This is a genomic window from Brevibacillus brevis (assembly GCF_022026395.1).
Classification (GTDB): domain Bacteria; phylum Bacillota; class Bacilli; order Brevibacillales; family Brevibacillaceae; genus Brevibacillus.
The window spans coordinates 5,500,001-5,557,671 of record NZ_CP041767.1; the positions used below are offsets into that span (position 1 = coordinate 5,500,001).

The 57,671-nt window shown below is 47.8% G+C and carries 56 protein-coding genes and 1 riboswitch (2 of these 57 running past the window's edge); of the genes, 7 read left to right on the top strand and 49 right to left on the bottom strand.

All coding sequences use genetic code 11. The features are described 5' to 3' along the window. The 14 genes from hisIE to uvrB form a co-directional block, all read right to left on the bottom strand. Window positions 1-336: the 5' portion of a bifunctional phosphoribosyl-AMP cyclohydrolase/phosphoribosyl-ATP diphosphatase HisIE gene (gene hisIE / locus FO446_RS25975; protein WP_221867399.1), read on the bottom strand. 309 nt of this gene lie to the left of the window's left edge; the window shows 336 of its 645 coding nt (coding positions 1-336); it begins with the start codon at window positions 334-336; its stop codon lies beyond the left edge, outside the window. Continuing rightward, window positions 333-1,091: an imidazole glycerol phosphate synthase subunit HisF gene (hisF, locus tag FO446_RS25980; RefSeq protein WP_173612242.1), complete on the bottom strand. Its 759-nt coding sequence runs from the start codon at window positions 1,089-1,091 to the stop codon at window positions 333-335. Before hisF ends, hisIE begins: the two co-directional genes overlap by 4 nt. Next, complete coding sequence (gene hisA, locus FO446_RS25985; RefSeq protein ID WP_237899491.1) at window positions 1,081-1,830, bottom strand: 1-(5-phosphoribosyl)-5-[(5-phosphoribosylamino)methylideneamino]imidazole-4-carboxamide isomerase; 750 nt, start codon at window positions 1,828-1,830, stop codon at window positions 1,081-1,083. Before hisA ends, hisF begins: the two co-directional genes overlap by 11 nt. Continuing rightward, the gene (gene hisH / locus FO446_RS25990; RefSeq protein WP_173612240.1) at window positions 1,827-2,441 is read right to left on the bottom strand and encodes an imidazole glycerol phosphate synthase subunit HisH; all 615 of its coding nucleotides are present in this window, start codon (window positions 2,439-2,441) and stop codon (window positions 1,827-1,829) included. The genes hisA and hisH overlap by 4 nt, the downstream gene beginning before the upstream one ends. Window position 2,442: 1 nt before the next feature. Continuing rightward, window positions 2,443-3,042, bottom strand: coding sequence for an imidazoleglycerol-phosphate dehydratase HisB (gene hisB / locus FO446_RS25995; protein WP_017252226.1), 600 nt, complete (start codon window positions 3,040-3,042; stop codon window positions 2,443-2,445). After that, window positions 3,039-4,337 carry a histidinol dehydrogenase gene (gene hisD, locus FO446_RS26000; RefSeq protein WP_232774553.1) on the bottom strand — a complete coding sequence of 433 codons (1,299 nt, stop codon included), beginning with the start codon at window positions 4,335-4,337 and terminating at the stop codon, window positions 3,039-3,041. The genes hisB and hisD overlap by 4 nt, the downstream gene beginning before the upstream one ends. 19 nt (window positions 4,338-4,356) lie before the next feature. Next, window positions 4,357-5,004, bottom strand: coding sequence for an ATP phosphoribosyltransferase (gene hisG / locus FO446_RS26005; protein WP_173612238.1), 648 nt, complete (start codon window positions 5,002-5,004; stop codon window positions 4,357-4,359). 3 nt (window positions 5,005-5,007) lie between these two features. Further along, on the bottom strand, window positions 5,008-6,183 hold the full coding sequence (locus tag FO446_RS26010) for an ATP phosphoribosyltransferase regulatory subunit (protein WP_237899492.1): 1,176 nt from the start codon (window positions 6,181-6,183) through the stop codon (window positions 5,008-5,010). A gap of 181 nt (window positions 6,184-6,364) precedes the next feature. Next, entirely contained in the window at window positions 6,365-6,871 is a 507-nt protein-coding gene (locus tag FO446_RS26015) for an acyltransferase (protein WP_173612236.1), read from the bottom strand. A gap of 15 nt (window positions 6,872-6,886) precedes the next feature. Next, a complete protein-coding gene (hprK, locus tag FO446_RS26020; protein WP_106785335.1) occupies window positions 6,887-7,822 on the bottom strand; it encodes an HPr(Ser) kinase/phosphatase in 936 nt (311 codons plus the stop codon). A gap of 155 nt (window positions 7,823-7,977) precedes the next feature. Next, window positions 7,978-8,346 carry a phage holin family protein gene (locus FO446_RS26025; protein ID WP_173612235.1) on the bottom strand — a complete coding sequence of 123 codons (369 nt, stop codon included), beginning with the start codon at window positions 8,344-8,346 and terminating at the stop codon, window positions 7,978-7,980. Window positions 8,347-8,385: 39 nt separating this feature from the next. Further along, window positions 8,386-9,015: an HD domain-containing protein gene (locus FO446_RS26030; RefSeq protein WP_173612234.1), complete on the bottom strand. Its 630-nt coding sequence runs from the start codon at window positions 9,013-9,015 to the stop codon at window positions 8,386-8,388. 66 nt (window positions 9,016-9,081) lie between these two features. Then, window positions 9,082-11,949 (bottom strand): excinuclease ABC subunit UvrA, encoded by a 2,868-nt coding sequence (gene uvrA / locus FO446_RS26035; protein ID WP_173612233.1) that lies wholly within the window; start codon window positions 11,947-11,949, stop codon window positions 9,082-9,084. Between the two features lie 15 nt (window positions 11,950-11,964). Continuing rightward, window positions 11,965-13,941 carry an excinuclease ABC subunit UvrB gene (uvrB, locus tag FO446_RS26040; protein ID WP_173612232.1) on the bottom strand — a complete coding sequence of 659 codons (1,977 nt, stop codon included), beginning with the start codon at window positions 13,939-13,941 and terminating at the stop codon, window positions 11,965-11,967. Window positions 13,942-14,121: 180 nt separating this feature from the next. Here uvrB and FO446_RS26045 point away from each other — a divergent pair, with 180 nt between their 5' ends. Further along, window positions 14,122-15,054 (top strand): flagellar hook assembly protein FlgD, encoded by a 933-nt coding sequence (locus tag FO446_RS26045; RefSeq protein ID WP_173612231.1) that lies wholly within the window; start codon window positions 14,122-14,124, stop codon window positions 15,052-15,054. A gap of 63 nt (window positions 15,055-15,117) precedes the next feature. Here FO446_RS26045 and FO446_RS26050 read toward each other — a convergent pair whose 3' ends face one another. The 6 genes from FO446_RS26050 to ftsE form a co-directional block, all read right to left on the bottom strand. Then, the gene (locus tag FO446_RS26050; RefSeq protein WP_173612230.1) at window positions 15,118-16,827 is read right to left on the bottom strand and encodes a hypothetical protein; all 1,710 of its coding nucleotides are present in this window, start codon (window positions 16,825-16,827) and stop codon (window positions 15,118-15,120) included. A 120-nt stretch (window positions 16,828-16,947) separates the two neighbouring features. Further along, window positions 16,948-18,309 (bottom strand): PDZ domain-containing protein, encoded by a 1,362-nt coding sequence (locus FO446_RS26055; RefSeq protein WP_173612229.1) that lies wholly within the window; start codon window positions 18,307-18,309, stop codon window positions 16,948-16,950. Between the two features lie 15 nt (window positions 18,310-18,324). After that, window positions 18,325-19,794, bottom strand: a complete 1,470-nt coding sequence (locus FO446_RS26060; protein WP_173612228.1) for a S41 family peptidase — start codon at window positions 19,792-19,794, stop codon at window positions 18,325-18,327. Window positions 19,795-19,886: 92 nt separating this feature from the next. Next, on the bottom strand, window positions 19,887-21,089 hold the full coding sequence (locus FO446_RS26065) for a murein hydrolase activator EnvC family protein (protein ID WP_237899493.1): 1,203 nt from the start codon (window positions 21,087-21,089) through the stop codon (window positions 19,887-19,889). 27 nt (window positions 21,090-21,116) lie between these two features. Further along, window positions 21,117-22,013, bottom strand: coding sequence for a permease-like cell division protein FtsX (gene ftsX / locus FO446_RS26070; protein ID WP_047069723.1), 897 nt, complete (start codon window positions 22,011-22,013; stop codon window positions 21,117-21,119). Further along, complete coding sequence (gene ftsE, locus FO446_RS26075) at window positions 22,003-22,689, bottom strand: cell division ATP-binding protein FtsE (protein WP_173612226.1); 687 nt, start codon at window positions 22,687-22,689, stop codon at window positions 22,003-22,005. The genes ftsX and ftsE overlap by 11 nt, the downstream gene beginning before the upstream one ends. A 331-nt stretch (window positions 22,690-23,020) precedes the next feature. Here ftsE and FO446_RS26080 point away from each other — a divergent pair, with 331 nt between their 5' ends. After that, complete coding sequence (locus FO446_RS26080; RefSeq protein ID WP_232774561.1) at window positions 23,021-24,178, top strand: iron-containing alcohol dehydrogenase; 1,158 nt, start codon at window positions 23,021-23,023, stop codon at window positions 24,176-24,178. Window positions 24,179-24,274: 96 nt separating this feature from the next. Here the strand turns inward: FO446_RS26080 and FO446_RS26085 are convergent, their stop codons facing one another. From FO446_RS26085 to FO446_RS26095, 3 genes are all read right to left on the bottom strand, one after another. Next, window positions 24,275-24,820 carry a hypothetical protein gene (locus FO446_RS26085; protein WP_237899495.1) on the bottom strand — a complete coding sequence of 182 codons (546 nt, stop codon included), beginning with the start codon at window positions 24,818-24,820 and terminating at the stop codon, window positions 24,275-24,277. 18 nt (window positions 24,821-24,838) lie between these two features. After that, entirely contained in the window at window positions 24,839-25,207 is a 369-nt protein-coding gene (locus tag FO446_RS26090) for a hypothetical protein (RefSeq protein WP_232774563.1), read from the bottom strand. 168 nt (window positions 25,208-25,375) lie between these two features. After that, window positions 25,376-26,476, bottom strand: a complete 1,101-nt coding sequence (locus FO446_RS26095) for a GerAB/ArcD/ProY family transporter (RefSeq protein WP_237899497.1) — start codon at window positions 26,474-26,476, stop codon at window positions 25,376-25,378. Window positions 26,477-26,615: 139 nt separating this feature from the next. Here FO446_RS26095 and FO446_RS26100 point away from each other — a divergent pair, with 139 nt between their 5' ends. Further along, on the top strand, window positions 26,616-27,527 hold the full coding sequence (locus FO446_RS26100) for an acetamidase/formamidase family protein (protein WP_173612223.1): 912 nt from the start codon (window positions 26,616-26,618) through the stop codon (window positions 27,525-27,527). A 60-nt stretch (window positions 27,528-27,587) separates the two neighbouring features. Here the strand turns inward: FO446_RS26100 and argH are convergent, their stop codons facing one another. Both argH and FO446_RS26110 read right to left on the bottom strand, forming a co-directional pair. Then, on the bottom strand, window positions 27,588-29,033 hold the full coding sequence (gene argH, locus FO446_RS26105; protein WP_221867391.1) for an argininosuccinate lyase: 1,446 nt from the start codon (window positions 29,031-29,033) through the stop codon (window positions 27,588-27,590). After that, window positions 29,030-30,289 carry an argininosuccinate synthase gene (locus FO446_RS26110; RefSeq protein WP_056487125.1) on the bottom strand — a complete coding sequence of 420 codons (1,260 nt, stop codon included), beginning with the start codon at window positions 30,287-30,289 and terminating at the stop codon, window positions 29,030-29,032. The genes argH and FO446_RS26110 overlap by 4 nt, the downstream gene beginning before the upstream one ends. A 276-nt stretch (window positions 30,290-30,565) precedes the next feature. Here FO446_RS26110 and FO446_RS26115 point away from each other — a divergent pair, with 276 nt between their 5' ends. Continuing rightward, entirely contained in the window at window positions 30,566-31,105 is a 540-nt protein-coding gene (locus tag FO446_RS26115) for a histidine phosphatase family protein (protein WP_173612221.1), read from the top strand. Window positions 31,106-31,133: 28 nt separating this feature from the next. Here the strand turns inward: FO446_RS26115 and FO446_RS26120 are convergent, their stop codons facing one another. The 10 genes from FO446_RS26120 to FO446_RS26165 form a co-directional block, all read right to left on the bottom strand. Continuing rightward, a complete protein-coding gene (locus FO446_RS26120; RefSeq protein WP_173612220.1) occupies window positions 31,134-32,471 on the bottom strand; it encodes an HD-GYP domain-containing protein in 1,338 nt (445 codons plus the stop codon). Next, on the bottom strand, window positions 32,455-33,006 hold the full coding sequence (locus FO446_RS26125; RefSeq protein WP_106785319.1) for a DUF5317 domain-containing protein: 552 nt from the start codon (window positions 33,004-33,006) through the stop codon (window positions 32,455-32,457). The genes FO446_RS26120 and FO446_RS26125 overlap by 17 nt, the downstream gene beginning before the upstream one ends. 255 nt (window positions 33,007-33,261) lie before the next feature. Beyond that, a riboswitch (cyclic di-GMP riboswitch) is annotated at window positions 33,262-33,342 on the bottom strand. 95 nt (window positions 33,343-33,437) lie between these two features. Then, a complete protein-coding gene (argF, locus tag FO446_RS26130; RefSeq protein ID WP_173612219.1) occupies window positions 33,438-34,409 on the bottom strand; it encodes an ornithine carbamoyltransferase in 972 nt (323 codons plus the stop codon). Further along, complete coding sequence (gene carB / locus FO446_RS26135; RefSeq protein WP_237899498.1) at window positions 34,354-37,596, bottom strand: carbamoyl-phosphate synthase (glutamine-hydrolyzing) large subunit; 3,243 nt, start codon at window positions 37,594-37,596, stop codon at window positions 34,354-34,356. Before carB ends, argF begins: the two co-directional genes overlap by 56 nt. After that, complete coding sequence (locus FO446_RS26140; protein ID WP_173612217.1) at window positions 37,589-38,695, bottom strand: carbamoyl phosphate synthase small subunit; 1,107 nt, start codon at window positions 38,693-38,695, stop codon at window positions 37,589-37,591. Before FO446_RS26140 ends, carB begins: the two co-directional genes overlap by 8 nt. Before the next feature lie 147 nt (window positions 38,696-38,842). Next, the gene (locus FO446_RS26145; protein ID WP_237899499.1) at window positions 38,843-40,024 is read right to left on the bottom strand and encodes an aspartate aminotransferase family protein; all 1,182 of its coding nucleotides are present in this window, start codon (window positions 40,022-40,024) and stop codon (window positions 38,843-38,845) included. Continuing rightward, entirely contained in the window at window positions 39,987-40,832 is an 846-nt protein-coding gene (argB, locus tag FO446_RS26150; protein WP_173612215.1) for an acetylglutamate kinase, read from the bottom strand. The genes FO446_RS26145 and argB overlap by 38 nt, the downstream gene beginning before the upstream one ends. A gap of 13 nt (window positions 40,833-40,845) precedes the next feature. Then, entirely contained in the window at window positions 40,846-41,886 is a 1,041-nt protein-coding gene (gene argC / locus FO446_RS26155) for an N-acetyl-gamma-glutamyl-phosphate reductase (RefSeq protein WP_237899500.1), read from the bottom strand. A 136-nt stretch (window positions 41,887-42,022) separates the two neighbouring features. After that, window positions 42,023-42,436, bottom strand: coding sequence for a c-type cytochrome (locus tag FO446_RS26160; protein ID WP_173612213.1), 414 nt, complete (start codon window positions 42,434-42,436; stop codon window positions 42,023-42,025). 76 nt (window positions 42,437-42,512) lie between these two features. Beyond that, on the bottom strand, window positions 42,513-42,782 hold the full coding sequence (locus FO446_RS26165; protein WP_237899501.1) for a YciI family protein: 270 nt from the start codon (window positions 42,780-42,782) through the stop codon (window positions 42,513-42,515). 143 nt (window positions 42,783-42,925) lie between these two features. On the opposite strand from FO446_RS26165, the gene FO446_RS26170 reads away from it, so the two are divergent. Next, window positions 42,926-44,362, top strand: a complete 1,437-nt coding sequence (locus tag FO446_RS26170) for a PAS domain-containing sensor histidine kinase (RefSeq protein ID WP_237899502.1) — start codon at window positions 42,926-42,928, stop codon at window positions 44,360-44,362. Here the strand turns inward: FO446_RS26170 and prfB are convergent. The 4 genes from prfB to hpf all read right to left on the bottom strand — a co-directional run bounded on the left by prfB (window position 44,352) and on the right by hpf (window position 49,561). Beyond that, a protein-coding gene (gene prfB, locus FO446_RS26175) for a peptide chain release factor 2 (protein ID WP_173612211.1) occupies window positions 44,352-45,465 on the bottom strand; the annotation gives its coding sequence in 2 pieces (ribosomal slippage) (window positions 44,352-45,383 and window positions 45,385-45,465; 1,113 coding nt in all). The genes FO446_RS26170 and prfB overlap by 11 nt on opposite strands. A gap of 113 nt (window positions 45,466-45,578) precedes the next feature. Further along, a complete protein-coding gene (locus tag FO446_RS26180; RefSeq protein ID WP_173612210.1) occupies window positions 45,579-46,040 on the bottom strand; it encodes a hypothetical protein in 462 nt (153 codons plus the stop codon). Between the two features lie 245 nt (window positions 46,041-46,285). Beyond that, window positions 46,286-48,805, bottom strand: a complete 2,520-nt coding sequence (gene secA, locus FO446_RS26185) for a preprotein translocase subunit SecA (protein WP_173612209.1) — start codon at window positions 48,803-48,805, stop codon at window positions 46,286-46,288. Between the two features lie 198 nt (window positions 48,806-49,003). After that, complete coding sequence (gene hpf / locus FO446_RS26190; protein WP_015893536.1) at window positions 49,004-49,561, bottom strand: ribosome hibernation-promoting factor, HPF/YfiA family; 558 nt, start codon at window positions 49,559-49,561, stop codon at window positions 49,004-49,006. A 209-nt stretch (window positions 49,562-49,770) separates the two neighbouring features. Between hpf and FO446_RS26195 the strand changes: the two genes are divergently transcribed. Further along, complete coding sequence (locus FO446_RS26195; protein ID WP_173612208.1) at window positions 49,771-50,823, top strand: HD-GYP domain-containing protein; 1,053 nt, start codon at window positions 49,771-49,773, stop codon at window positions 50,821-50,823. A gap of 65 nt (window positions 50,824-50,888) precedes the next feature. Here FO446_RS26195 and FO446_RS26200 read toward each other — a convergent pair whose 3' ends face one another. The 5 genes from FO446_RS26200 to FO446_RS26220 form a co-directional block, all read right to left on the bottom strand. Next, a complete protein-coding gene (locus FO446_RS26200; protein ID WP_047070322.1) occupies window positions 50,889-51,086 on the bottom strand; it encodes a cold shock domain-containing protein in 198 nt (65 codons plus the stop codon). Window positions 51,087-51,168: 82 nt separating this feature from the next. After that, on the bottom strand, window positions 51,169-51,843 hold the full coding sequence (locus FO446_RS26205; protein WP_047069746.1) for an amino acid ABC transporter permease: 675 nt from the start codon (window positions 51,841-51,843) through the stop codon (window positions 51,169-51,171). A gap of 88 nt (window positions 51,844-51,931) precedes the next feature. Beyond that, the gene (locus FO446_RS26210) at window positions 51,932-52,735 is read right to left on the bottom strand and encodes a basic amino acid ABC transporter substrate-binding protein (RefSeq protein ID WP_221867384.1); all 804 of its coding nucleotides are present in this window, start codon (window positions 52,733-52,735) and stop codon (window positions 51,932-51,934) included. A 292-nt stretch (window positions 52,736-53,027) separates the two neighbouring features. Next, window positions 53,028-53,810: an OmpA family protein gene (locus tag FO446_RS26215; protein WP_221867383.1), complete on the bottom strand. Its 783-nt coding sequence runs from the start codon at window positions 53,808-53,810 to the stop codon at window positions 53,028-53,030. Then, a complete protein-coding gene (locus FO446_RS26220) occupies window positions 53,803-54,612 on the bottom strand; it encodes a motility protein A (protein ID WP_173612205.1) in 810 nt (269 codons plus the stop codon). Before FO446_RS26220 ends, FO446_RS26215 begins: the two co-directional genes overlap by 8 nt. A 157-nt stretch (window positions 54,613-54,769) precedes the next feature. On the opposite strand from FO446_RS26220, the gene FO446_RS26225 reads away from it, so the two are divergent. Continuing rightward, the gene (locus FO446_RS26225) at window positions 54,770-54,946 is read left to right on the top strand and encodes a putative motility protein (RefSeq protein WP_015893542.1); all 177 of its coding nucleotides are present in this window, start codon (window positions 54,770-54,772) and stop codon (window positions 54,944-54,946) included. Window positions 54,947-54,982: 36 nt separating this feature from the next. Here the strand turns inward: FO446_RS26225 and FO446_RS26230 are convergent, their stop codons facing one another. The 5 genes from FO446_RS26230 to FO446_RS26250 all read right to left on the bottom strand — a co-directional run. After that, window positions 54,983-55,339, bottom strand: a complete 357-nt coding sequence (locus FO446_RS26230; RefSeq protein WP_173612204.1) for a flagellar protein FliT — start codon at window positions 55,337-55,339, stop codon at window positions 54,983-54,985. 10 nt (window positions 55,340-55,349) lie between these two features. Then, window positions 55,350-55,727, bottom strand: coding sequence for a flagellar export chaperone FliS (gene fliS / locus FO446_RS26235; RefSeq protein WP_173612203.1), 378 nt, complete (start codon window positions 55,725-55,727; stop codon window positions 55,350-55,352). A gap of 15 nt (window positions 55,728-55,742) precedes the next feature. Next, entirely contained in the window at window positions 55,743-57,218 is a 1,476-nt protein-coding gene (fliD, locus tag FO446_RS26240; protein ID WP_173612202.1) for a flagellar filament capping protein FliD, read from the bottom strand. A gap of 12 nt (window positions 57,219-57,230) precedes the next feature. Next, window positions 57,231-57,566, bottom strand: coding sequence for a flagellar protein FlaG (gene flaG, locus FO446_RS26245; protein ID WP_173612201.1), 336 nt, complete (start codon window positions 57,564-57,566; stop codon window positions 57,231-57,233). Between the two features lie 83 nt (window positions 57,567-57,649). After that, window positions 57,650-57,671 carry the end of a Gfo/Idh/MocA family protein gene (locus FO446_RS26250; protein WP_173612200.1) on the bottom strand. 944 nt of this gene lie beyond the right edge of the window, so 22 of the gene's 966 nt are visible here — the last part of the coding sequence; its start codon lies beyond the right edge, outside the window; it ends in the stop codon at window positions 57,650-57,652.

The following is a 57,671-nucleotide window of genomic DNA, read 5'->3' on the forward strand; positions in this document are numbered from 1 at the left end:
GGTGAGAACTTCCTGCGAGAAACAGCTGTATGCTCCCGTATGACAAGCAGGCCCATTCGGCTCGACCATCACGACCAGTGCATCTCCGTCGCAATCATACCGCATAGAGACGATCCGCTGTGTATGACCCGAGGTCTCACCCTTGTGCCACAACTGTTGTCGGGAACGACTCCAAAACCATGTTTCTTTGGTAGCCAATGACTTTTGTAGCGATTCTTCATTCATATAGGCAAGCGTCAAAACGGTCTTGCTTCCGGCATCCTGCACGATGACAGGAATCAAACCCTTTTCGTCAAAACGCAATTTATCTACTGCAAATGCTCCTGCTCCTGTCATGGTCGTACGACAACTCCTTTGGTTTGCAAATACTCCTTAACCGATTGAATCGACGTCTCGTCATAGTGAAAAATGGATGCGGCCAGCGCGGCGTCTGCCTTTCCTTGCGTCAGCACATCGTAAAAATGCTCCCTCGAGCCCGCTCCACCAGAAGCAATGACCGGAATTCCGACCGCTTCTGATACCCGCTTGGTCAATCCGAGTCCAAAGCCTTTCTTTTCTCCATCGTCGTCCATGCTGGTCAAAAGGATTTCGCCCGCTCCGAGCGCTTCTGCTTCCTGCGCCCAGCGGATGACGTCCTTCCCCGTCGCATTCCGTCCACCGTGGGTATACACTTCCCAGCGATCTTCCCCGACACTTCTTGCGTCTATCGCCACGACGATACATTGTGAGCCAAAGACCGTCGCTCCCTCACGGATTAATTCCGGACGCAAAACAGCCGCAGTATTCAACGAGATTTTGTCCGCACCTGCACGCAAAATCCTTTTCATATCGTCGACGCTGTTAATGCCGCCACCAACCGTGAAAGGAATCGTAATGTTTGCGGCTGTTTTTTCGATGACATCTACCATCGTCTTGCGCCCTTCGTGGGACGCAGAAATATCGAGAAAGATCAGCTCGTCTGCTCTCTCGTCGCTATACTTTTTTGCCAGTTCAACCGGGTCGCCTGCATCGCGCAGTCCCACGAACTGCACACCTTTTACTACCCGTCCGTCTTTTACATCGAGACACGGGATGATTCGTTTAGCCAGCATGCGATTCACGCCCCTCCATACGCTGGAGCGCTTCTTCCAATGTAAAAGCGTCCGTGTAGAGTGCTTTGCCAACAATGGCGCCAGAGACTCCGTCCGAAGCATGGGCAGCCAGCGTCAACAAGTCGTCCAGTTTGCTGACGCCTCCCGAGGCAATCACCGATTTTCCTGTAGCCATCGCCAAGGCTGCAATTTCTTCTACATTGGGTCCTGTCATCGTGCCATCACGGGCGATATCCGTATAAATAAACGTCTCGGCACCATACGTAACCAACCGTTTGGCAAGCTCTGTCGCTTGCACATCTGTCGTGGTCAACCAGCCTCTGGTAGCCACCAGGCCATTCCGACAGTCCAGACCAATCGCAATTTTGTCCCCATCGTTTTGAAGAATTCGCTTCGTAAAAGGCTCGTCTTCGATAGCAGCAGTCCCGACGATCACTCGCGCGACACCTGCTTCCAAATAGTCCGCAATCTGCTCTTCTGTTCGAATGCCTCCTCCAACCTGCACGGGTACAGGGATCGAGCGCGCTATCTCCTTGATGAGCGCTGCATTGGTAGGCTTGCCTTGCTTTGCCCCATCCAAATCTACGAGATGGACCCAGGACGCACCTTGCTCTACCCATCGTTTCGCCATCGCGAGCGGTGAATCAGCGTACACTGTCTCTTGACCGTAATCTCCTTGGAAAAGTCGAACACACTTGCCTCCGCGAATATCGATCGCCGGATAAACGATAAAGCTCATGTCAAAACCCCCTCACATTGAACGGCAAAATTACGTAGCAGCAGCATTCCTGTCTCTCCGCTCTTTTCCGGGTGAAACTGCATACCGTATACGTTGTCACGATTCACAATGGCTGTGACCTCCTGGTGATAGTCACTCGTCGCGAGCAAGACATCAGACTGGCACAAGACATGATACGAATGGACAAAATAGACGTAATCGCCATCCTGTACACCGTTTAGTAACGGTTGCTTTTGCTTTATTATCAATTGATTCCAGCCCATGTGCGGAACCTTGTAATCCCCGCGAAAACGAACGACCTCACCACCAAGTAATCCCAAGCCTGTATGCTCGCCATGCTCTGCACTTTTCTCAAATAAAAGCTGCATGCCGAGACAAATGCCCAAGATCGGGCGACCTGTTGCTGCGTATCCCTTGATCGCTTGCTCTAATCCAAGCTCACGTATGTTGACGATAGCATCCCCGAACGCCCCGACTCCCGGCAAAATCACTCCGCTATATTCTTGCAGACGCTCTGCTTGAGAGACGAATTCGTACGAATAGCCCAATCTTTCCAACGCCTTGCTCAGGCTGTACAGATTCCCCATGCCGTAATCGATGATGCCGATCATATTACAAAACCCCTTTTGTTGACGGGACCCCTTTTACACGCGGATCGATCGTCGTCGCTTCATCCAGTGCACGGCCCAGCGCTTTGAAAATCGCCTCGATCATGTGGTGCGTATTGTGACCGTAGTGCAGAATCACATGTAGATTGATCCGCGCCTCCAGTGCGAGCTTCCATAAAAACTCGTGCACCAGCTCCGTCGGAAACTGACCAACCATATTCGTAGGGTACGTAGCGCGATATTCCAGATGAGGACGGTTACTGATATCAATGACGACCTGCGCGAGTGCGTCATCCATCGGGACAAACGCATTTCCATAACGCTTGATGCCTTTTTTGTCTCCCAACGCTTCCCGTAGAGCATGCCCAAGACAAATCCCGATATCCTCCACCGTGTGGTGATAGTCGATTTCGATATCCCCCTTTGCCTTTACAGTCAGGTCAAAATGTCCATGGCGGGTAAACAGGTCAAGCATATGATCTAAAAATGGAACACCCGAGTTTTGCTTGCTCTCACCCGCGCCGTCTACACCAAAGGAAAGCGCGATCTGCGTCTCATTCGTATTGCGTTCGATCTGTGCTGCACGTTGTTTCCCTTCACTCATCTCTTTTCACTCTCCTGCTCTTCTGTCTCAAAATCTTGCAATCGCGCAAGGATCGCTCGACCGTGTCCAGACAATCCTTCCTGCTCTGCCAGCGCCACAATTTTATGTCCATTTTCCCGCAAATCTCGTTTGCTGTAGGAAACAACACTCGACTTCTTAATAAAATCATCGACGGATAATGGCGAGGAAAAACGCGCCGTTCCATTCGTAGGAATCACATGATTGGTTCCGGCAAAATAATCTCCGACTGGCTCTGAGCTGTATGGGCCGAGGAAAATTGCACCTGCATTTTCCACTTTTCCGAGACGCTCAAAAGGCTCGGCTATCATGATTTCCAAATGCTCGGGGGCGATGCGGTTGATTACGGCAAAACCTTCGTCCAAATCGTCGACGAGTAAAATAACACCGTAGTCGCGTATCGCCGTTTCTGCAATTGATTTGCGTGGAAGATCGGCAAGCTGTCGCTCGACTTCCTGTGATACCTGCTCCGCCAACGCTTGCGATGTCGTAACCAATATAGCGGCTGACATTGGATCATGCTCGGCTTGAGAAAGAAGGTCTGCCGCGACGTAACGCGGGTTGGCCGTCTCATCTGCGATCACCGCAATTTCACTGGGCCCTGCCACCATGTCGATACTGACCAATCCGAAAACTTCTCGCTTTGCCAGTGCCACGAAAATATTACCGGGACCAACGATTTTATCAACCGCTTTGATTTGCTCCGTCCCATAGGTCAATGCCGCAATCGCCTGCGCTCCGCCTACCTTGTATATCTCACTTACTCCTGCAATTTGAGCTGCAACGAGTATCGCCGGATTGATTTTCCCATCCGCTCCTGGAGGTGTTGTAATGACTACTTCAGGAACACCTGCAATTTTGGCAGGGATAGCATTCATCAAAACACTGGAAGGATAAGCTGCCGTTCCGCCTGGAACATACAGACCTACGCGCTGCAATGGACGTATTAGTTGGCCTAGCAATGTGCCACTTTCTTTGGTGGTAAACCAGGACTGACGCACTTGCCGCTCATGAAACGCCCGAATATTTTCGGCTGCTTCCGTCAATGCCGCCTTTACTTGTGGAGACACGAGCTCACTTGCTTCAGCAAACTCGCTCTCGCTCACACGGAAGTTTTGTAGTAGCACACGATCAAATCGCTCCGTGTAATAGCGCAGCGCTTCGTCTCCTTGCTGGCGAACCGAGGTGAGGATCGCCTTCACCGCTTCTTGCTGTTCTCTCGTTCCTGCATCTACTGATCGTTTCCCGTCATACTGACTGGCTGACATGATACGCATAGCTGTCTCCCCTTTTTCTCTAGTTCCCGTGAGGAATGACCTCTAAAAATTTTCCGGCGATCTCATCCACTGCTTCACTTTTCATCCGATAGCTGGCTCGATTAGCAATGAGCCTCGTCGTAATTTCACAAATGCTCTCCAGCTCGACCAAGCCATTTTCCCGCAATGTCCTACCTGTCGAAACAATATCCACAATACGATCAGCCAGCCCAATCATCGGTGCAAGCTCTACTGAACCATTCAGCTTGATTACCTCAACCTGCTGTCCACGCTCACGAAAATAACGTGACGCAATCTTCGGATATTTCGTCGCAACACGGGGAGCTTCCGTCGGCTTCCAGTCTGGCAGACCCGCTACCATCATGCGACAATAGCCGATATGCAAATCCAATAGCTCGTAAACATCTCGTTCTTCTTCCAATAAAACATCCTTGCCAACCACGCCAACGTCAGCCACCCCATACTCGACATAAGTAGGAACATCGGTAGGCTTCGCCATAATGAATTCAAGCTTGGCATTTTCCACAGGGATGATCAGTTTGCGTGAATCTTGTAGATCCGCAGTGACCTGCAAGCCAGCCTGTTGGAGGAAGTGGACAGCCTCTTCAAAAATCCGCCCTTTTGGCATGGCGATCGTCAGCTTTTGATCGTTTCTCGTGAGTGCCATCTCCTACTCCTCCTGTTGTGTTATGCAAATGACTTTGGTAAATCCCGCTTCTTGTCCAACCTGTTTCTCATCTATTTTGGAGACGAGACGTGTCACTACTACGAGCCCGTCCTCACGCAATTGCTGTGCCTCTGCCAAAGCGTCGCTGCGGCAATCTTCCGTGTAAACGAGCAAAACGCGCGCAGGTGCTTGCCTTTTTACGGAAGGAGTGACCTGAAGTAGCCGATCCATCTTGATCGCAAAGCCTGTGGCGGATGCAGCCCGCCCAAATTGGGAGAGCAATTGATCGTAGCGTCCTCCGCCCAATAGCGGGGAGCCCAAATCTGCCGCGTATCCTTCAAAAACGACCCCTGTATAGTAGTTCAAATTGATGATCAGATTGAAATCGATCAACAAATCTTCCGTCACCCCGTAGGCTTCTAACGATTCCCACAAGGAAGCAATCGTCTCGACTGCCCTCCCTGCTTTTCCGTTGCCTGCCAAATCACGGGCTACTTCGATTTTCCCTTTTCCCCCTTGCAGCCGCAGCAAGGCTTCCAATCGGCTTTTTGCCTCTGTCGGAATGTCTACTGTCGCAAGTAGTTGCCGGAAGCCAACGAAGTCCCGCTCGTACAAAAACTGGCGGAATTGATTGCGAATAGGCTCATCCTCAATCTCCTCCTCCAAAAGACCGTCTACGAAATCGACATGCCCAATGGCAATACGAAACGTTTCCACACCCGCTGCCCGCAAGCAAAAGACAGCAAGTGCAATGGCTTCCGCATCCGCATCGACAGACGCATCTCCGATCAGTTCAATCCCGGTTTGAGAAAACTCTGCATTCCGCCCCGCTTCCTTTTCTTGTGCCCGAAACACATTTGCCTGGTAATACAACCGTATTGGCAATGGAACATCTTTATAAAGGGAGGAAACAACCCTTGCAATTGGCGTTGTCATATCCGGACGCAGGACTACCGTGTGACCTTGTTTATCCAGGAGGCGAAACATCCGGTCTGTCAGTGTCGCACTTGCTGCTCCTACCGTATCGAAGTATTCCAGAGAGGGTGTGGAAATTTCGTCATAGCCCCACCTCTCGATACACTGCCGCAGCTCCCGCTCCAAGTGCCGTTGTTTCGCCAGCGATTCCGGCAGTATGTCCCGCATCCCGAGCGGCTTTTCGAATCCCAAGGGTTTTGCCATCCTTGTTCCCTCCATCACATTCGCTTTACTCTGCTAATATGGTAACAAACTAAAGTGTTATGAAGAAGATTACCACGTCGAGAATCTTAGGTCAACCAAGATAAGAATAGTCGGAAAATTTAACACAAAACAAAAAACCGCCAGGATAAACACCTGACGGCTGATCACAAGGGAAGAGACGCTACATGCCTTCTTCTTCCTCTGAAGCTTTCGTTCGAATGAGTTGCATGGGATTCCCACCTACAAAGGCGCCAGGCGGGACATCTTTATGAACAACCGTTCCCGCGGCGACAATGGCCCCTTTGCCAATCGTTACTCCCGGCAAAATGGTAGTGTTGGCCCCCACCAGGACAGCATCTTCAATAATCACTTCTCCCAAACGGTATTCATCAATTAAATATTCATGGGCAAGTATGGTCGTATTGTACCCGATCACGCAATTACGACCGATCTTGATTTTCTCGGGAAACATGATATCCATCATTACCATCAACGCAACCGCACTATGCTGTCCTACTTCCATACGCAAAAATGTGCGGTACATCCAGTTCTTCCACGAAACGATCGGCGTATACCTGGAGAGTTGGATGACAATAAAATTTTTCATGACTTTCCAGAAGCTTACCGTTCGATACATGTGCCAAAGCGGGTTTACCCCATTTACGGGATAACGTGTTGTCTTCCTCATATGCGTCTCTTTCTCCTACAAGTCAGAATCGGCATCTTCTAAAATGGCATTCGACTGTTTCCGTGTGAAGTGCATCGCTGCGTTGTAACCCATCCGTTTCAAACGGAAATTCATCGCTGCAACCTCAATGATGACTGCCAAATTTCGTCCTGGTCGAACAGGAACGGTAATAATCGGAATCTCGGTATCCATGATCTTCAATGTTTCCTCATCGAGCCCCAACCGCTCGTACATTTTATGAGGCTCCCACAGCTCTAGCTGAACAACCATCTCGATGTTTTTCACATTGCGCACAGCACCTGCCCCAAACATCGTCATAATGTTGATAATTCCCACACCGCGGATCTCCAAAAGATGCTGAATCAGCTCAGGGGCACTACCGCTTAGCTGCCCGCCCTGTGTCTGCTTAATCTCTACTGCGTCATCTGCTACGAGTCGGTGTCCGCGCTTTACTAGCTCAAGTGCAGCCTCACTCTTCCCGATCCCGCTCGATCCCATAATCAAAACGCCGACCCCGTAAATGTCTGTGAGTACCCCGTGTATCGTCGTCGTTGGTGCAAGACGATTCTCCAGGAAGTTGGTTACTTTCCCGACTAGCGTAGTCGTTGCTAGCGGGGACTGAAGTACAGGTACCCCCAACCGATTGGAAACGTCAATCATCTCCTCCGGCACCATTTGATTACGGGTCACACAGAAGCAGGGAACCTGACTTTGCATGAGAAAATTCATCCGTTCCAGCCGTTCCTCTGGAGTCAGCGTTTGAAAAAAGTTGATTTCCGTCAAGCCGAACAATTGAATCCGCTCTTGCGCATAATACGAATAGTAACCGGCTAACTGCAGGCCCGGACGACTCAAATCCGTAACAGTAATCTCACGCCCCAAGCCCTCTTCCCCGCTCAAGATCGTCATATTGAAATGGTCCACTAAATGGCTCACATTCGTCTTACGCATGAAGCTTCCCCCTCACATGGGATTTTCCGTCCCTATGGTTGTGTCTCTATTGTATCGAAACCTCTGTGCTTACGACAACCTAATAAGACCGAGCATCCTTATTAGGCAAAAACCCCGCGACTCGTTTGAGAGAATACGGGGCTTTTTCGCACATACTACCTCTTTTCTCTTTTCATCCCTACCACAACTTCAATGAGGTAGCCAAAAATACTCATCAGTGCTGCTGCCACGATGACAGTGCCAATGTTGTCAGGCCATGGCCCCACTTCAAATCCATCAATAAAGTAGGCAGTCAACGCAAACGTCACGGCATTAATGACAAACCAGAACAAGCCGATCGTCAATACTTGCAAGGGAAAAGTAAAAAACAGCAGAATCGGCCGAATCACTGTGTTCACCATCCCCAAAATCAACGTAGCCCATAATGCTACTGTGAAATTCGCGACATAAATGGAATGGAACCAATTGCTGATCAAAAGCAGCGCAGCCCCATTTAAAAGCATTTTGATTATCCAGCGGCTCATGGTGCATTCCCCCTGTACAGTCTAGCCTTCGCGCAACGATTAACGAATCCCCGTTACTTCCCATTCCCATTGCTCAAAAAACGTTGTCATGAATCGATGCCTGTCTTCGGCGATTTTCTGGGCAGTCTGGGTGAAAAGCTTGTCTTTGATGCGCTGCAGCTTCCAAGTGTATTCCTTATAAGGTGTATGCTGATTGGGGTCATCCGATTGTATGGGTTGCCCAATAACCCCAGTATAAGCAAAAACCCGAGCTACTCCAATAGCCCCAATCGAATCCAGCTTGTCTGCATCAAACAAGACCTTTTCTTCCAAGGTATGTGGAGGACGTTCTTTACGAAAACGATGGGCGAGAATTGCAGACTGTACACGCGAGATGAATGCTTCCGTCATACCGCGCTCGGAGAGCCATTCCCCTGCTAGTCTTGCGCTAATTTCGGCATGGCACTCTCCTGTTTGCCGTTCTTCTGCTCTCCCGATGTCATGCAGCAAAGCAGCGAGGCGCAGCACTTCCATATCCGCTCCTTCCTCGCTACCAATCCGCTCACACATCGCCATCACACGCAAATTATGCTGCCAATCATGTGCAGGATCTTGTCCATCAAAGCGCTTCTGTGCTTCTGCCACCAGATCGGCAGGCAGTGCGGCAAGAGAATCTTTCACGTAATCCATCTTTTCCTCCCCCTTTGCGTTCACCAAGCAAAGATGCCCCCCTGATTCAGGGAGGCAGCCTCTCGATTACTTCGCAACGAATTGTTCTAGCTTGGCATTCGTCCGTTCTCTATCGCGTTCCAAAATCGGCTTCAAATAGATACCCGTATAAGAGCCTTCCATTTTTGCCACTTCTTCCGGTGTTCCCGTACCGACAATTTCTCCGCCACGGGTACCACCCTCAGGTCCCAAATCTACGATGTAATCAACCGTTTTGATGACATCCAGATTATGCTCGATGACCAGCACTGTATCGCCGTTATCCACCAATCGTTGCAGTACTTTCAGCAAACGATCGATATCGTCTGTATGCAGACCGGTTGTCGGTTCATCCAAGATGTACAGGGTACGTCCTGTGCTGCGTCGATATAGCTCAGAGGCTAGCTTGACGCGTTGTGCTTCCCCGCCAGAGAGCGTGGTAGCAGGCTGCCCAAGCTTCATATATCCCAGCCCCACGTCTACGATGGTCTGCAGCTTGCGCTCGATCTTCGGCAGATTGCGGAAAAATTCTACCCCATCCTCGATCGTCATTTCCAAAACATCTGCAATGCTCTTGCCTTTGTACTTCACATCAAGCGTCTCGCGGTTGTAACGCTTGCCGTGGCAAACTTCGCAAGGCACATACACATCCGGCAAAAAGTGCATCTCGATTTTAATAATCCCGTCACCGCTGCATGCTTCACAACGGCCGCCCTTGACGTTAAAGCTGAAGCGACCTTTTTTATAGCCGCGCACTTTAGCTTCATTAGTGGAAGCAAACAGGTCGCGAATATCGTCAAAGACACCTGTATATGTCGCCGGATTGGAACGTGGTGTACGTCCAATTGGAGATTGGTCGATGTCGATCACCTTATCGAGATGCTCCAGTCCCAGGATGCGGCGATGCTCCCCAGGCTTCACCTTTGCCTTATTCAAATCGCGAGCCAATGTCTTTTGCAAAATTTCATTGATCAGCGTACTTTTTCCTGAGCCAGATACACCTGTTACGGCAACAAAAACGCCTAGAGGAAGCTTCGCAGTGACGTTTTTCAGGTTGTTTTCCTTCGCGCCCTCAATCTTGATCCATTTGTCCGAAGGCTTGCGACGCTCCATCGGAACAGGGATGAATTTGCGCCCGCTTAAATAGGCACCCGTCAAAGAGTTAGGGTCCTTCATGACTTCTTCCGGAGTTCCTGCCGCTACGATCTGACCGCCATGTATGCCAGCTCCTGGTCCAATATCAATAATATAATCGCAGGCCATCATCGTATCCTCGTCATGCTCGACGACGATCAATGTATTCCCCAGCTTGGTCATATGCTCCAGCGTCTTGATCAGACGCGCGTTATCACGCTGATGCAGTCCGATACTCGGCTCATCCAAAATGTAGAGAACGCCCATCAGACTAGAACCGATCTGCGTAGCCAGTCGAATCCGCTGCGCTTCTCCCCCGGACAGTGTTCCCGCCGCACGGCTCAGCGTCAAGTAATCCAGTCCGACATCAATCAAGAAGTTCAGTCGTGCCTTGATTTCTTTTACGATCAGGTTCGCGATCTTTGTTTCCCGCTCTGTCAGTTCCAGTCCATCGACAAATTGATGCGCATCGAGAATCGACAGCGTAGTCAGCTCGGAAATACTGCGCTCCCCTACCTTTACCGCCAAGCTCTCCTGACGCAAACGTTGACCTTTGCAGACAGGGCACGCCTTCTGGCTCATGAAGCCTTCGATTTGCTCGCGGATGTAATCCGAGCTGGTCTCCAGATGACGTCGTTGCAGGTTGATGACGACACCCTCGAACGGTACGACCGCCTCGCGCACTTGCCCAAACTCGTTCTCATAGCGGAAGTGAATTTTTTCGCCTTCACTACCGTACATCAAGATTTGTCGGTGCGCTGCAGTAAGCTCTTCATAAGGTACATCCATCCGAATGTTAAAGTGGCGGCAAGCTGATTCCAATAATTGTTGATAGTAAGTCGAAGTCTTCGGCTCCCATGCGCCAATCGCCCCGTCATTGAGCGTCTTCGTCGCATCAGGAACGACCATATCCGGGTCTACCTCCAGTTTGACACCCAATCCGTCGCACTCCGAGCAGGCACCAAACGGGCTGTTGAAGGAGAAAATCCGCGGCTCCAGCTCTCCGATGGAGAATCCGCACACCGGGCAAGCATGTTTTTCACTGAACAGCAGCTCTTCTTGCTCCATCACATCGACGATGACCTTGCCATCTGCTAAGCGAAGTGCCGTTTCCAAGGAGTCTGCCAGACGCGCCTGCACATCCGGCTTCACAACGATCCGGTCAACGACAACCTCAATGTTATGCTTCTTGTTCTTTTCCAGCTTGATATCTTCCGACAAATCGGTAATTTCACCATTGACCCGCACGCGGACAAAGCCTTGCTTGCGGATGTCCTCCAACAGCTTGACGTGCTCTCCCTTGCGACCTTGCACCATGGGAGCTAGAATCTGCATTTTCGTGCGCTCAGGATACTCCATCAGTCGATCGACCATTTGTTCGATGGTCTGGGATTGGATCTCGATACCATGCTCCGGGCAAACCGCTCTACCTACACGCGCATACAAAAGGCGCAAATAGTCGTAGATTTCCGTAACCGTCCCTACCGTGGAACGAGGGTTGCGGCTCGTCGTTTTCTGGTCAATCGAGATCGCAGGGGAAAGTCCCTCAATCGAGTCCACGTCCGGCTTGTCCATCTGCCCAAGAAATTGACGGGCGTATGCAGACAGAGACTCGACATAGCGTCGTTGCCCCTCTGCGTAAATTGTGTCAAAAGCAAGCGAGGACTTACCCGAGCCAGACAAACCCGTCAGAACGACGAATTTGTCCCTCGGAATGACTACATCAACATTTTTTAAATTGTGGGCACGTGCACCCTTTACGACAATATGTTCTAATGGCATGAAAAAAACCTCTCCTTAGAGTTCCGCCTTCAGCTCGAGAATCAAATCACGCAATTCGGCCGCACGCTCGAACATGAGGTTGCGTGCCGCTTCCTTCATTTCTTCTTCCATACGCTCTATGACAGCTACGCGATCCTTCTTCGGCATTTTTTTGAAGTCTGCATGTGGCAAATAATCCGCTTTTTCCTCCGCTACCTTGGTCGCCTCGATCACGTCGCGGACGGACTTTTTCACGGTTTGCGGCGTGATGCCGTGCTCTTCATTGTACGCCATCTGAATGGAACGACGACGTTCTGTCTCTCGAATCGCAGAAGCCATCGAATCTGTCATTTTGTCCGCGTACATGATAACGCGTCCCTCTGCGTTCCGCGCAGCCCGACCGATCGTCTGAATCAGCGAGCGCTCATTGCGCAGGAACCCTTCCTTGTCTGCATCCAAAATCGCCACAAGCGATACCTCCGGCAGGTCTAGACCTTCCCGCAAGAGGTTGATCCCGACAAGCACGTCAAACTCGCCTAAACGCAACGAACGTAAAATCTGCATCCGCTCAATCGTTTTAATATCCGAGTGAAGATAGCGGACCTTGATTCCGATTTCTTTCAGATAGTCCGTCAAATCCTCAGACATTTTCTTCGTCAGAGTCGTGACGAGAACTCGCTCATTTTTTGCAATCGTAGCCTGAATCTCGCCAATCAAATCGTCAATCTGTCCTTTGATCGGACGTACCGTAACTGTTGGGTCAATCAAGCCTGTCGGACGAATCACCTGCTGCACCATTTCCGGGCTGTGCTCCAGCTCATAAGGACCAGGCGTAGCTGAAATGTAAATCGCTTGTTTCAGCTTTCCTTCAAACTCTTCGAACTTGAGTGGGCGGTTATCGCGTGCAGAAGGCAGACGGAATCCGTGATCGACGAGTACATCCTTTCGTGCGCGGTCACCGTTATACATCCCCCGAACCTGCGGCAAGGTCATATGCGACTCATCCATCATGACGATAAAATCTTCTGGGAAGTAATCCAGCAAGGTATACGGAGCATGCCCGGCAGGAAGTCCCGTCAGATGACGTGAGTAGTTTTCAATACCGGAGCAAAAGCCCATCTCCATCATCATCTCAATATCGTACCGTGTGCGTTGCTCCAGTCGCTGTGCTTCCAGAAGCTTGCCCGCATCACGGAATTCTTTCAGTCTTTCTTCCAGTTCGGCCTCGATGCTTTGGATAGCCAGCTTCATTTTCTCCTCGCGCGTCACGTAGTGAGAGGCAGGGAAAATGGCAATGTGATCACGCTGTCCCAAAATCTCCCCGGTCAGTACGTCAATCGAAGTAATCCGCTCAATTTCATCTCCGAAAAACTCTACGCGAATCGCCTGCTCACTCTGTGAAGCAGGAAAAATCTCCACCACGTCACCCCGCACGCGGAACGTACCACGTGTAAAGTTGATATCGTTGCGTGTGTACTGGATATCGACCAGCCGATGCAAAATCTCGTCCCGTCCTTTTTCCATGCCAACACGCAAAGACAAGAGCAGTTCGCGATACTCTTCCGGCGAACCCAATCCGTAAATGCAGGAGACGGAGGCAACGATGATCACGTCTCGGCGTTCAAACAGCGCACTGGTAGCCGAGTGACGGAGCTTGTCGATCTCCTCGTTGATGCTCGAGTCTTTTTCAATAAACGTATCCGATTGGGGAATGTATGCTTCGGGTTGATAGTAATCGTAGTAGCTGACGAAGTATTCCACCGCGTTGTTCGGGAAAAACTCCTTAAACTCTGCACACAGCTGAGCGGCCAGAGTTTTGTTGTGAGCCATCACGAGTGTCGGCCTGTTCACCTGAGCAATTACCTGGGCAGCCGTATAAGTCTTTCCCGTTCCCGTCGCACCCAGCAATGTCTGGTGTCGCTTGCCAGCCTTTAACCCTGCCACCAGCTCGGCAATGGCAGTCGGCTGGTCACCGGACGGTTGAAACTCCGATACCAATTCAAAACGCTCCATTCCCTCGTTCATCTCCTCATAGCATGACTGTTTCTACTTCCATTATAACACAATTCCGGCTAGTTTAAGCCCAAAATTCGAACAAACGTTTGTCTTCATCTTTCCACCAATTTTTCCGATATAAGATGAAGGAAGCACAAACATACGCAGATACACTCGCCACCTTCAGGGAGGATTGACATGTCAGATACCGGAACAACCGTCAAAAATAACCCTTATATACAACCGCATATGAGCTATAAAGGCAAAAAAGAATTCTCCACAGAGCTCGACCAAAATGCCTTTATGAAGCTCATGCTGGAGCAGTTAAAGCATCAAGACCCTATGTCCCCCATGGACAACTCTCAGTTCATCCAACAAACAAGTATGCTGACCATGGTAGAAAAAATCACAAAAATGACCACGCTGATGGAGCAATCGAACAACAGCATGGTCACTTTGGAAAAGTATGAAAAGCTGGTAGGTCGTACTGCCTCGTATTCCCTTACTACAAAAGACGAGATGACGGGAGAAACCAAGACGGAGAAGAAAGAAGGCGTACTTGATGCCGTCTACATGGATCAAGGCAAAATCTACTTCCGTATTGCAGGCGAATCGACGCCGATTCCGCTGGCAGACGTCTCCGGATTGGAATCGCAAGGTCTGGCCGGCAATACGCTCGACAACAGCGTGAAGTACATGGAAATGATCGGTCGTGAGATTTCCTATAAAGTAACAAAGGAAGTCGACCGGGATGGCAATCCAGATACCAAAAACGACATTTCCAAAGTTGATGAAATCTTGAATGGCGTCATCACTGGTTTTACCACCAAAAACGGTACCGCACAATTCCAACTGGATAATGGATCAACCGTAAAAGCTGAAGAAATCGTAGGCATGACGGTGAAACCTGAAAACAGAACAATGGGCAACTCCCTTGCCTACGCGCAAATGATCGGCTACAACATCACGTACAACCAGTCTCAAACGAATCCGGATGGCACCACTAGCACTACTCCTCTTACCGGAGTAGTTAAGGCTGTCAGCATGAAAAACGGAGTCGTCGAATTCGTCCTCCAGGATGATAAGAAAGTTGCTCTCAATCAAATCACAGGATTCGAAGCAACTGCCTAGAACCTATACAAAAAGCCGCACATCTTCGAAATCGGAGAAGGCGGCTTTTTCTTTTACAAATACCTATTCGTTTACGATCACTTTTCCGGTTATCGCATCCACATAAAACGTATCATCTACTTTAAATTCTCCCCCGCAGAAGCAATGCGAGCGAGTTTGGCGAAACGAAAGGTCATAGCCGAGCTTCCATGTAATCGTGCCTTTCTTATAATCTGGCTGGTGGATATAGGTCAGCTCAAGTGGATAGGTTTGCAGTAATCGGGTCATGGCCACTTGTTCTTTAAGGGCTTGGGAACGGGCCGGGTATTTGACACTGGCCGGTTTGTTTATGCTCACCTGCTCCCATGTACCCGTCCATGAATCGATCTGAATCGTATACATCCCGTTCTCCACACTTTGATTGACCCCATAAACTGGAATGCCGTTTACAAGGGGATCAGCTATGATCGAGGTGTACCTTTCATCTCCATCCTCCGTTATTTGGATCTGATTGCTTCCAGACGGAGCCAGTCTTTTCAAAAGCTTATCCGCTTCCATCCGATCCCGCTTCTTATCCGTTTTCACATTAGACCATTGTGGATTGTTCACCTTTGTGGAAAATTCAAGCAGTTCACCAGTCTTTGCATCTGTCACGAGTAGATGATGCTGCTCGCCGTTATTGCTTCCCTCAGGAAAGGTAGCCATTCGAGATATCTTGTCAGCATCGGGAACCCCTTCACCAAAATTTCCCCATATGAAATAACGAAGGGCTGGACCATCATCGTAACTCGCCTCGTAGATGGACAGCGGCAGCTTTTCTGTTTCGATTCTAAACAACATGCGTAACAAATCACGCGCTTGCGTCTCTGTTTGCGCTACCCACCTCTCACCTGTTCCGGTCACATTGATGATCTGAGAGGGGTTGGTTGTCGCTCGGGAATTCGTTGTGACCAATCGTTTGCCACTAAAGGCATCCAATGCACTACCTGTATGTTGTTGCGTGATAATTCCATTTTTCAGGACATAAGCGAGCTTTGCTTCTACCTGATCGCTTTGATTATGAATGGGCAATAAATAAACGAGCTCCAATGGACGGCTTTCTTGCCACTTTCGAACAGCTTGTTCGGGGGAGATGATGCGCTGCGGAGATGGGAGTGAAGAGGGACTTACTTTTTCGTATAGCCTGCCATCAAACGTAGAAAACCAAACGATTCTTCCCGAGGCATCAAAACTGACGAGACAATCATAATCGTCATCGAGCACCACATTATTCAGGACTCGCACCAACCGAACCGTCAATAGGTCCTTATTTTTAAAAACCTCTCTTGCTTGGTAAGCATTTCCTGTGGCAGTTCCCTGCAATCCAGCGACAAAAGCCAGCGCACGTGCTTTTGCCTGCTGCTCAGTCGGGTAGGCAGGCTTTGTTGCTGCTTTCGGGGTAAGATTCAGTCTGAGCAGCTCACCTGTTTGTCCGTCAAAAATCGCATCATCCATGGACGATTCAGCCTCAGCCGCAGACAGCGCAAACGTGACCGCCACCCCGCTCACACCAGGTCCATCCACATCGCCACCGTAAACGACATAACGCGAAGACAACTCCGGTAAAAGTTTGACTAGCTTTTGGACACCTTTGGTCACATGCATCGGCACAGCCACAACTGATTGTGCCTGTGCTACGGTCACAGAAGTCGTTGCGCCAGCTCCTGATAAGGGTGCGGCAAAAACCGTGGCAGCAGCTAATGTACCCGACAAATACCACGAGACCGTTCTTTTTACCTTGAACACCGACCCCACTCCCTTTTTTTTCCTCCTACATTGAGACGCAACAGCCACCAGTAAGTTTCCGAATGGACAAGCTTTTCTCGAAAAAAAGAAGGTATGCATGTTTGTCTGCATACCTTCTCCCCACTATCCTTAAGCTCCAACATTCAGTTTCTCCAGCTTTTGCTTGATCAGCTCGACTACACTGGAGCGTTTCAAATCAACAAATGCACGGGTATTTGCATCCGGAACCACAATGATCCCCAGTTGGTGATGATTGCCCGCATAGACCGCACACTGTACGAACTTCAGCTCACCTTCACGCGTGAGTACTTCCATTTTGCAAAAGGCAGGATTGGCTTGTAGCGCTGGATACAGATCTTCTTTTTCCCGCACCGCAATGCCATTTACTTTCACGATAATCTCACCAGGCGTGATACCGATCTCCTCTGCTCTCGTACCCGGAATGACACCCATCACTTTTACACCACGCGAAGACTGGATGAAATAAGGCGAACGCTTTCTTTCTTGATACTGACTCCAGAAAAACAGCGCCTCATGACCGAATAGTGCAAAGATCGCAGCCAGCAAGATCAACGGATAAAACCATACTACCAGAGCACACAACCCCAACAAAATAATCGCATACAGCGTCAAATTTTTCGCAACCTGCGTTGCTTTTCTATACGGAGTCATCGTTTGCGTCATGTCAGAGAATCCGGTCACTGTTGGCAAAAGCATCAATCCGAAAGAAGCGACTTCCGGTGAAAAGAACGGCCACCCTGGATACAACGCGCCACTGATAGCACTTGGCTCCATCTGTACGAACAGCACGACTGGCGTCAGCCAAAAAGAATGAAGCAAATAGGCACCCACGATCCGACCACGTTGCCCTTCTACAAACAGCGGAGAAGCATCCCGCCCGCCATTCCAGCGTACGAGCATCGCTTCAATCAGATGCATAACCGCAACTAACGCAAGCAACGGCAAAGGTTTCGCTTGATGAATCAATTCCCAGACATAGCTCAATCCAGGAACATCCGTAACCGGTGGAATGACCAGTGTGATCGCGTGTAAAATCGCCAATACCCCTGCAGCATATGCAAAACAGAGAAACCGTAAACGAATCAGCGCCAAGATGAGCGCCAATCCCCATAGTATCCACAAATCCTGTGCTTGCACGACCACGCCGAGTCCTGCACTAAGAAGAGAAATCAGCAAGCCTCCCACCAAGCCCATCCCTACAGCCCGTATCGTCGAGAGCAAAGGGGACTGAATGCGTGCAGAAAAAAGCTGTCTTTCCAGGTTCATCTGTCTGCGATAATGCAAATAAATAAACACCAGAAAGAGATAGAAGACAGGATTGATAAAAAATGCGGCAAAGCCATATGCAATGGTAAGCATATCTGCCTGTATCGCCAATTGCCTCACCTCAACTAAAAGAAAGAAAAACCACGGCATTTGATTTGCCGTGGTTATCATTTCTACGGATAGAAGGTATTTACCTGCTTCCATTTTCTTGATTATTCATTACTTGCCCGTGACTACATCCAGAGCTTTTTGCAATTGCAGGTCATTCTCTGGCTTCGTCATCGTTTTACGGAGACTTTCTTCCAGCGAAGAGCGTGTCTTCGCATCTACTTTGCCAGTTACCTCAAGTTTGTTGGAGGTTTGGAACTGCTTGATTGCTTCCTCTGTCTTTTCATCAAAATAGCCATCTTCTCGTCCTGGAGACAGATTCAAGCCCTTCAGGATGAGCTGCAGGTTTTTCACATCAGTACCAGCCATGTCGCGCTGCAATACTTTATCTGCTGGCAACAGAGTTGCATTGAAATAGTCTGGTTGCTTGACTTCAAAGTCTGGCTTAATGCCTTTTTTATGGACCCATTCACCACTCGGTGTGACCCACTTGGCAATCGTCAGCTTCAATTGGCTCTTGTCGTTCATTTCCATAGTGCTCTGAACGGTTCCTTTACCAAAGGTCTTCTCACCAACCAGCTTGTAGTTTCCGCTATCCCGCAGAGCACCCGCCAGAATCTCCGATGCACTGGCGCTTCCGCCATTAATCAGTACCGAGATTGGATAAGGCTTGCCAGCTTCTGTAGTCGAGAAATACTCCTCTTTTTGCTGTCCGCCATTTCCATACTCGATCTGCACGATCTTGCCTTTTTTCGGCACGAGGATTTCTCCGATTTCTTTCACAGCTAACAAATATCCGCCCGGATTGCCTCGAACGTCAATTACCAGACCGCCAATCCCCTTCTGCTCGAGAGCAGCCAGCTGTTCTTTGAAGTGCTTAGCTGTGTCTGTAGAGAATTGGGTAATGTTGATCATCCCTACTTTAACACCGTTCTTCTCGATAATCTGACTGTTTACCGTCTCAATCGGGATATCGTCACGCACACACACGATGGTAAGAGGCTCTGGCACCCCGGCTCTCACTACTTTGAGAACCGCCTTCGTTCCTTTTGGACCACGAATCTTCGTCACTGCCTGATGCAGGTCCAATCCTTCAAGGGATTCATCATTTACGCTCAAAATTTGGTCGTTTGGCCGCAGCCCTGCACGCTCCGCTGGAGAGTTTTTGAATGGCGAAACAACCGTTACCCGACCATTTTGCATCGTTACCTCTGTCCCGATCCCTTGGAAAGTCGAGTGTAGGGTAGATGTGAACTCCTCAGCAGAACGAGGGTCCATATAATCACTGTACGGATCTTCTAGCGACCCGACCATTCCGCCAATTGCACCCTCTACTAACTGCTCGTTGGTGACATTTTGGATGTAATCTTTCTTGATTGCTGAAAACGCCTCGTACAGCTTCTGGAACTCTTTCGGATAATCTCCGCTCCCAGAAAACAGCGCCATGCTGGATGCTGTTAAAGCACCACCTTGACTCGAACTGGCGCTAGCCGATGTCTTCATGATCGCCATCGTAATAAAACTACTGGCTACCATCGAGATGAGTACAAGCGCGATTACGGTACGTCCTTTCCATCTCACTGTTACGTCACCATCCTTTGTGCTACCGGAAAAAGATATGCTGCTAGTGTATGCATGTTCCGATCACAATATTTGTCTGGTCGCACGAGGGTCTACTTCAAGTACGGCATTGGATTAACTGCTACGTCGTTTTTATAGACGGTAAAGTGTACGTGATTTCCGGTTGAGCGACCTGTTGATCCTACCTCTGCGATCTTTTGACCTCTCGATACGGATTGCCCAACAGAAACCTTGATACCTCCCTCGCGAATATGACCGTACAGAGTGGTATATTCCGCGTTATGCTTGATCATTACTGTATTCCCGAAGCCGCCGTTATATCCTGCAAAGAGAACGATTCCGTCAGCCGCAGCCAAAATTGGCGTTCCCTTCCGTGCTGCCATATCTACACCATTATGCCCAGCCGAGCGGCCTGTAAACGGGTCTGACCGCATTCCGAAGCCTGAAGTGAAGCGGAATTGCCCACTTGCGATAGGCAAACCAAACTTTCCACCCTTGTAGCCTGTACTGGATGCGCTCAGCGCACGTACTCGCTCCGCGTATTTGGCTGACTCTTGTTTGGTGATAGTCAAAAGCTCCTGTCCATACTGCTCCAAATCCACTTCAAGAGCAGATTCTTTCTTTTCCAGTTCAGCCTTGACCACCATACTTTGCTTGTACTGCTTGTCCAATTCGACTTTGAGCTCCTCAGCCTCATCGAACATCCCGGCGTACACAGTCAGTTGATGATCAATTTCTTTCTTTTTAGTCTCGATGGTTTCCTTATCGCGAATGTTATCCTCTAAAATACGCGTGTCCTGCTCTAAAATAAGCTGCAAGGCCTGCATACGCGTCAAAAAGTCCCCAAAGTCAGAGGAACCGAGAAGGACATCCAAATAGGAGACCGTACCGCGTTCATACATGGAAGTCACACGTGTTCTGAGCAAGGCATCCCTTTTCGCTACGCGATCTTTTGCCTCATCCAGTTTATCCTGCGCGTTTGCTGCTTTTTCCTTGGTTTCATCCATTTGCTGCTCAAGCTTGTCCAGCTTTTTCTGTGTATCGTTGCGACGCAAATCGATTTGCATCAATTGCGTTTCCAAGCCCTTTTTCTCTTTTTGCACGACATTGATCTGTTCTTCTGTCTTCTTCATCTGCTGCTGCTGGCTTTTCTTCTTCTTTTGGATCTCTTTTAGCTCTCGATTAATCTTGTCCAAAGAGGCCTTACTAGGCGCTGCCAAGCTCACATTTGTCGGGAGCACAGTACCGACTACAAGCCCAGTGATTACGAGTGCTAGCAGGATTCTCTTTCTCATGATACTCCTCCCACGCTCTTCAAATTATTAAACTCGCAAGAAGCGACGTACGGACACCAAGCTTCCCCAAATCCCGATGAATGCACCAATCGCCAGCAAAGCCAACGCCACTTGATACACGAGCGGGAATAGCGGCAACAGTTTAAACAGTTGGGAAGCTTCAAAACTGGAGTGAATGGCATCCAGGAGGTAGTAATAGCCAACCATTAGCATAATGGTCGGAATCAATGCCCCTGCCACACCCATCATGAGCCCTTCCACAAAGAATGGCCAACGGATAAACCAGTTCGTGGCACCAACGAGCTTCATGATTTCAATCTCTCTGCGACGTGCCACAATTGTCAGCTTAATCGTGTTGGCAATCAAGAACATCGCTGTAAAACCAAGTCCAATAATAAAGGCAATCCCGACATTACGGACTGCTCCTGTCAAGGAAAACAGCTTTTCCACAGTGCCTTCCCCATAGGTTAGGCTTTTGACATACTGGATATTTTTAATTTGAGCGGCAACAGCAGCAGTGTCTTGCGGTTGCTTCGTTTTTACGGTAAACGCATCCGGAAGAGGGTTGCTTTCCTCCAATCCTTCGAACAAATACGCTTTTTCACCAAGGCTCTCTTTAAATTGCTTCAGCCCTTCGTCTTTCGGAACAAATGAAACAGACTCTACTTGCGGAAGTTTCTTGATGTTGTTCTCAACCTGTGTGATGTTTTCTTTTGTCGCCAGCAAGTCCATGAAGACCCGAATTTCTACTTGCTTTTCCACGGACTGCGCAAAGTAATTGACGTTCATCGCCAGAATGAGGAAAACGCCCAAGATAAAGAGGGTAATGGTCACGGCACTAATTGAAGCGAACGACATCCAGCCGTTCCGCCCGAGGTTTTTGACCCCTTCACGGACATGGCGCCCCAGCGTCCTAATCTTCATAACCATATTCCCCTCTCTGCTCATCACGGGCAATTTGGCCTGCTTCGATCGCAACCACCCGTTTTCTCATGGTGTTTACAATTTCCCTATTGTGGGTAGCCATAACGACTGTCGTTCCACGTTGATTAATTTCTTCAAACAGCTTCATGATTTCCCAAGAGGTCTCTGGGTCCAGGTTCCCCGTCGGTTCGTCCGCGATTATAATTCCCGGACTATTCACCAATGCGCGCGCCAAGGCAACACGTTGCTGCTCACCACCGGACAGCTCGTTTGGCAGCATTTTGGCTTTATGCTTGAGCTTTACGAGACCCAAAACATCCATCACGCGCGGCTTGATTTGTTTCGGATTGCTCTCGATTACTTCCATCGCAAATGCGACGTTTTCGAAAACGGTTAACGTCGGCAGCAGCTTGAAGTCTTGAAACACGACACCGATACTGCGACGGACTAATGGAATTTGGCGCTCTTTGATTCTGCTGACATTGAAGCCACCCAAAAAGATTTGTCCTTTCGTCGGCTTCTCTTCACGGTACATCAATTTGATAAACGTAGATTTACCCGCACCACTGGGGCCTACTACGTACACAAATTCACCTTTCTCAATCCGAATGTTGATACCTTTCAAAGCATTCGTTCCATTCGGGTATGTTTTCCATACATCGAACATTTCGATCAAGCCAATCACATCCTACTTCGTCAGATCCTTGTCTATGTATCTTGATCCTGAATTTTAAAGTAAAAATCGACAAAACCCCTCTACCCTCTAGCAACCGCTGCTATACCTTGTTGAAAAACAGCGTGATTTCCCATCTTATCCATTATACCACCACGATTCACGGATGGTATCCACTAAATCTCTCATTTCTTGTCGAAACAGCTTCGATTGTTAACAACTGTCACGAATTTGAGAGAAAATAAGACTGCACATTCCCAACTAGCATCATGGAAAACAGTTGGCTACAATGAGTGTGACAAGAGGGCATCATAAAAAAGGAGCTGGTTATAACGTGGAAAATTTTGTTTACCATAACCCGACACAGCTGATTTTTGGACGGGGTCAATTGGCCCAGCTCGAGGAAAAAGCAAGACAGCTAGGTCCCACTGTTCTTTTGGTATATGGTGGTGGCAGTATAAAGCGAACTGGTCTCTACGACAAAGTTATTTCTCTCCTGCAGTCTGCGGGCTGCCGCGTGCATGATTTGCCGGGGGTGGAGCCAAATCCACGTCTGAGTACCGTGAACAAAGGAATTGAATTATGCCGTCAAGAGGGCGTCAATTGGATACTTGCTGTAGGTGGTGGCAGTGTAATCGACGCGGCCAAAGCAGTCGCGATTGGTGTGCCTTACGAGGGAGATGTATGGGATTTTTATACGCGTAAAGCGGTCGCACAAGAGGCTTTGCCCCTCGGTACCGTACTGACACTTGCTGCTACTGGTTCTGAAATGAACCGGGGAAGTGTCGTCACCAATTGGGAGACACAAGAAAAGCATGGGGCTGGCACGACGTTTCCTGCGTTTTCGATTTTAGATCCAGAGCATACGTTCAGCGTGCCTCGAGACCAAACGATCTACGGAATCAGCGACATTTTGTCCCATGTATTCGAGCAGTACTTCACGCATACAACCGAAATTCCATTGCAAACACGTTTTGCCGAGTCGATCATGAAAACCGTCATCGAAAATGCAGAACGCGTCCTCGCCAATCCGGAAGACTACGATGCGCGGGCCAACATTATGTACTGCGGAACAATGGCATTGAACGGCACTCTCCCGGTTGGTGTCACAACAGATTGGGCAACCCACTCTATTGAGCATGCTGTGAGTGCTGTTTACGACATCCCGCATGGTGGCGGTCTGGCGATCATCTTCTCGAAATGGATGCGCTATGTGTACCGTGAAAACGTCGCTCGCTTTGTGCGGTTCGCGACAGAAGTATGGAATGTCGATCCTTCCGACAAGACAGACGATGAGATCGCTTTGGAAGGGATTGCCGCTACAGAAGCTTTCTTTGAGCGCATCGGTGCCCCTACTCGCTTGGCTGATTACGGTATCACCGACGAGCATTTGCAGCTCATGGCCGAAAAAGCTACTCCGTTTGGACCGATTGGTCAGTTTAAAACGTTGACGAGTGATGACGTGGCACAGATTCTTCGATTAAGTTTGTAAATCTAGTTTCATTTTTCGGTTTTAAAAATATATAAAGAAGCCTTAGTCCAGTATAAGACGGAACTAAGGCTTCTCTTATATTTTCTATGTTTATCACTATCTACTTGGATATTTTTCTTCTATTGAAGATATCACCCAATTCCTGGGATTTCGCTGATCCTGGTTAATTTTCTCTTTCTTAACATACGAAACTAATTTCATCTTAACAAAATTCCCATTTCCTTCTTCCCTCTGAAAAAGAATATATACCTCTGATAGATTTGATGTGGTCAACACCAATGGAACAAGATCACCTGGTTTTCGTACACTATTAAGCGCATTAGTTAAATCTTCGGAAAAATAGGTACTCTCCGGTTCCTGCAGATTCATAGTTATATGATCGCTATCAAACCAATCAAATTTTTCAAGACCATCCATATTCAACGCGAAAGTATTGATTGCATTTTGCCAAGATTGCTCAAGCATATCATTAATTTCTTTGGATCGCTTGTCCCTCATATACGTCTTTTTTTCTTGTGTAATGAAAGTTTCTTCTGCGCTCAAAGAATTTACATGGATGAAAATTAATGACGTAACCGCAGCAAGAGTAATACATATAGAAAGAGTGAATATATTCCACCCTAATAATTTTTCCTTTTCCATATCTCTATTTCATAAAGTTTACCCTTTAGTAGTGGTCGTCTTTGTTTTTCCTGCTGCGTCCCAAATTTTGTGGTTAGACTTTGCAGTATATTTTCCTTTTCCGTAAGTTACATCAACTTGAGCTTCTGCCCATTCCCCTTCTCTTTCATCTACAGCACTATCTTGAAACTTACCATCTTTATAAATCTCTACATAGACCTTTGCCTTAACTGTATCGGAATTCCCTTCTGTTCTTCCTAGTGCACTCATATATTTGTCATCATATGTTGCTGATACTACCGTAAAAGTTTGACTCGATTTAAACCCTAAGGCAGCAAATGCAACTGAAGATACCGCAGTAACAGCAAATAGAGAGGCAGTAACTGTCAAAAACAATTTTCTTTTCATTTAATTCTCTCCTTTTTACATTTTTTACCTCAATTTATATTTTATATTATATTCCAATTATTGTAAAACTGTTATTTTCCAACACCACTCTATTACATATAATTCTCGCCTGTAAGACGACACAAAAAACCGTGCTCCCTTAAGGAGTGCGGCTTTCTTTTTACATCATCAGTTTTGATTCAGCCATTTTTTCCGAATTAGATCTCCGCATAACAGCACCAACGGTACAATGATGCTATAGGTAAAATCATAGAACGGCCAGTACTTCGCAATGATGTCCCCAAAGACGACGATATTGGGCGAGAAAATCGTAGACATCACCATGAGCAAAACGATGTACGGAAGGATTAGAACCTTGAAGTTGTCGATTCGAAAGACATGACGGATTCCCAAATGAAAAAACAGGCAGTACAGCGTAATTTTGACGCTCACCGCGATAAACCAGATCACCGCGATAATTGCCTCCAGCCGCTGAATGAAATCCCCGAGCTTCAGCTGTTTGATGAGAACATAGGTCGGATAAAAATGCCGCGCAGTCTGATCTGCCCCCAAAACAAGGATGCACATCACCATGATGATTAACAGCACAATTCCCCCTAGCAACGTCCCCAGAAAAAAAGCTCTCATCCGTTTTTGGATGGGCGAGACAAACGGAAGAACTGCCATAAAAATGACCAGCTCTGAAAAAGGAAAGGCGAATGCCGCAGTAGATCCCTGCAAAATAGGCTTCCACCCATTTTCAAAAACAGGTTGAATTCTCGACATTTCCGCCTGTGGCAGCAGGGTAATCATGAGTAACCCAAAAAAGAAAAAGAACCAGACAAAATAGATTTCTGCCGATTCTGCGACTGTTTGCAGTCCCAAACGCACACCAAACATAATCACAATGACAAACAATAGCTGTATCGCGAATCTTGGAGTCGAAACTAATAGATGCGTACCAACAAAGTCCCCAATCTCCATGACATGCGCCCCTGCTGAAAACAAGGTATAGCTAATAAACGAGAGTGTAATGATGGTTCCCAGTACTCTCCCGACAGTTTGATCAACGAAGGTGAAAAAGCTTTGATTCCGATACAGCTTCCCCACAGCTATGAGTAAGACAATATTGAGCAGTCCCACCAAAAGCCCGATCAGGACGGATATCCACGCATCCTGTTTAGCGAGTGCAGCCGTCATGCCAGGCAGGACGAGAACCGAGTCCCCAATGGTAACAAGGGTGACGAGCATCAATAGTTGACGGGGACTGATCTTATAGCTCTCTTGCATGATTGCTCCCTGCTCTCTTTAGGCCTTCGATCCTTTTGTACAATTATTTCCCCCATGATTCGGCGCTAAACACATAGGCATTTCATGCTATGATAAAGAAATATATGTAAATTCCGAATTGGACTGGAGGACTGCAACCATGTATAGAGTAAAAAAGCAGGATGTGATTTATGCCATGTCTCCTGAGAATCGGCCGGTCTTGAAGGTGGAAGCAGGCAGTACCGTAACGTTTGAAACCTGCGATTGCTTCGAGGACCAAATCCAATCGGCTGACACCGTGTTTCAAGAGCTTGATTGGAATCGGATCAACCCTGCTTCCGGCCCTATTTATATAGAAGGAACAGAACCAGGCGATATTTTGGTTGTTCATATTCAGAAAATTGAGATTAAAAATCAAGGCGTAATGGTTACTGGGCCAGAACTGGGTGTAATGGGATTCGCCCTGCAAGAAAATGTGATCAAAATGATACCGATACAAGATGGAAAAGCTGTCTTGTCAGACAAGCTTCAAGTTCCGATCAATCCCATGATTGGCGTAATTGGAACAGCTCCTGCCAAAGAAACCATTTCATGCGGTACGCCTGGCGATCACGGCGGCAACATGGACTGCAAGCAAATGCGGGAAGGTACTACATTGCTTTTACCCGTAAATGTTCCTGGCGCATTATTTGCCCTGGGTGACCTCCATGCTGCAATGGCTGACGGTGAAGTAGCTGTATGTGGTGTGGAAATCGCAGGGGAAGTAACCGTAAAGCTCGATGTGATAAAAGGAAAACAGTGGCCGTTACCGATGGCAGTCAACCAAGAGCACCTGATCACGATTGCGTCGGAAAAAGAGCTGGACAAGGCTGCGGATCGAGCGGTCATCAACATGGTACAATTTCTACACGAAGAGCTGGGCGTAGAAAAGGCCGAAGCCACCTTCCTGCTCTCCGCTGCGGGCGATTTGCGTATCTGTCAGGTCGTCGATCCCTTAAAGACAGCCCGCATGGAGCTGCCTCTTGCATACGCAACCGCAGTAGGCTTTGATTCGAAAATAGTCGGTAGATAAGGATAGAACGCAAAAAAACCCCAAAGCTTTGGGGTTTTTGTTCTTCATTCATGTACGTTTTTATGCAGGTGAACCGACATCGATCAAGGATTCGATCATGACCTTTTGACTGTTTTTGTCCACCCAAGCATGTGTTTCTACCAGTTGCTTGCGGTACCAATCTATTTGGACTTCTACCTGATTACGAGCGGTCCCACCCAGCACGTTGCGTGCATTGACGACGGTCTCAACAGCTAGAGCGTCATACACATCTGCCCCAATAGCCTCTGAGAAGCTCTGGAATTCTTCCAAGGTCAAATCAAGAAGATATTTTTGCTGCTCGATGCAGTACAAGACAGTTCTTCCTACGACTTCATGCGCCTGACGGAACGGCATGTCTTTGCGAACCAAGTAATCTGCCAAGTCTGTCGCATTGGAAAAATCGTTGGTAACTGCTTGACGCATGCGATCTGCTTTGACTTGCATCGTCTTCATCATCGGCGTGAGCAACGCTAGTGCACCATGAATGGTAGCTACCGTATCGAACATGCCTTCTTTATCTTCTTGCATGTCCTTGTTGTAAGCCAGCGGCAATCCTTTCAATACGGTCAACAATCCAAACAGATTGCCGTAAACACGCCCTGTTTTTCCGCGAACCAGCTCTGCTACATCAGGATTTTTCTTTTGCGGCATGATACTGGACCCCGTGCAAAATGCATCGTCTAGCTCTACAAAGGAGAATTCCTGACTGCTCCAGATGACGAGTTCTTCGCACAGACGGGAAAGATGGGTCATGACCAAAGAAGCGTCTGCCAAAAATTCGACGATGAAATCGCGATCACTCACTGCATCCATGCTGTTTTGATAGATTCCGTCAAATTGCAGCAATTCCGCTACAAATGTGCGGTCGATCGGGAATGTCGTACCTGCGAGGGCACCTGCTCCAAGCGGCAGCACATTCACACGCTTCCAAGTCTCGGTCATCCGTTCGATATCGCGTTGCAGCATGGACACATACGCCATCAAGTGATAACCAAACAATACCGGTTGCGCACGTTGCAAATGTGTATACCCGGGCATGACGGTATCGAGATGCTGGCTGGCTTGCTCAAGCAATGCTTCTTGCAAATACATCGCCAATTGGATAATCTCCATCAGCTTTTCTCTGAGGTACAGGTGCATATCCAACGCAACCTGATCATTGCGGCTGCGGCCGGTGTGGAGTTTGCCCCCCACCGGACCGATCTCTTCAATCAGCATCTTTTCAATATTCATATGCACATCTTCGTGCGCAACGAGAAACTCAGCTTGCCCGCGCTCAATTTTCTCTTTTACTTTTTTCAAGCCAGCGATGATCTGTCTTACTTCCTCCATCGGCAGGATGCCGCACTTGCCCAACATGGCAACATGAGCCAGGCTTCCGACGATGTCCTGTCGCCACATTTTCTGGTCGAAAGAAATAGAAGCAGTATACTCTTCTACGAGTTGATTCGTCGGCTTCGTGAAGCGTCCTCCCCAGAGTTTCATTGCTTGATCGCATCCTTTTCATCCAAAATCTTAATGGCTGTGTTTTTATTTTCGTGCAGTACACCCTCGTTCACCTGTGCATATACCTTTGTAGGAAGACCCCACAGCTTGATGAAACCGAGTGCTGCTTTGTGGTCGAATTGGTCACCTGCATTGTAAGTCGCCAGCTCATGGCTGTAGAGAGACGATGCAGAGGTACGGCCTACAACAATCGCATGTCCTTTGTGCAGCTTCACGCGTACGACACCCGTTACGTGTTTTTGCGTTTCTTCAATAAATGCCTGGACAGCATTACGAATTGGCGAATACCAGAGACCCTCGTAAATCACTTGCGCCAGTTTTTGCTCGACAATCGGTTTAAATTGAGCGACCTCACGAGGTTGGGTCAAGAATTCCAGCTCACGGTGCGCCAAAATCAAAGTAGTCGCAGCCGGTGTCTCGTAAACTTCACGAGATTTGATGCCCACCAAACGATTTTCCACATGGTCGATACGGCCTACACCATGATTTCCAGCAATTTTGTTCAGCTTGAGAATCAACTCAGCCAGTGGGAGCTCTTCGCCGTTCAATGCAGTTGGCTTCCCTTGTACGAAAGTGATTTCAATTTCTTCTGCTTCGTCTGGTGCATCCGTGATCGACTTCGTCAGATCGTATGCACCTTCTGGAGGAGCAGCCCAAGGATCTTCCAGAACACCGCACTCGCAGCTTCTGCCCCACAGGTTTTGGTCAATGCTGTATGGATTGTCCAGATCGATTGGGATCGGGATATTGTTCTTTTTCGCATATTCGATCTCTTCGTCACGCGTCCAGCCCCATTCACGAACCGGCGCAACGATTTTGATATCCGGGTTCAGCGCTGTGAAGGAAACATCAAAGCGCACCTGGTCGTTTCCTTTTCCTGTGCAACCGTGTGCGACAGCTACCGCGCCTTCTTTTTCCGCGATTTCAACCAGCACGCGCGAAATCAGGTAACGCGACAGTGCAGACACCAATGGATATTTGCCTTCGTACATCGCGTTTGCCTTCAGGGCTGGCAATACGAATTCCTCTGCGAATGCATCTTTGGCATCCACTACGATTGATTTCAATGCCCCTACCTGCAATGCTTTTTTCTGTACGAAATCGAGGTCTTTCCCTTCCCCTACATCCAATGCAACTGCAATGACATCGTAGTTATACGTATCTTGCAACCATTTAATTGCTACCGATGTATCTAAACCGCCTGAATAGGCCAACACAATTTTTTCTTTTGCCATCATTCTCTCTCCCCGTTTCGAAGTTTCTCTTATGCGAGTAATTATACAAACGAACTAATAAAAATACAACTATTTTTCTTGTATATTTCTTGTGAATTCGCAGACAAAAACGGAGATGCAGAGAAATTATGCACTTCTCGTATAAACCTTATCTTGTTTTTATGCATGCTCATCATCTGTTTATGCATAAACGTTTGCGTGATAAAAGGGAAACTTATCCAGGGTAGCGAATGAGTGAAAGGAGGAATTCCATAGGAGAAGGCTCTTGGAGGGATTATGAAAACAATTTATTTGGTCCGTCATTGTCAGGCTGCTGGCCAAGAACCCGATGCCCAGCTCACGGAAAAGGGAGAAGTACAAGCTCGGGAGCTTGCCACCTTCTTCGCAGGTTCCCCCGTTGATCGAATCATTTCGAGTCCGTATCATCGGGCGGTTGCCACCATCCAACCACTTGCACAGGAACGCGGAATCGTGATTGAAGAAGATACCCGTTTGGTCGAGCGCGTTCTTAGCGGAGTACCACGTGAGGATTGGTTCGAGCGACTGCGCGATACGTTCGATGATCTGACTCTTGAATTCGAAGGTGGCGAATCCAGTCTTACTGCTATAAATCGGGCAAATTCGTTGCTCACTGAGATTTTGGCAGACGAGCATAAAGATATTGTGCTTGTCAGCCACGGATGCCTGCTGGCCTTGCTCATGAAATCAATAGATGACCGCTTTGGCTTTCACGATTGGGAGAAATTAAGCAATCCAGATGTCTTCAAACTTACCTGCCATTTAGAATCCAGAGAGATCGTCCGCATATGGTCGTAAACGAATAAAAACAGTTACAAGGGGCAGCTCATCTGATTGCCTCCTGTAACTGTTTTTGTGGGATGGACTCTATTCCGATAATGCTCTGTAATTCTTCGCACGGCAGTCGCTGAACGATTCTGATAAAATGCTCCGCCAATATCGGATCAAATTGGGTACCAGAACCCCGTCTGATTTCTTGAAGCGCTTCCTCCACGGGCAATCCTTTTCGATAAGGCCTGTCCGCAACCATCGCATCGAAAGCATCAGAAATGGCTAAAATTCTCGCCATCAGCGGAATCTCATCCCCGGCTAAACCATCCGGATATCCCCTGCCATCTATACGCTCATGATGGGAGCGAATCGCAGGAAGCAATTCATTGAACATCCCTGCTTGCAAAATGATCTCGTAGCCAATGACCGTGTGCTGCTTGATCTTGTCATACTCTTCGGGAGTGAGCTTTCCTTTTTTATTAAGAATTTCGTCTTCGATACCGATTTTTCCAATGTCGTGCAGGATTCCCCCGATATAAACATCCTCCACTTTTCGTTCGGCCAAACCAATATCTCTCGCAATTTCTCTTCCCCAGTAAGCTACACGCTGAGAATGTCCACTTGTGTATCGATCTCGTGCGTCAATGGAAGCAGCCATCGTCGTTAAGAAGTTGTGATTGAATGATTTGACCTCTTCTACTTTTTGCTGAAGCCTTTGAAGATTGTCATAGTAATGATGAAATACGTAGCTGATCGTAATAAACGCAATCATCATAGGAATTAGTGTTAACGGACCATATAACTCTACTAATCGTGAACCTACCCCGGCAAGAATCAAAAGCAACAAGTAAGTCGAGGTAAAGCCTTTTGCCATCATCTTTACGGTTCGCGCCCAGGTCATTTGATGAAAATAGGAGATACCCAATCCACATAAAGTCAGGTTCACAAACCAATACACAACAGCCAAAAACAAATCGCTAATAATGGGAGAAACAGTTCCAAAGCCCTCGATCCAATCCTTCAAAAACGCTACTGTCCATATAGTCATTAACAATTGCCCAATGTTAATAATTGCTTTTAGCGGATTAAACCTTACCAGGAAAGCAATGATTAAAGATTCAATAACAGCAGCCCATACTCCGACCCAAACTCCGTACAACAAGATACCCGAAAAGATGACAGCATTGTTCACTGTTAAAATCGTATTAGATATACGCACGGGAGCAAAACAGGAAAAAATGGTCAGGAGGGTGTAGGTAGATATTACCCCCCAATGCTCACGAGCAGCCCATTCAGATGAAGATGTGTAAAAAATATAGATTGCTGCAATGACAAAGCCAACCTTGACAACAATCCCTTTTATCCAAACCGCAAAATCAGTTTTTTGTCGCATAACTTTTACCTTCGCGAAGTTGTAGTAATGAAATCGGTTTATTCATCAATCGCTGAACAAGTAAAAAGGCACCTAACATAATAAAAATATCGCCGATGCTAATAATCCGAGGAATGAAAGATGGCATGTAAATGACATCCGTCAAAAACGGAAAATTTGAACTTTCCGTCAATACACTATGCTTGAAATTCGTTCCGTTTATAACTGGCTCTAAATCATAAGGGAGCTTTGCTGCTTGAACTAAATCGATTGGCATTTTTCCATTGTTAGACCAAATTGCAATCGCATTCAGAAACCAGCCGATTAAAAAAATCCGCATATCTTCAAATTCTCGATTAAAAACGAGGAAGGCCAAAATAAACACATACGCGATCGATATGAAAATGCCACCGATCGTAGGGAAGAAGGCTGCACAAGCCTGCAGCAATATGGTAACGATAAGAAGTTTCTTTTGGTTGAACTTAGGTAATTCTTTGATTCTTCCCCCTCGCAGCAATGCTACGAGAAAAGATAGGGCAATTACATCCAATAGCATGTTGTTTCCTCCAAGCTTGAAGAAAAAACACCACTCAGCCAAGCGGTGTTTGTTTCTCCAATACGCTTATTTATCCAATATGGAAGTTTGCAGAAGTAGCTGCTACGATTGCTACCACCATCATAATTGCCGCGAACCATTTTTTCATTTTCTTTTCCCCCCTTTAGGCATAGTGGAGAAAGCTGGCTTCGCTACTGTTCGTGATGCAGAGGCCAAGCGACCAAGTACAGCCCCTGCTCCCCTTTCCTTTTCCATTACGAAAAAGGTTGGATTCGCTACTGGCTCCATACGGACCAAGCGACCAGATACAGTCCGTACTTCTTCGCTTCTTTCCTACCTTTATTTTACACATAAGTGACAAAATTCGGCAATCATAGATTCATAGTCTATTGGATTTAATTCCGGCTAGTTCTATTTAACTAGAACTATGTTCACACCAGCGCCGCCAAAATCGCCTTTTGTGCGTGCAATCTATTTTCAGCCTGATCAAAAATGACAGAGCGCGATCCGTCGATAACCCCGGTCGTCACTTCCTCCCCACGATGTGCAGGCAAGCAGTGCAAGAAGAGATAATCACGATCTGCCGCTGCTACCAATTTTTCATTCACTTGATAGTCGGCAAATGCTTTCAATCGTACCTCATTTTCTTCTTCAAAACCCATACTAGTCCAAACGTCCGTGTATACAGCATCTGCCCCCATGACAGCCTCTATCGGATCGGTGGTCACCATCATTTTTCCACCGCTTTGTTTCGCGTACCCCGTAGCTTTTGCGACAATGGTTGCATCCATTTCGTAGCCTACCGGAGTTGCTACCCGCACATCCAGACCTAGCAGAGCTGCGCCCAGCACCAGTGAATTCGCCACGTTGTTTCCGTCTCCTACATAAGCGAGCTTGACTCCTTTCAGCTTGCCTTTATGCTCCCAGATCGTCAGCAGATCAGCCAAAGCCTGACAAGGATGGTACAGATCGGTCAAGCCATTGATAATAGGAATCGACGCGTGCTCGGCAAGCTCTTCTACATAGGAGTGGGAAAAGGTGCGAATCATGATGGCATCCACGTACCGAGAGAGAACTTTTGCTGTGTCGCTGATCGGCTCCCCACGTCCGAGCTGGAGCTCTTTTCCGCTCATGAACATTCCCAAGCCGCCCAACTGATGCATCCCTACTTCAAAGGAGACGCGGGTGCGGGTTGAAGCCTTGTCAAAGATCATCCCCAACGTCTTGCCTTGCAAAGGCTGGAATGGCTGTCCCAGCTTTTGCAATTGCTTGACGTGAGCAGACAGATGGAGCAGCTCCATCAATTCTTCTCCATTGAATTCATCGACGCGCAAGAAATCTTTTCCTTTATGCTTTTGTAACGGCAAGTTTTGAAAGTGTTCCAATATCTTCACTGGCTGCATGCGAGCCACCTCTTTTCTTCATAATAGACTTCACGTATAACTCGAACGTATCGACAGCGGAGAACAATGGCACACCTTGTTGTACCATCCGGCTTCGCAGAGCAAATCCGGTCCGGCCATGACGATTGCCTTTCGTCGCAGTAACGAGTGCAAAGGCCGCTTGTTCCTCTTGCAACAGATCGATCCACGCTGCTTCATCTGCAACGATATGCTTCACGACAATTCCTTCGTTTTTCAGCCACTCGGCCGTTCCCGGAGTCGCCGCCAGATTGGCACCGTCTGCTTGTAATTGTCCGATTGATTCTCTCACGCCGCCCTGCTTATCTCCATCTGCCAAAGAAATCATGACCAACTGACCTTTTTGCCAGTCGCCGTACAAATTGTCTTTGAAAGCAAAGGCTTTGCCTGCAGCCTCTTCAAAAGAATGACCCAAGCCGAGAACTTCGCCCGTCGATTTCATCTCTGGACCTAGTACCGGGTCTACGCCGTTCAACTTGATCGTGGAGAAAACTGGCGCCTTGACGACGGCAAACGGAATCTCTGGCAAAAGCCCTGTACCGTAGCCCATCTCCGACAGCTTCTCACCCAATTGTGCACGAACCGCCAATTGAACCATCGGGATACCAGTCACTTTGCTCGTAATCGGTACTGTCCGTGAAGCACGAGGATTTACCTCCAGTACATAAACCGTTTCGCCATCAATGACGAACTGAATATTGATTAACCCGACCGCTTCCATTTCCTTCGCGATTGCTTCTGTATAGCTCGCGATTTTGTGCTTGATGTCATCCGTCAGCTGAGGAGCCGGGAACAAGGCTACACTGTCGCCTGAGTGGATGCCCGCTCTCTCCACATGCTGGAAGATCCCTGGGATGATGACAGAATGTCCGTCGCATACCGCATCTACTTCTGCTTCCTTGCCTGGAACGTATTTATCCACGAGGAGTGGGAAAAACATGCTCATGTCCGGATGGCTCAACCAGTCGTGAATGGTAGCCTGCAGCTCGTCGATATTGTGGACAACGACCATACCTTGCCCGCCGATGACATACGAAGGTCGCATCAAAACAGGGAAGCCGATTTCCTCCGCGATCGCGGTTGCATCCTCCAAGGACGATACTCCTTTTCCGGGAATATGCGGAATGTCCAGCTTGCGCAGCATGGCGTAGAACAGCTCGCGGTCCTCCGCGCGTTCAATGGCTGTAAGCGATGTACCCATTACTTTCAGCCCCGCATGCTCCAGCTTGGCTGCCAGATTAATCACGGTTTGACCACCGAACTGAACCATGACGCCCTCCACCTGTTCACGCTCTGCGATATGGAGCACATCTTCTACGTGAAGCGGTTCAAAATACAGATGGTCGGCTGTTTCATAGTCAGTGCTGACCGTCTCTGGGTTGTTGTTCACAACGACTGCCGCAATACCCCTTGCCTGAAGCGCTTTGGCTGCATGCACGGAGCAATAGTCAAACTCGATTCCCTGACCAATTCGAATGGGACCTGAGCCAAGGACCAGTACTTTGCGGCCAGACAGTGACTCAACCTCATCTACTCCTTGCCAATCCGAATAGTAGTAAGGGGTTTGGGCATCAAATTCTGCCGCACAAGTATCCACAATTTTATAAGTAGGCGTAATGCGAGATTCTTGACGAAGTGATTTGATTTCGGCAGGTGTAGCGCCAACCAGTGAAGCGATGGTTTCATCCGCAAACCCGCGACGCTTTGCTTCCAACAACAGCTCTGGGGTCAATGTTTTGCTATCGTGGCAAGACAGCTCTACTTCCAAGTCCACGATTTTACGCAAGCTCCGCAAGAAAAACGGATCGACACCAGTCAGATTATGCAGCTCACTTTCTGTAAAGCCTTTACGGATCGCCTCAGCAAAAACAAACAGTCTGATATCAGTCGCTTCCTGCAAGGAATGGGCAAGCTCCTCGCGCGTCCAGGATGCCAGCTCTGGTCGAGTCAAATGTGTGCAGCCCTGTTCGAGGGAGCGGACTGCCTTCAAAAGCCCTGCTTCCAGATTGCGGGCGATCGACATGACCTCGCCAGTCGCTTTCATTTGCGTCCCCAGCTTGCGGTCTGCCAGCGGGAATTTGTCAAACGGGAAGCGCGGGATTTTGACCACGATGTAGTCCAACGCTGGTTCAAAGCTAGCGTACGTATAGCCCGTGATTGGATTTAACACCTCATCCAGCCCGTAGCCCAATGCGAGTTTGGCGGCGATCCGCGCGATTGGATAGCCTGTCGCTTTGGAAGCCAACGCACTTGAACGGCTTACACGAGGATTTACCTCGATCAGCACATACCGATCGGAATTCGGATCGAGCGCAAATTGTATATTGCAACCGCCTACTACCCCAAGCGAACGAATCACTTTCGTTGATACGCTGCGCAGCATTTGGTACTGACGATCTGTCAGCGTCTGAGAAGGTGCAACGACAATACTGTCTCCCGTATGAATACCTACCGGGTCCAAATTTTCCATATTGCACACGATTATGCAGGTATCATTTGCGTCCCGCATGACCTCGTATTCGATTTCCTTCCAGCCTTTTACACTGCGCTCAATCAGTACCTGACCGATTGGACTAGCCGCAATACCACCTGCTGCAACCTTTCGCAAGGACGCTTCATCCCCCGCGATCCCGCCACCTGCTCCTCCGAGCGTATAAGCAGGGCGCACAATCACGGGATAGCCGATTGTATTCGCAAACTCGATGGCTGCTTCTACAGATTCGACTGTATCGCTCTCTGGAACAGGCTCCCCGATTTGTTGCATCAATTGCTTGAACAGCTCACGGTCTTCCCCGTTTTGAATGGCAGCCAGCGGCGTACCCAACAGTTGGACGCTGTACTTTTCCAGCACCCCCGCTTCTGCCAGCGAAACAGCAAGATTAAGTCCCGTTTGGCCGCCTAACGTAGGCAAGAGACCATCGGGACGCTCTTTTGCGATAATAGCTGTCACGGATTCCACCGTGAGCGGCTCCAAATATACTTTGTCCGCTACTTGTTCGTCTGTCATGATCGTTGCCGGATTGTTATTCACCAGCACGACCTGCACGCCGGCTTCTTTTAGGGAAAGGCAAGCCTGTGCACCTGCATAATCAAACTCCGCTGCCTGCCCGATGACGATCGGACCAGAACCGATGACCAATACTTTATGAATGTTTGGCAATTTAGGCATATCTCTTCGCTCCTACTACGCGCATCGACTGCAAGAATTGGTGGAAAATGTGGGATGTATCACTCGGACCCGGATGTGCCTCCGGATGGAACTGCACACTGAAAACAGGCAAACTAACGTGACGCATTCCTTCGACTGAACCGTCATTGACATTGCGGTAGGAAACCGTTAATTGACGTTTATCCAAAGACTCTTCCTTGACCACGTACCCGTGATTTTGTGAACTCATATATACTTTGCCAGTCATCAGATCCTTGACCGGATGATTGCTGCCGCGGTGACCGTATGCGAGCTTCTCTGTCTTGCCGCCGTACATCAGCGCCAATACTTGATGCCCCAAACAAATGCCCAACGTCGGGTACTGCTCCACGGCTTTGCGCCATTCACTGCAATACGCAAGCAAGTGCTCCGGATCGCCAGGCCCATTGGAAAACAACAAGCCGTCTGGTGCGAGAGCATTGATTTGAGCAAAACTCGTATCAAATGGAACGACTGTAACACGGCAGCCCTGCTGTAGAAGGGCATCCAAAATCGATTGCTTCATGCCGAGGTCAATCAAGACAACATGCTCGCCTGTTCCCGGATAACGCTCCACTTGTTGTCTGGATACGTTGGCAACTAATGATTTCTTGGCGTGCTTGTAGCGCAGTGACACCACTTCCTCTACCTGCATAGGCTGATCGGAAATGACACCGAATACGGTACCGTCTTGACGGACGCGCTTGGTAATCGTTCGCGTATCAATCCCTGCAAGGATCGGGAAGCCAAATGCTTCTGCGGCTTGGGCCAAAGTCATGTTTGATTCGTAATGGCTTGGCTCCGTGCATAGCTCGCTGACAATCATCCCTGTCAACGCTGGCTTGGCTGCCTCATAATCCTTTTCGTTGATCCCGTAGTTTCCGATCAAGGGATAAGTGAAGGTAACAATTTGCCCAGCAAAAGAGGGATCTGTCATCACCTCTTGGTATCCCGTCATTCCTGTATGAAAAACCACTTCTCCGAATCCGTTAATGGGGGCGCCATACAGCTTCCCTGTAAAAACCTCGCCGCTCTCCAGCGTTAAATATCCTGTTCCTAACGATTGATTCTCTCTATCCATCTATGAAGCCACTCCTCTCCAATGGGCACCGGCCTGATCCTCTTACCGAAAATTTATGCAACCTTTTGTATTAATATACATTTGGGATTATAAAAATGCAACGAGTTTTTTGACCTCTTCCACTCGTTGCATTCTTTGCTTTTTCCTCTAAACCTTCGACAGCGCCTCGCTTAATACAGTAATGGCCTGCTTTACTTCATCGTCGGTCGTTACAAACGAAGGCAAGAGTCTCACTACTTGTGGGCCAGCCATCAGCAGAATGACACCTTTCTCCCGTGCATACGCGACTGGCTCACCAGCAGGAATTGTTAGCTCCACACCGAGAAGCAGCCCTTTTCCCCGAACCGTAACCACTTTGTCTGGATGCTCTGCCTTGAGCTTCTCCAGCTCTTTGATCAATACGCCATGGATATGGGCTACCCGCTCCAAAATCTGCTCCTCTTCCATCGTCGCGAGCGTAGCGATTCCAGCAGTTGCTGCCAATGGATTCCCGCCAAAAGTAGTGCCATGTGTACCCGGAGCAAACGCTTCTGCTACTTCTTTGGTCGCGATGACCGCTCCAATCGGGAAACCACTTCCCAAGCCTTTTGCTAATGAAATCGCATCTGGCTTCATGTCATAGTGCTGGAAGGCAAACCATGTACCCGTGCGGCCAATCCCAGTCTGTATCTCATCGATTAGCAGGAGCAATCCGTGCGCATCGCACAATTCACGCAGCGCCTTCACCCACGCCTCTTCTGCTGGATGAACGCCGCCTTCTCCCTGAACCAGCTCCAGCATGATCGCGCATGTCTTGTCTGTAATGGCTGACTTGACCGCATCAAGGTCGTTGTAAGGAACGCTGACAAATCCCTGCGGCAGTGGTCCGAATCCGTCCTTCACCTTTTCCTGTCCAGTAGCCGTCAGGGTAGCCAACGTCCGCCCATGAAAAGACTGTTTAAAGCTGATGATTTCGTAACGGTCGGTCCCTTTTATTTTTTGTGCATAGCGGCGGGCAAGCTTGATCAAGCCTTCATTCGCCTCTGCTCCACTGTTGCAGAAAAAAGCCTGATCCAGCCCAGACAGACGACTCAGCTTTTCTGCCAAAATCTCTTGCTGAGGAACATGCACCAGATTCGAGCAATGCCACAACGTATCGAGCTGTTCGTGCAGCTTTGCCGTTACTTTTGGCGGAACATGCCCTAACGAGGTCACGGCAATTCCTGAGGTAAAATCGAGATATTGCTTGCCTTGATCATCCCACACCTGGTTTCCTTGTCCTTTTACCAAACTGATTGGCCATCTCGCATAGTTATTCATGAGATGCACAGGAGCTGTTGTTGTATGCATATTCATTTCCCTCCTCATTGAGCATTTTCATACGGACTGTTGTCCCGACTGCCTCCCCGGCACAAACACCGAGCAAATCTTCAGCGGTTCCCCGGCAGATGACAACCTGCTCTACGCCCTGTCCGAGAGCGTCGAGAGCTGCCTGAACCTTCGGAATCATTCCGCCAGTAATAATCTCTGTCCGAATCATTTCCTGTATCTCTTCTGCACTTGTAGCTGGCACTACTGCCTTGGTTCCGTCTGGCTGTGGCTGCATAATGCCCGGAACATCTGTCACCATGATCAGTTTTTCGGCGCTAAGCGCTGCTGCAATCGCTCCTGCGGCTACATCCGCATTGACGTTATATGTCTCTGTGCCATCTTCACTAACAGAAAGGGGAGCAATCACCGGAACGTAGCCCCTCTCAAGAATCGTTTTCGGAATAGTCGTATCAGCCTTCTTGATTTCTCCTACCCACCCGAGTGGCTTTGACGTTTTTGTTGCCAAAAGGGTCTGACCATCGATTCCACTAACTCCCCAAGCCTTGGCTCCTGCCTGCGTCAGCCTTTTTACCAGCGCCTTGTTTATACTGCCGCATAAGACCATCTCTACTACACGCAGTGTGTCCTCGCAAGTAACACGTAGCCCATCGACAAATTGCGGAGTAATCTGAACTCGATCGAGCATACTGTTAATGGCAGGTCCGCCTCCATGGACGATGACGATCTCTTTTCCTTGCGCCTGCAGTCCGGCAATGGCCTGAAAGAAGGAGTCAGGCAACTGATCCATGGTACTTCCACCACATTTGATCACAACAATTCCTTGCATCTGCTCTCCTCCTCTACGGGTATACAGGTACGAGCGGCAAGCCCGTTTTCTCAGGCAAATCAAACATAACATTCATGTTTTGTACAGCTTGACCAGCCGCGCCCTTCATCATGTTATCGATTACCGACAGCAAGATGACACGCTTCGTGCGCTGATCAACATGGATGGCGATATCGCAGTAATTGGAGCCATGAACTTCTTTGGTACGTGGATGACTGCCTGCAGGACGTACACGCACAAAAGGCTTACCCGCATAAGCAGCTTCGTATAGCTCCTGGATTTGCGCTTGGGTGACGTCAGTTGTTAGTTGTCCGTAAGCCGTGACTAAAATCCCTCGGGTCATTGGAACCAGATGTGGCGTAAATTGAACAAGCGTCTCTTCCCCGCTCTGTTTTTGCAGCTCCTGTTCAATCTCTGGTGTATGCTGATGACTCGCAACTTTATAAGCATGGATGCTTTCATTAATCTCGCTGTAATGAACACCAAGCGATACTCCACGCCCAGCGCCGGACACACCTGATTTGGCATCAACGATCCAACTGTTAGGCTGTACCCAGCCTGTCTTTACCAGCGGAAGCAAGGCGAGGAGTGTAGCAGTGGGATAACACCCTGGATTCGCTATGAGACTGGCACCGGCCACTTGCTCTTGATTCCACTCGGTTAAACCGTAAACCGCCGCTTCTACCCATTGGGACGGAGCCGGCTCATGTTTGTACCACGTTTTGTAGACCGCACCGTTTTCCAGACGAAAATCCCCGGATAAATCAATGACCTTCACGCCTTTTTCGACCAGCTTCGGAGATAGCCCGCTACTTACTCCCGCAGGTGTAGCGAGGAAGATTAAATCGTTCACACCGCTCATGCTGTCTGCATCAATTGGTGACAATGTGGGCAAGCCGAGCCCAGCTGCATGCGGAAACGATTTTTCCAAGCTATCTCCTTCTGATGAACTTGAATACAAATTGGCAATCTCCACATGCGGATGTCCAGCCAAAAGACGGATCAACTCCGCGCCACCATACCCCGTTGCCCCAACAATCCCGACCCGAACCATGCTCTCTCCCCTTTATCCCATTCTGTATTTTTATACATGAATAATAATAAAAATCCATATAGAATACAACAGAAAAACTTTTTTACGCCCAAAGAAAAAAGCGCCCAATTGCTCGAGCGCTGGTTTGTTGCCCTGTTTATTTTTTGTCCGCTAACCATGCAGCGATGTTTTCCGCATCTTTTCCTTTGACGAGACCCGGCGGCATTGCTCCTTTTCCTTTTTCCAAAATAGCCAATATCTGTTCCTTGCTCAACTCGCTACCGATCTTTTGCAAGTTCGGTCCAACTGCCCCTTCCAATGTCTGTCCGTGGCAGGCTGAACAAGTATTTTTGAACGTGGTTTCTGCAGTTGCTGCATCATAGCTGCCGGATGGAGTCGTCGAAGGAGTTTCTGTCGCTGGTTTTTCAGTTGCCGGCGTTTCTGTCGCTGGTTGTTGGGATGGCTGTTGTGCTGGTTGTTGTGCTGGCGGCTGTGTTTGCTTGCTGGTACCACAGGCACTTAGCGAGAATGCGAGTACAGCCGCTGTTAAAACGAGTGGAATACGTTTCAAGGCTGTTCCCTCCTTTATTCGGATTTCTTCGCTAAGTATGCCTCCAACTACCACTTCTCATTCTTACTACAGCCATTTAGGATAAAGGAAATTCCAACGGACTCCATTCACGTAACTCCAACGTCCGTGCGCCTTCCACGACAACTGGATCAGCCTCAGCCAATTTGCGGGCTTCTTCCAGAGAATCCGCTTTGTAAATGACCAATCCGCCAAGCTTGTCTGCGAAGGGTCCCGCCATGAACACTTTTCCTTGCTTGTACAAATCATTGATATACGTAAGATGCGCAGGTCTTACTTGAGCATTCAGCTCTTGATTCACGATTGGCAAAAATGCGGCATACAACATGGACGGTTTCTCTCCTTTTTCATGACCTTGTTCCTTCATGAAGTATAACATAATTATGAATACGGACTTTGGTCTGGTAGGATTTTTCCTTTCTACAGCGAACGATTCAAAGGTAGCAAGTAGCAACAGAGAGGCGGATAGGTATGGACACGCAGATACAGTTATATACATCTCTCTTCCACAACAATCCTGACGCTGTTTTCATGTTCGACATGCAGGGCAGATTCACAGGCGTAAACGCTGCTGGTGAAGCATTGGTAGGATTCACCTCTCAGGAATTGCTGCGCATGCAAATTTGGGAAATTCTCGCTTCTACTGAGGGTCTCGACAATAAGAAACAACAACAAATCCTCTCTGCAGGAATCAGAAAAGATAAGCATTATCAGTTGCTACATAAAAACGGGCAGGTTGTGGATATTATCGCTTCCAGCTTTCCCATTTTTCAAAACGGCGAAATCATCAGTCGCTATTCCATTGCCAAAAACATCACGCAGCAAAAGAAAGTGGAAGAGGCTCTTCACCAGATGCAAGAGAACTTTCGGTTAATATCCGAAAACATTATGGATTTGATTTTTATAGTAAATGTGGATGGAATTATTACCTACGCGTCCCCATCTGTTCAGGCCGTTACTGGTCTCACGATTGATCAAGTGATCAATCAGCATTTTTCGATCTTGGTTCATCCTGAGCAAGTAACCAACGCCAAGAGCGATTTTGCTCAAATGATGAACCAGAAGATCACACTCGATGCCGAGTACCATTACCTGCACCCAGACGGTCGAATGTTGCTGTTCGATGTGAAAGGGACACCTGACATTTGTTCAAACGGCCATATTCTCAGCACGGTTTTTGTGGCACGTGATATTACGGAACGTCGGCAATCAGAGGAATTGCTTCGTTACTCTGACAAGCTGTCCGTTCTAGGAGAGCTTGCTGCGGGTATTGCCCATGAAATTCGCAATCCACTTACGGCCTTGAAAGGATTTATTCAACTCATGGAAGGGGACCAGTTCGCCAATCAGCAATACTTGCAAATTATGCGATCCGAAATCGACCGGATCACTTCGATTACCAGTGAGCTTTTGATAATGGCGAAGCCGCAAGCGTTGCGATTTGCTCCCAACGGCCTTTTGCCATTGCTTTCGTCTGTCATTAAGCTCCTGGAACCGCAAGCCCTTCTTAAAAATGTATCCATTCTCACTGATTTTCCACAAGTCACGTCCCTCATATTGTGTGAGGAATATCAAATCAAGCAAGTCTTTATAAACATCATAAAAAACGGCATGGAAGCCATGCCGTTAGGTGGAAATCTCACAATCAAGGTTGTAGAGCGTTCTTCCGATGTTATCATCCGAATCAGCGATCAAGGACAAGGTATCCCTGCTGAGCTACTTCCCCGATTAGGAGAGCTTTTTTATAGCACTAAAGAAACAGGAACTGGCCTCGGGTTAATGGTAAGCACAAAAATTATTCGCGATCACGGCGGTACAATCAACATCGAAAGCGATGTCGGCAAAGGAACCACCGTATCGATCTCCATACCAAAAGCCTTGAAGCCTACTGTTTCGTTTAACGATTAATCTGCGCGCGCAGATAAGCATCGATAAACGAATCAATCTCACCATCCATGACTGCTTGAACGTTTCCTACCTCCATATTCGTCCGGTGGTCTTTTACCAGACTGTATGGGTGGAAGACATAGGAACGAATTTGGCTGCCCCAGGCAATATCCTTTTGTTCCCCTTGAATAGCAGCCAACGTTTTCTCTTGTTCTTCCCGTTTTTTCTCAAACAGTCGTGCCGTCAGCATCTTCATCGCACGCTCCCGGTTTTTAATCTGGGAGCGTTCTGTTTGACACGTCACCACAATTCCAGAAGGCAAGTGAGTAATACGTACAGCGGAGTCAGTCGTGTTGATATGCTGACCACCCGCACCACTGGAACGATACGTATCGATTTTCAGGTCTTCAGTACGTATGTCTACCGCATTATCGTCTTCGATCTCCGGCAGGACGTTGCAAGACACAAACGATGTGTGACGACGTCCAGAGGCATCAAACGGAGATATCCGCACAAGACGATGAACCCCTTTTTCTGATTTGAGGTAGCCATACGCATTGTAGCCCTTAATGAGGAGAGTGACACTTTTTACACCGGCTTCATCGCCAGGCAAATAGTCCAATGTTTCGACCTTGAAGCCCTTCGCATCCCCCCAACGTGTATACATACGCAGAAGCATGGACGCCCAATCTTGGGACTCCGTACCACCCGCTCCCGGATGCAGCTCCAGAATGGCGTTGTTTTTGTCGTATTCATCACTCAAAAGCAATTCCAGCTCAAAGCTCTCAAATGATTTCCGCAGCTCCTGCGTACTGTCATACAGATCTTGAATGAGAGAGGAATCCCCTTCTTCGATGACGAGTTCCAACATTACCTGGAGATCCTCGTACTGGGAATCCAGCTTGGCCATCGTCTCCACGAGGCTTTTGATTGCATTCAGTTCACTGATTGTCTTCTGCGCTGCATCGTTGTCATCCCAAAAATCGGGTGCCAGCATACGCTCTTCCAGTTCACCGATTCGTTCCTGTTTTACTGGGAGGTCAAAGAGACCCCCTGATATCCGCTAAACGCTTAGCCATGCTAGACATCTCTTGTTTGATGTCCGCAATATCGATTAATGCCATGTTGCGAATCACCTTCTCTTTACGTAAGCTATGTTTTATTGTAACGTAATTTGCCGGATGCGCAAATACGGCAGCTTGTCACGTTTAGAAAAGGGACTTTGCCGCTATCTTTTTCACGTTGCCACTGGTGGTGATGGCGAGGATCTCAGGTCTCGGATTTCAAGTGGTTGTTTATTTTCCGCCTGCGGTGCAGCAACCAGATAGAGATGGGTACGCCGAGCTTCGCTTGCTTTTAGCTGGAATGCTCGTTTGATGATAGCTTGTCGCTTCCAGTTGTGTGTTTTTCGATATTTATTGGCTAGCGGACTTTCACGCGTTCGATCCACCATTCCATTCGGCGGTGCGATCAAAGCCTCATTCCAATTCGGCTCCGGAATTTCCTCCATCAGTCGCTTGTCCTCAAAGACCGGGTTTTGCGCTGAGATGACTCTCGGTAATTCGATTCCCTCCTCCTTTTCAATGAGCTGTACTTTTTTATTTTCTTTTCCTGTCTTTAGGACTGCTTTTAAAGTAACGGCAATGCGCTCCATTATATTTTTTGTTTGTATCCCCATCACGTTCACTGACGTTCTCATTTGTTCATTCCCCCGTCTTCGTGAATTTTTGGTAAAAGTGTTGTACTTACGATTCTATTTATTTTTCAGATAATTACCACCTGAATCGTTCGATCACATTTACCAGTGTTAGACAAATAGATTGTTTTTATCAGACGAGGAAGAATAGATGAGGACGAATACTGTCAAGGCATTAGGAATGGGCAAGAAAAAAACATTCCCCTCGTACCGAATTTGCCGATACGAGAAGAATGCTCTGTTATTGTTTAGTGTTTCTTGTTTTGGCGTTTGCGTTCTTGCTCCTGAGCGCGACGCTGTGCACGGTTTTTCGGATCAGCATCACCGGAGGTCTCCGGATCTGGACGATCAGATGGTCCGGAGGTTTGCAAGTTACTCGGATCAATTCCTTGACCGCGAATGACATCTTGGCGCTCCAGGTTTTGGCTGACTTCAGCCTTCATGATATACATAGCGACTTCTTCCTGAACAGCAGCCAGCATACCTTGATACATTTCGTATCCTTCGAACTGGTACTCACGAAGCGGGTCGTTTTGTGCGTAGGCGCGCAGGTGAATACCTTGACGCAACTGATCCATCGCATCGATGTGATCCATCCACTTGCTGTCGACAGCACGCAGAATGACGACTTTTTCAAACTCGCGAATCGATTCACCGATTTCTTCTTCACGCTGTTTGTATTGCTTATCGACTTCTGCTTTCAACAGCTCGAGAATTTCTTCTGCTTCCTTGCCTTTCAGCATTTTTGCCGTAATCGTTTCTTCATGGAGGAATCCATTATTGGCAGCATCGGCCAATGCTTGCAGATCCCAATCCTCAGGTACCTCTTCTTTTGGACAATGCAGAGACACTGCACGCTCCATCACTGCATAAATCATATTCAAAGCAACTTCGCTGAGGTTTTCCTGTTCCAGAATGTCTTTACGCTGTTTGTAGACAACCAGACGCTGCTGATTCATGACGTCATCGTACTGGAGAACACCTTTACGTGCATCGAAGTTCGATCCCTCTACACGCTTCTGCGCGGATTCTACTGCACGAGTCACCAGGCGGCTCTCGATCGGCATATCCTCTTCCATACCCAAACGATCCATCATATTCATGATATTGTCCGCACCGAAACGACGCATTAGCTCATCTTGCATCGAGAGGAAGAACTGGGATGAACCCGGGTCCCCCTGACGACCTGCACGACCGCGTAGCTGATTGTCAATCCGACGGCTCTCGTGGCGTTCTGTACCGATAATATGAAGACCGCCCAGCTCCGCAACACCTTCGCCAAGCTGAATGTCCGTACCGCGACCTGCCATGTTTGTGGCAATGGTAACCGCTCCGTACACACCTGCACGTGCAACGATTTCTGCCTCGCGCTCATGCTGCTTCGCGTTCAATACGTTATGCGGTACGCCTTTTTGCTTCAGCATTTGGGACAAGCGCTCCGAGTTTTCGATGGAGATGGTACCTACCAGGATCGGTTGGCCCTTTTTATGGCGCTCGACAATGTCGTTTACAACCGCACGATATTTGGCTGCCTCTGTTTTGAAAACCAGGTCAGGTGAATCGATACGCTGTACTGGCTTATTCGTTGGAATAACCACAACATCGAGACCGTAAATCTTTTTGAACTCTTCTTCTTCCGTCTTCGCTGTACCAGTCATACCCGCCAGCTTCTCGTACATACGGAAGTAGTTTTGCAAAGTAATGGTCGCCAGTGTCATGCTCTCGCTTTGGACACGCAGACCTTCTTTGGCTTCGATCGCTTGATGCAAGCCATCGCTGTAACGACGTCCAACCATCAGACGGCCGGTGAACTCGTCGACGATCACAACTTCGCCTTCCTGCACCACATAATCAACATCGCGCTTGAACAACACTTGAGCCTTCAACGCCGCCGTAATGTGGTGGTTCAACGTGGTATGTGCCGTATCGTACAGGTTGTCGATGTTGAATGCCTGTTCGACCTTGCTCACACCATCATCTGTAAGGCTGACGATTTTCAACTTCTCATCGATAGTGAAATCTTTTTCTTCTTCCAGACGCTTCACAAAATGCGAGCAGATGTAGTACAGCTCTGTCGATTTGTTAGCAGAACCGGAGATGATCAACGGCGTACGTGCTTCGTCGATCAAAATGCTGTCCACCTCGTCGATGATAGCGAAGAAGAGTGGACGTTGCACCATTTGTTCCTTGTACAGAACCATATTGTCACGCAAGTAATCGAAGCCGAACTCATTGTTCGTACCATACGTAATATCACACGCGTATGCTTCGCGTTTTTCTTCAGGGCTCAGTCCATTCTTGTTCAAGCCGACTGTCAGTCCGAGGAAGTTATACAGCTTACCCATGATAGTCGAGTCACGCTCAGCCAAGTATTCGTTCACAGTAACGACGTGGACGCCTTTTCCCATCAGGGCATTCAGGTATGTCGCCAGTGTCGCAACCAGCGTTTTACCTTCACCCGTCTTCATCTCGGAGATACGGCCTTCCTGAAGCACCATACCACCAATCATTTGGACGTCGAAGTGACGCATGCCCAGTACACGGATCGATGCTTCACGTACAACAGCAAACGCTTCATTCAAAATTTTGTCCAGTTCTTCTCCATTTGCCAAACGCGCCTTAAACTCAGCTGTCTTCTCCCGCAATTGGTCATCCGAGAGTGCTTTAATCGTTGGTTCCAGCGCGTTGATGCTTTCTACACGCTTAAACATTTTCTTTACTTCACGTTCATTGCTGTCGCCGAATATCTTTTTAACGAGTCCTAGCATGAGGACACCCCTTCCATATACTGCCAAACAAAAATGCACAAGCCGGCATGAGTCCAATAATAAAAAAGGATACCGATTCTACGAAAATAATACTTTCTAAAAAGATATTTTATCAAATAGAGCATCCTCTACACAAGTAAAGGGAGTTGCCAATAGCAACTCCCTAGTCTTATACGAATGAGAATGTGTAAAGTTTCGTTATTTTGGTTCAATCAATCCGTAACGCCCATCATTGCGGCGATATACCACACTGACGTCATTGGTGTCACTGTTTTGGAAAACGAAGAAGCTGTGTCCCAGCATATCCATCTGCATGACCGCTTCCTGTGCATCCATCGGCTTCAGATCGAAGCGTTTGGTTCGAACGATATCGATGTCGATATCTTCCTCATCCACATCAGGGATCATGACTGCTACTGGCTGACTCTCACGCTGTGCGATTCTTCCTGTCGAATCCACTCGAAGCTTCCTCATCAGCTTCGTTTTGTGTTTGCGAATCTGACGTTCCAGCTTTTCTACTACCAGATCGATAGCAGCATACATATCTTCGTGCGTTTCCTCCGCTCGGATAATGACCCCACTCAGCGGGATAGTTACCTCGATCGTGCCTTCTCCGCGATGTACATGCATGGTGACTTGTACTTCTGTAGGCTGTGGCGTTTCAAAATATTTTTCCAGACGGCCGACTTTCTTTTCGACATATTCTCTAAGTGCAGCGGTGACTTGAATGTTTTCTCCACGAATGTTAAATTTCATGGTTCCAACCTCCTTCCGTCTATACATACTTATTCGCCACCTCTGTAAATAATCCTTCCACTCTGCTTAAAAAAATCTTTGCAAATCTTTTACAAACCATCAATATCCGACATTATTTTACCAATACTTACTAGATTCCCTATGCTATAATAGGAGAGGTAGTCATCCTATCTTATATCGCGGTCGTACATCGCACTGGAGGAATCCTCATGGCCGAGGTAAAACCTTCCCATTCACTTATCGGAACAACGCTCGCTCAAGACGTCTACAATGAATACGGTCTGCTTTTATTACCCGCTGGTGCAAACCTTCATCTTAGTGATATCCGACTGCTAGAGGCTCATCAAGTGGAAGCCGTACACGTTACGACTGACTCGGAAGCACCCGAAATGCCTTTTCCTCTCCTTCATTGGAGTGAGGCAGAGGCTGCAAAGGCCTATATGGTAGCCGTACAAAAAACCGAGTATTTATTTAACCAGCTCGCAAATGGGGATACTCCCAGACTGCAACAATTTAGCGACGCTGTTCATCCGATGCTCGACCAAGTTCTTCATCACATGAGGTTTCTGCGCTTCATTTATTTGAATGAAGGAACAGAAAGTTATACGTATCGCCACTCCCTGCATGTAGGTATCGTGGCAGCCTTAATCGGAAAAATCATAGGATTGCCGCAACGTGATGTTCATTTCTTGGGCCTTGCAGGTCTTCTCCATGACATCGGCAAGATGAAAATTCCCGATGAGCTGCTGTCCAAGCCAGAACGTCTGACAGACGAAGAGTATACGATTATGAAAAAGCATACCGTATACGGCTACGAGCTCCTGCGCACCATGGACGATGCCGACGACTTGCTGGCACAATGCGCTCTGATGCACCACGAACGTTGGGATGGAAGTGGATATCCTCTCGGACAAAAAAAAGATGGCATCCCTTTTGAATGCCAAATCATCAGTGTCGCAGACACATTTGATGCGATATGCACAGACCGCGTGTATCGGAAGGGAACCTCTCCCTTTGAAGCCGCGAATGTTCTGTGGGAGTCAGCTTGTACAGGCCAATTAAATCCGATGATTGTATCTCGTTTTATCCATTACATTATCTTGCTTTACGTCGGCTCCCATGCGCTTTTGAACAATGGCGACCACGTCGAAATCATTATGATTCATACTGATGAGCCTATGCGGCCTCTCGTTCGTAGAGGGAATGATTTTATAGACCTGAGACTCCAGCGTTCCCTACGCATTCAAAGAATGATCAGTTAAACACGTGGAAAAAACGAATCCCCCTGTCCGATCAAGGAACCAGGGGGATTTTGCTATTGTTTCGTTTATAACTTCACGACGTTCGCCGCTTGTGGACCGCGGTCCCCTTCCACAATGTCGAATTCTACAGCCTGTCCCTCATCTAACGAACGAAATCCATCAGACTGAATCGCCGAAAAATGGACAAATACGTCATCACCGTCTTCTCGCTCAATAAATCCAAACCCTTTTTCTGCATTAAACCATTTTACTTTGCCTTGCATGAAACAGCACAACCCTTTCTTTTGTGAAAATAAAAATCAAGCCTAGCTTTCCCCAATTCAGGCGAATCATTCTACACACGCATTACCGCGTGGAATATTTTTTCTCTAGTCCTCTCACGACTACACGGGACAAGAACAGCGTAAGTACCAGGTAAACTGCCGCTTCCGTTAAATACGGGGGGTAGCGCTCAAATGTACTTTTTGCCACGTTCATGGCTGCATAGTTTAATTCCGGTGTCGCGATTACTGCCAAAAGGGATGAATCTTTCAAAAGAGCAATAAACTCATTTCCGATCGCGGGCAGCATTCGCGTAAACGCTTGCGGAAGTATAATTTGGCGCATGGCAAGCCCCTTGTTCATGCCAAGTGATCGTGCCGCTTCCATTTGCCCCGGATCAATCGATTGGATACCAGCTCGAAAGATTTCCGCCATATAGGCAGCCGCATTGAGTGAAAGCGCGACGAAGCCTGAATAAATCGCTTCAGGGCTACTCGCTCCTGGGTACAGAATACCCCAAATCGACGGAATCACCGCAAAATGAATCAGCAAAATTTGGACCAGCATCGGAGTTCCCCGAAACAGCTCTACGTAAATCGAACAGGTCCAACGCAAGATTCGCTTGGAGGACATTTTGCCCAAGCTGATGAACAACCCCAAAAAAGTTCCGCAAACCGTAGCCACTGCCGTAAGTAAAATCGTATTAATAATGCCTCGGATAAACAGTTCACGGTAGTCGTAGATGACACTCCAGTCCAATGGCAAAATCCTCCCTTCTTCATGTCAGCAAGCCAAGCTGCGAACAAACGCCGGCTACGTCGACAGACGCACCCGGCCATTTTGCTGCCTACTTATTGCCAAAGTACTGGGTGTAAATTTCCTGCAGCTTTCCATTTTCTTTTATCTTTTTTAATCCGTCGTTGATTTTGTTCATCGCATCGGCATTGCCCTTTTTCACGATAATTCCGTAAAATTCCTTTTCAAAGGAATCATCTTTTATCAGCTTAAACTTCTTATCTTTTACTTTATTCACGTAGTATGACAAAACGCCATTGTCGCCAATCACTGCATCGACTCGACCATTAAAGAAGTCATCGACGGAAGATGGCATATCGTCATAGCCCTTCAAGCCTTCATACGTATCTCCAAACGCTTTTTTGACCACTTCTTCACCCGTGGTCGCAGCTTGAACCCCGATCTTCTTTCCTTTCAAATCTGCCAGCTTCGTCACTGGAGAATCTTCCGCTACCAGAATGAGTTGATTCGCTTCAAAGTATGAGTCCGAAAAATCGTATTTCTCCTTGCGCTTCTCCGTGATCGTAATGGACGAGATCCCAATATCAACCGTCCCTTTGTCCAGTCCATCAAAAAGCGGGTCCCACCCTGTGTTTTTCCACTCAATCTTGAATCCGCCAGCTTCTGCGATCGCGTTCATCACATCGATGTCGTGGCCACTAATCTTGTCAGCCTCAAGCATTTGGAACGGTGGATATGCCGCATCTGTACCGACTACGTACACCTTGTCACCCGAGCCACCACTTGCTCCGCCACTGCCAGACGTTTGCTGACCACCCGATCCACAGCCTGCGAGGAGTACCCCCACACCGACGACCAACGCGAGCGATTTGAACCAATTTGTCCCGATACGCATTTCGAAATCCCCCTTGTGACTCACTATCTGCCCATTTTGTCCCCAGCAATGTCCACATGGAAATTACGGATTTTTTGCGTTCTCCACAGAGTTATCCACATTATCCACATACCCTTGTGCACAAGCTGGGTATAACTATTTTCCTGTATATTCTGCCACTTTAGTACGAAGGTAAGGAGAACGAAATGGGAGAATAAGTGGATCTAGCAGCAAAAAAACAGGATTCATATATACGGGATATAGTTCTATCCTGCATATAAAAATCCTGCTTTTATCTGAAAATAATGAATTATTATTTTTCCCCCAAAATCACGATCTCTACCCGACGATTTTTCGCACGGTTCTCCGCGTTGGAGTTGTCCACAAGCGGTTTGTATTCACCCAAGCCAGCCACGGTAAACCGAGACGCCGGTAAGGAGTTTGCATCCACCATTTCACGCATGACAGAGATCGCACGCGCCGAAGACAGCTCCCAGTTGGATTGGAAGGAACTGCGCAAGATCGGCACATCATCTGTATAGCCCTCGATTCGCACCTTGTGCTCAAAGCGCTTCAACACCCCCGCTACCGTCCCGACGACTTGCTTCCCTTGGGCCTGTAGGTCTGCCGAACCACTCGTAAACAAAATCGTTTCCGGCAAACGGATACGCAAGCCTTCTTCGGTCTCCTCGTAGTCGAGATTCAGCTCAGCCAAAGCGGAGGATAGCTGGTTGCGTACCGTCTCCATATCGCGCTCACTCGAGTCAGACATGCCCATTGGCGGCTTCGGCACGTTTACGGTGTCTTCGGAGCCTTCTTTTACTTTTTCGCCCTTGAGCTCCTTCTGGCGAGCCTCCAATTGGTAGACCTCTCGCTGCAGCTCCAGCTTTTGCAGGTTGAGCAGGTCGAGACTCTCATGCACCTGCTTCAAGCTCGCTTTTTCCTTTTGGACATCTTCCTTTTGTGACTGAATGCTCTTCGTCTGCATCGCCGCAATAATAATCACGATCACGAACAACAGCGTAATCAAGTCACTGTAGCTAAGCAGCCAGCTTTTTTCTAGCTCTTTTTCGTCGTATAACCGTTCGTCATGCATAGCGGTCCTGCCTTTCAATCGTGCCCTTCATGCTACCTGCTTCTTTAATCAGCACCAGCTTTTGGTCACCTGGCAAGAATGAGTTCAGCTTTTCAAACAACAAGCGTGGTGTCTCCATGCGCTGGAGACCAACACAACCTTCGATAAAAAGACGCTTTTCAAACATTTCCCGGTCGTACAAGTCCATCAGGCGGTAGTAGCAAGGCAGCGCGAACAAGTTCGCCAAGAGCGCGCCATACAGCGTCGCTACGACCGCTGCGCTCAGACTGTGTCCGGTCAAGGCCATGTCTTCGAGCGACTTCAGTACGCCCGTCATCCCCAAGAGCGTACCGACCAACCCCATCCCTGGTGCCAGCAAACTAATGAGGCGGAAGAACCCTGCTGACTGTTGGTAACGATACTGCTCGCCCTTGAGTTCGTTCTCCAGGATCAGACGCAGCTCTTCTTCCGGAACACCCTCGACCGCCAGCAAGCATCCGCGTTGGACAAATGAATCGGGTTCCTGGTGCAGTTCCTTTTCGAGCGCGATATAGCCCTGTTCCTTCTGGACGAGCGCGTAGTAGTAAAAGCGCTTGATCGTTTCTTCAACGTTGCTTTGCCGGCCGTGGATGAGCAGGCGCCAGATTTTTTTCAAGTCGAGATGCTTGCGTTTGACTGCGTAAGACATGACTACGGAGAGCGCGACTAGCTCGATGGCGGTTACATTGAGGAGGTCCGATAAGGTTCCGTTTAGGTAGACCGCGTGTATGAAGATGAGGAGGACGGCTCCGATTAAGACGAGTGAGCGGCGTTTTGTGGACACAAGTGTTTCACCTTCCTAGTTTTTCAACAAGTTGTTCTTAAAGTATAGCAGATGGTGGTAAAAAGATGAGAGAATAGAGTCATGGTTATAGTGAAGCTTGGTATAGAAAATGTCGATAATGATAAAGAAAGTAATTCTAGTAAAGAGGTGATCATCTGTGAATGCCGTACAATTAAAGCAAGCTGTTACTATTAGCTTGACGAAGCAAGTGCAGGAGACTGCGCAAGCACAAGCTTCCATCATGTTGGAGGGTTTTGCTAAGACGCAGCAAAATGTTCAAGCGGCTCAGGCAAGTCATCCATCTCTTGGAAAAACGATCGATATTCGTGCATAAGTGGTGAAAAGAAAACGGCCGGTTCCCCGGCCGTTTTTACTTTTTGCGGTCGAAAAAGGCACCATAGCCGTTTGGACCTGCTTCGTTGTACGTATTCATTGCGAGCTTGCTGCGTTGGAGGGTGTTAAGTTGTTGCTGGACGCCTTGCTTCCGCCCTTCGATCAAAGGAATTACGCGTTGGTTGATCTCGTGAATCTCTACCATTTGCACACGTTGGGCGGGTGTCAACTCCACCTCTTCTACACGTTCTTTCAAAGTGCCGATCAATACTTCTCGCTCGTCGAGTATCGCAAGCCATTCCTCAGCGTCTGAATCTTTCAGCGTCACAGTCTGCTCTAGGCGTTGGGTAGCCTGAAGCAACTCCCCCAAGAGAGCATTTATTGTCATTTCCATGTGTATTTCCTTACCCTTGCCTTTTTGCTAATTGCATAGCTTCTTTCCATGTATCACGGAATTGGATGAACAAATCTTCCACTTCATTCAGTATATCGAGATCCTTCCGAATGTTTGCCTCGATTGTACGCTGGAGCATATATTCATAGAGCATACCGAATTCTTTCGAGATTTCGTATTCACTTTTTAAGGTAGACATTAGTTCGTACAAGATGTTCTGTACTTTGAGTGATGCCTCATGAGCTTTCGCTACATTTTTTTCCTCGATTGCGCTTTTGGCTTGTTTGATAAACTTTAGCGCACCGTTATAGAGCATCAGTGTTAAATCGGCAGGAGTTGCGGTTGTTGCTTGATTTGATTGGTACGCCTGAGCAGCATTCTGTAACATCTGCATCACTCCTTCTTAACGCTGGCCTAGCATTTGTGCAAACCATGAGCCTTGTGATTGTGACTTGGACATAGCTTTTTCCATTGAAGAGAATTGTTTCCAATAACGGTTCTCGATCATTTTAAGGCGATCTTCCCAACGATCTATGTCTTTGTTGGTTTGCTCGATTTTTTTAGAAAGATAGCTATCGTCGTAAATAGATCCAGATGACCCAGCTTCGATTTTTATTTTATCCATGACCTCACTCAATTGACCGTACAAGCGCTCAGCAACGCCACTCTCATTATATTTTTTTCCAAGGTCATTTTTTTCATTGCTGAAACTTGTAAACAGTTTCATTACATCTTCGCCATTGTTCCGAATTGCCTCGCGAAGTTTGGTTTCATTGATGAACAACTTTCCGTTTTCTTGATATGCGTTTTTCCCGCTTGGTGGACCGCCAATACCGATTTCGGATAATGTATCAAAAGCTTTATTTACACCATCGATTTGCAAAGGAGTACTTGTAGCTCTGCGAAGTTCACTTAAGGCACTTGATAGAATGGGATCCCGCAGAAGTATACCACTTTTTGCCATGAGATCCATTTTCTCAGCCGTTTTTTCAGGTAATGCTTCTTTTTCCTCATCCAACAACGGCTGGTAACCCTTGTACTTTGGTTCTGAAATCTTTTTATTAACCGTTTCAAGGACAGCATTGTACTTGTCGACGAAATCTTTCACCATGTTGTAAATCGTATCTTCGTCAGACTTCGTATTAATCGTTATTGGCGCATTTTTGTTGGCTTGCTTCAATGAAATTTCCATGCCATCGAAAGTAATTGTATTTTTATCAGATGTGTAGGATACTCCATTAATTTTAAAGGAAGCAGGTGTGCCATCTGTTTTCGTCGCGGTTGCATCCTTCAATCCTAAACTATTCCCAGCTGGAGCCTGTACAGTAAAATTACTACCATCATCTGAAGACAATACGAATTGATTATTGAAATAGGTAGCTTTCACACCTGAGTTAGAGCTGTTAATTTTACCGATAATCGTTTCAATCGTATCTTTATCCTCAATTTTAACAACTGTACTTGCCGCACTTGAATCCTTTTTGAGTGTTAAGTCAAATGTTGACCCGATAGCTGTCTTCGTATCAGGTAAAGTTGAAGTAAACGCAGCAGTAGCAGGTTTTCCAACTACTGCCGGGTTTTCTATCTCTATCGTATAACTGGACAATGATGTCTGCCCCACAACTTTTACTGAAGCGATAGAGTCATTTTCGGATGTCGCTACTTTTTTGTTAAAGCTACTAGACAAACGCAGATTTTTCACCGAGTTTTGAAAATCTGCAAAGACCGTATTCATCTCTCGGTAAGCATCACGTTTCCACTCAGTACTGTACTTAGTACGTTGCAAACGATTAACAGGCTCTCTTTGAGCCTTCATCAAATCTTTAATAATTTTCTCCGTATCCATTCCTGAAGCCATACCTGACAAACGGATTCCCATCTTACTTACCTCCTATCTTTTCTCGTCCACTAGTATTCCGATCATTTCATGCATCTTCGCAACCATGTCCATTACTTTTTTTGAAGGAATTTCACGAATGACCTCATTTGTTTGATCGTTGATGACCTGCACATAGTATTCATTGAGATCTTCATGAAGGGTAAACTTCACATGCGAGCTAGTTGATTGAAGCCATTTATTTATGCCAGCTATTTCTTGTTCTAGATTCTTATTATTCTGCTGATGTTCTTTTACCGGTACCGATTGCTCCTGAGGCTGACTATTCGTTTGAGGAAAATTATTATGCGCTTTCGATTTCCCGAATCCTTGTACTGATCCAACGTCCATACTCAATCCTCCTTAGGATTTTTTTCCTAAGATAGTTATCGGTTTTTTCGGGAAAAAGCTTTACCTTCTCTATTTATATTATTTTACGTTTGCAACGATTCTACG

What these genes read in the sequence shown, in the direction of transcription:
- hprK (WP_106785335.1), bottom strand. Translation starts at nt 7,822, where the DNA reads ATGCGTAAGACGAATGTGAGCCATTTAGTGGACCATTTCAATATGACG.
- fliD (WP_173612202.1), bottom strand. Translation starts at nt 57,218, where the DNA reads ATGGGAATCCGTTTGTCAGGTATGGCTTCAGGAATGGATACGGAGAAA.
- FO446_RS26210 (WP_221867384.1), bottom strand. Translation starts at nt 52,735, where the DNA reads ATGCGTATCGGGACAAATTGGTTCAAATCGCTCGCGTTGGTCGTCGGT.
- hisD (WP_232774553.1), bottom strand. Translation starts at nt 4,337, where the DNA reads ATGCGTATCATGTCAGCCAGTCAGTATGACGGGAAACGATCAGTAGAT.
- FO446_RS26140 (WP_173612217.1), bottom strand. Translation starts at nt 38,695, where the DNA reads ATGGATAGAGAGAATCAATCGTTAGGAACAGGATATTTAACGCTGGAG.
- flaG (WP_173612201.1), bottom strand. Translation starts at nt 57,566, where the DNA reads ATGGACGTTGGATCAGTACAAGGATTCGGGAAATCGAAAGCGCATAAT.
- FO446_RS26065 (WP_237899493.1), bottom strand. Translation starts at nt 21,089, where the DNA reads ATGAGAAAGAGAATCCTGCTAGCACTCGTAATCACTGGGCTTGTAGTC.
- FO446_RS26120 (WP_173612220.1), bottom strand. Translation starts at nt 32,471, where the DNA reads ATGCGACAAAAAACTGATTTTGCGGTTTGGATAAAAGGGATTGTTGTC.
- FO446_RS26200 (WP_047070322.1), bottom strand. Translation starts at nt 51,086, where the DNA reads ATGCAAGGCAAAGTAAAATGGTTTAATGCAGAAAAAGGGTTTGGATTT.
- secA (WP_173612209.1), bottom strand. Translation starts at nt 48,805, where the DNA reads ATGCTAGGACTCGTTAAAAAGATATTCGGCGACAGCAATGAACGTGAA.
- FO446_RS26100 (WP_173612223.1), top strand. Translation starts at nt 26,616, where the DNA reads ATGTATAGAGTAAAAAAGCAGGATGTGATTTATGCCATGTCTCCTGAG.
- FO446_RS26090 (WP_232774563.1), bottom strand. Translation starts at nt 25,207, where the DNA reads ATGAAAAGAAAATTGTTTTTGACAGTTACTGCCTCTCTATTTGCTGTT.
- FO446_RS26045 (WP_173612231.1), top strand. Translation starts at nt 14,122, where the DNA reads ATGTCAGATACCGGAACAACCGTCAAAAATAACCCTTATATACAACCG.
- carB (WP_237899498.1), bottom strand. Translation starts at nt 37,596, where the DNA reads ATGCCTAAATTGCCAAACATTCATAAAGTATTGGTCATCGGTTCTGGT.
- FO446_RS26115 (WP_173612221.1), top strand. Translation starts at nt 30,566, where the DNA reads ATGAAAACAATTTATTTGGTCCGTCATTGTCAGGCTGCTGGCCAAGAA.
- FO446_RS26180 (WP_173612210.1), bottom strand. Translation starts at nt 46,040, where the DNA reads ATGAGAACGTCAGTGAACGTGATGGGGATACAAACAAAAAATATAATG.
- FO446_RS26110 (WP_056487125.1), bottom strand. Translation starts at nt 30,289, where the DNA reads ATGGCAAAAGAAAAAATTGTGTTGGCCTATTCAGGCGGTTTAGATACA.
- fliS (WP_173612203.1), bottom strand. Translation starts at nt 55,727, where the DNA reads ATGTTACAGAATGCTGCTCAGGCGTACCAATCAAATCAAGCAACAACC.
- argB (WP_173612215.1), bottom strand. Translation starts at nt 40,832, where the DNA reads ATGCAAGGAATTGTTGTGATCAAATGTGGTGGAAGTACCATGGATCAG.
- FO446_RS26195 (WP_173612208.1), top strand. Translation starts at nt 49,771, where the DNA reads ATGGCCGAGGTAAAACCTTCCCATTCACTTATCGGAACAACGCTCGCT.
- FO446_RS26085 (WP_237899495.1), bottom strand. Translation starts at nt 24,820, where the DNA reads ATGGAAAAGGAAAAATTATTAGGGTGGAATATATTCACTCTTTCTATA.
- uvrB (WP_173612232.1), bottom strand. Translation starts at nt 13,941, where the DNA reads ATGGAGCGTTTTGAATTGGTATCGGAGTTTCAACCGTCCGGTGACCAG.
- hisA (WP_237899491.1), bottom strand. Translation starts at nt 1,830, where the DNA reads ATGAGCTTTATCGTTTATCCGGCGATCGATATTCGCGGAGGCAAGTGT.
- FO446_RS26145 (WP_237899499.1), bottom strand. Translation starts at nt 40,024, where the DNA reads ATGCATACAACAACAGCTCCTGTGCATCTCATGAATAACTATGCGAGA.
- FO446_RS26010 (WP_237899492.1), bottom strand. Translation starts at nt 6,183, where the DNA reads ATGGCAAAACCCTTGGGATTCGAAAAGCCGCTCGGGATGCGGGACATA.
- FO446_RS26230 (WP_173612204.1), bottom strand. Translation starts at nt 55,339, where the DNA reads ATGGAAATGACAATAAATGCTCTCTTGGGGGAGTTGCTTCAGGCTACC.
- FO446_RS26055 (WP_173612229.1), bottom strand. Translation starts at nt 18,309, where the DNA reads ATGGAAGCAGGTAAATACCTTCTATCCGTAGAAATGATAACCACGGCA.
- hisF (WP_173612242.1), bottom strand. Translation starts at nt 1,091, where the DNA reads ATGCTGGCTAAACGAATCATCCCGTGTCTCGATGTAAAAGACGGACGG.
- FO446_RS26015 (WP_173612236.1), bottom strand. Translation starts at nt 6,871, where the DNA reads ATGAGGAAGACAACACGTTATCCCGTAAATGGGGTAAACCCGCTTTGG.
- FO446_RS26025 (WP_173612235.1), bottom strand. Translation starts at nt 8,346, where the DNA reads ATGAGCCGCTGGATAATCAAAATGCTTTTAAATGGGGCTGCGCTGCTT.
- ftsX (WP_047069723.1), bottom strand. Translation starts at nt 22,013, where the DNA reads ATGAAGATTAGGACGCTGGGGCGCCATGTCCGTGAAGGGGTCAAAAAC.
- hpf (WP_015893536.1), bottom strand. Translation starts at nt 49,561, where the DNA reads ATGAAATTTAACATTCGTGGAGAAAACATTCAAGTCACCGCTGCACTT.
- FO446_RS26030 (WP_173612234.1), bottom strand. Translation starts at nt 9,015, where the DNA reads ATGGATTACGTGAAAGATTCTCTTGCCGCACTGCCTGCCGATCTGGTG.
- FO446_RS26125 (WP_106785319.1), bottom strand. Translation starts at nt 33,006, where the DNA reads ATGCTATTGGATGTAATTGCCCTATCTTTTCTCGTAGCATTGCTGCGA.
- argF (WP_173612219.1), bottom strand. Translation starts at nt 34,409, where the DNA reads ATGCAGCCAGTGAAGATATTGGAACACTTTCAAAACTTGCCGTTACAA.
- FO446_RS26165 (WP_237899501.1), bottom strand. Translation starts at nt 42,782, where the DNA reads ATGTTGTATGCCGCATTTTTGCCAATCGTGAATCAAGAGCTGAATGCT.
- FO446_RS26215 (WP_221867383.1), bottom strand. Translation starts at nt 53,810, where the DNA reads ATGCATGACGAACGGTTATACGACGAAAAAGAGCTAGAAAAAAGCTGG.
- hisB (WP_017252226.1), bottom strand. Translation starts at nt 3,042, where the DNA reads ATGAGTGAAGGGAAACAACGTGCAGCACAGATCGAACGCAATACGAAT.
- argH (WP_221867391.1), bottom strand. Translation starts at nt 29,033, where the DNA reads ATGAAACTCTGGGGAGGACGCTTCACGAAGCCGACGAATCAACTCGTA.
- argC (WP_237899500.1), bottom strand. Translation starts at nt 41,886, where the DNA reads ATGGTTCGGGTCGGGATTGTTGGGGCAACGGGGTATGGTGGCGCGGAG.
- hisG (WP_173612238.1), bottom strand. Translation starts at nt 5,004, where the DNA reads ATGGCACTCACGAGAAACGATCAAAAGCTGACGATCGCCATGCCAAAA.
- hisH (WP_173612240.1), bottom strand. Translation starts at nt 2,441, where the DNA reads ATGATCGGCATCATCGATTACGGCATGGGGAATCTGTACAGCCTGAGC.
- FO446_RS26095 (WP_237899497.1), bottom strand. Translation starts at nt 26,476, where the DNA reads ATGCAAGAGAGCTATAAGATCAGTCCCCGTCAACTATTGATGCTCGTC.
- uvrA (WP_173612233.1), bottom strand. Translation starts at nt 11,949, where the DNA reads ATGCCATTAGAACATATTGTCGTAAAGGGTGCACGTGCCCACAATTTA.
- FO446_RS26170 (WP_237899502.1), top strand. Translation starts at nt 42,926, where the DNA reads ATGGACACGCAGATACAGTTATATACATCTCTCTTCCACAACAATCCT.